The following is a 56,863-nucleotide window of genomic DNA, read 5'->3' as shown; positions in this document are numbered from 1 at the left end:
TGCAGCACCAAGGCGACGACAGAGACGGTCCGGTCGCGGCGGACGCGTGCCACGATCGCCAGGAGGACGAAGAAGATCACGGGGGTGATCGCGTACTCGCCGTCGAGACGGTGATCTGGGTGACGAACGCGCCGATCATCAGCCCCATCAGAGCGATTGCGGAGACACCGGCGAGGATCGGGATCACGAGAGCGACGGCACCGGCGAGTTCCAGACCACCGACCAGGTACACGTACCAGTCGCCGTACCCGATCCTGTCGAAGCCCGGTCCGCCCTCTCCCCTGTCTTCTTTGCGGTCCGGGGACCCATCGTTCCCGACCGTCCGCGTCCTTCTGCCGCTCTGCCCAGAGCCAGGGACACGTAGGTCTTCGCCGCGCGGGTACACAGAGGGATAAGGGTGGAAGATGTGACGGCTATGCGTACCGGAAACGAACCGATCACCGCCCGCAGTCCCCTGCGGCTGCGGCTCTGGCTCGGCGTCTGGGGTCTGATCTGGACCGCGGCCGGCACGGCTGTGTTCGCATGGGCCGGGCGCCCGGGCTGGGCAGCCGCCTTCGGGGCTTTGTTCCTGGTCGTCGCCGTGGACGTGGTCATGGTCATCCGGCACATGCGCCAGGGACCGCACTATCAGCCCGGCCGGGACGTTCCTCCGTACGAACCGGATCACGGCTGACGCGTTGGGCCCGAACCGCCAGCGAGGGCCCGCCGCCTCTCGGGGACGAGGCCGGGCCCCGGGGGCGGTCGAATGTCAGGACTCGCCGTCGAAGCGGGCTGCCCGCAGGTACTCCGGATTGGGATCCAGCGCTGCCGCCAGACGGAAGTGCCGCTTCGCCTGCTCGGGCCGACCGGAGCGCTCGAAGGTGCGGGCCAGCGCGAAGTGGGCGAAGGCGTTGTCCGGCTCCCGCTCCAGGACCAGCTCGAATTCGAGCTCGGCAGGGCGCAGTTGCGCCGCGGCGAAAAAGGCCCGCGCGCGCAGCAGCCGCGCGGCGGTGTTCTCCGGGTGGGCGGCGATCACTGAGTCGAGCAGCTTCACGGCGCCACGCGGATCACGCGCGGCCAGCAACTGCTCGGCCGCGCGGTAGTCGATGACGTGCGTCTCCGGGTTGCTGTTGGGCACGCTGCGATCCTTCCCCTCACGTCGTTGTTTCAACACCGCCTGCCGCAGCGGTATTCCGGCCACGTGAACCCGCGACGGACCGTTCCCGCCAGGCGGCGTACGCACCGACGGGCCGGAGGCGTGGCTACCGCCCGGCGGAGGCCCTGCGGGTCAGTTCGTCCCACACCTTGCGGACCTGCGGTTCCAGCTCCGCGAGCGGACCGTCGTTGTCGATGACGAGGTCGGCGATCTCCAGCCGCTGCTCACGTGTGGCCTGCGCCGCCATCCGCGCCCGGGCGTCGGCCTCGCTCATACCCCGCAGCCGTACCAGGCGGTCGAGCTGTGTCTCGGGCGTGGCGTCCACGACGACCACCAAGTCGTACAGCGACGCCAGGCCGTTCTCGGTGAGCAGCGGTACGTCGTGGATCACCACGGCATCCGGACCCGCGGCGGCCTCCAGCTCACGTGAGCGCGCGCCCACCAGCGGGTGCACGATCGCGTTGAGCGTGGCGAGCCGGTCGGGGGCGTTGAAGACGATCGCCCCGAGCCTGGGCCGGTCCAGCGTGCCCTCGGGCGTCAGGATGTCCGGTCCGAAGGCGTCGACGACGGCCGCGAGTCCCTCGGTGCCGGGCTCGACCACCTCACGCGCGATCCGGTCGGCGTCGATGAGCACCGCGCCGTACGAAGCAAGGAGCCGGGACACTTCGCTCTTCCCGGCGCCGATTCCACCGGTGAGGCCCACTTTCAGCATGCGCGCAGCCTACGTGAGCGCCGCGCGCCCCTGTCCGGCCCCCGGGCCGGCTACGCGTCGCCCTCCCTCTCCGCGAGGAAGCGCTCGAATTCGCGGCCGATCTCGTCCGCGGACGGCAGGTCGACGGGCTCGGCGACCAGGCTGCCCCTGGTCTCGGCGCCGGCCATCGCGTCGTACTGGTGCTCAAGGCCCTGAACGAGTGCCACGAGTTCCTCGTCGCCCTCGCGGATCTGCCGCTCGATCTCCGTCTGTGTGCGGTGAGCCTCTGTGCGCAGCGTGTGCGCGACTGCCGGAAGAACCAGCCCCGTCGCGGCGGTGATCGCCTCCAGAGCGGCGAGCGCCGCGTCCGGGTAGGCGGAGCGAGCGACGTAGTGCGGAACGTGAGCCGCGACACCGAGCACGTCGTGGCCCGCCTCCATCAGGCGGTACTCGACGAGCGACTCGGCACTGCCGGGCACCTGAGCCTCGTCGAAGGGGCTGCGGTGGCCGGGCATGAGGTCGGTGCGGTTGCCGTGGGGGGTGAGGCCGACCGGGCGGGTGTGCGGCACACCCATGGGAATGCCGTGGAAATTGACCGCCAGGCGTACGCCGAGCCGTTCGACGATCTGGGCCACTGCTGCCGCGAAGCGCTCCCACTCGACATCCGGCTCGGGGCCGGACAGCAGCAGGAACGGGGTGCCCGTGGCGTCCTGGACGAGCCGTACCTCCAGCGACGGGGTCTCGTAGGCGCTCCAGCGGTCGCGGCGGAACGTCAGCAGCGGGCGGCGGGCACGATAGTCCACCAGCCGGTCGTGGTCGAAACGCGCCACCACCTGGTGGGGAAGCGAGGCGAGCAGGCTGTCGACGATCTGCTCGCCGGTCTCACCCGCGTCGATGTAGCCGTCGAAGTGGTACAGCATGACCAGGCCCGCCGACTCCTGCGCGAGCGCCATGTCGACGACCGCCAGGCCCTTCGGCTCCCATTCGTACAAACCCTGCGGATCAAGCACGATTACCGCTCCTCCTCGTGTCCCTGAGGAAGAACGCCTGATGGTGCGCGGTCATTCCCGTTCCGCCGGTGAACGAGCTGCGGCGGGCCGCCAGTTCACAGCCCGGTCCGGACGCAGCCGCTTCTGGTACAGACCCTGACACCCCATGGGGCGTCTCTGGCGCCTGTGGGCTCATGTTCACATACACATCCGTTAACCATGAACGAGAACACCCTGGACCTCGCATCCCACGAGAAGGCACGCCCATGCGCGCCCGAAAACTGGTCCCCGTCCTGGTGGCCTCCATCGCCACCGGTGGCCTGTCACTGCTCGCCGCTCCTGCCGGGGCGGCCACGGTCATCGATGTGGACACGGCGTCCGAGCTCAAGGCGCCGGGAAACGCGGTGAGGCCCGCTCCCCAAAGGGAGCGGGCCTCACGTCAGCTGTTCACCAGCCCGTGGTCAGAGCCTCAGCTCTGGCCGCCGGCCAGCTTCTCGCGCAGGGCGGCCAGCGCCTCGTCCGACGCCAGGGCGCCGGAGTTGTCGTCCGACTCCGAGGAGTACGAGCCGCCGGAGGCACCCGCCGGGGCGCCGGCCGGAGCGGCGGTGCCACCCTCGGCAGCAGCGGCCTCGTCGGCCTCGCGGGACTTGATGACCTGAGCCTGGTGCTGCTCGAAGCGCTGCTGCGCCTCGGCGTACTGGGTCTCCCACGCCTCGCGCTGGGCCTCGTAGCCCGGCAGCCAGTCGTTGGTCTCCGGGTCGAAGCCCTCGGGGTAGATGTAGTTGCCCTGGTCGTCGTAGGACGCAGCCATGCCGTACAGGGTCGGGTCGAACTCGACCGAGGCCGGGTCGGCACCGAAGGACTCGTTGGCCTGCTTCAGCGAGAGGCTGATGCGACGGCGCTCGAGGTCGATGTCGATGACCTTGACGAAGATCTCGTCGTTGACCTGGACGACCTGCTCCGGGATCTCCACGTGGCGCTCGGCCAGCTCGGAGATGTGGACCAGACCCTCGATGCCCTCGTCGACGCGGACGAACGCACCGAAGGGAACGAGCTTGGTGACCTTACCCGGGACGACCTGACCGATCTGGTGGGTCCGGGCGAACTGCTGCCACGGGTCCTCCTGCGTCGCCTTCAGCGACAGGGAGACACGCTCGCGGTCCATGTCCACGTCGAGAACCTCGACGGTGACCTCCTGGCCGACCTCGACAACCTCGGACGGGTGGTCGATGTGCTTCCAGGACAGCTCGGAGACGTGGACGAGGCCGTCGACGCCACCCAGGTCCACGAAGGCACCGAAGTTGACGATCGACGAAACGACGCCGGAGCGGACCTGACCCTTCTGCAGGGTGGTGAGGAACGTCTGGCGGACCTCGGACTGGGTCTGCTCGAGCCAGGCGCGGCGGGACAGGACCACGTTGTTGCGGTTCTTGTCCAGCTCGATGATCTTGGCCTCGAGCTCCTTGCCCACGTAGGGCTGGAGGTCGCGGACACGGCGCATCTCGACGAGGGAGGCCGGCAGGAAGCCACGGAGGCCGATGTCGAGGATGAGACCACCCTTGACGACCTCGATGACGGTACCGGTGACGATGCCGTCCTCTTCCTTGATCTTCTCGATGGTGCCCCAGGCACGCTCGTACTGGGCGCGCTTCTTCGAGAGGATCAGGCGGCCTTCCTTGTCCTCCTTCTGAAGGACCAGGGCCTCGATCTCGTCGCCGACCTTGACGACCTCGTTCGGGTCGACGTCGTGCTTGATCGAGAGCTCGCGGCTCGGGATGACACCTTCGGTCTTGTAACCGATGTCGAGCAGGACCTCGTCCCGGTCGACCTTCACGATGACGCCGTCGACGATGTCGCCGTCGTTGAAGTACTTGATCGTCTCGTCGATCGCGGCGAGGAAGGCTTCCTCGTTACCGATGTCGTTGACCGCAACCTGCGGGGTGGTGGCGGTGGTCTCGGTGCTGCTCGTCATGTGGGAAAGGGCTCCGGTACGGACATTGAAGTCGTAGGTACTGCTACGCCGAGAGCCCGTATCGCAGCTGCAGAAGACCGGACAGCCTAGGAAGCGCCGATCCAGGAGTCTGGAGGCGCCTCGTGAACCGAGGGGACATACATACAGATGCGAGCGCGGCCTGCTCCGTCTGAGGCGCGCAGGCCCGCAGCGCAACTTGTAGCATACGGGGGCAGCCGGACACGGTCAATGCGCGAAGCCGCACACCCGGGGCAGAAGACCGCATACCCGGCACAACTAATGTTTGCCGAGGCCACAATGGCCTCGTTGTCGCCCGCCAACGGCGGGCGATACGCAAACTACAACGACGGTGACGATGAGCCAAGAATTCGAACCGGAAGCGACCCGCCGTGACGCCGGAGACGCGGAGAGCACCCGGGCAAACCGCGGCTGGTGGGACCGGAACGCCGACGAGTACCAGCAGGACCACGGCGCCTTCCTCGGCGACGACCGCTTCATCTGGGGCCCGGAGGGGCTCGACGAGGCAGAGGCCGGACTGCTCGGCCCGGCCGGCTCCCTCAAGGGCCTGAATGTCCTGGAGATCGGTGCCGGGGCGGCGCAGTGCTCTCGCTGGCTGGCGGCACAGGGCGCGCGGCCCGTGGCACTCGACCTCTCCCACCGCCAGCTGCAGCACGCGCTGCGCATCGGCGGGGACGTGCGGCTCGTAGAGGCGGACGCGGGGACGCTCCCCTTCCGGGACGGCTCTTTCGACCTGGCCTGTTCCGCCTATGGCGCGGTGCCGTTCGTGGCCGATCCGGTACGGGTCTTCCGCGAGGTCAGGCGGGTGCTGCGGCCGGGCGGGCGGTGGGTCTTCTCGGTGACGCACCCCATCCGGTGGGCCTTCCCGGACGAGCCCGGGCCCGAGGGGCTGTCCGTGGCGTCCTCGTACTTCGACCGCACGCCGTATGTCGAGCAGGACGAGCAGGGGCGCGCCGTCTACGTCGAGCACCACTGCACCCTGGGCGACCGGGTGCGGGAGGTGGTGGCGGGCGGCTTCCGGCTGGTGGACCTGGTCGAGCCGGAGTGGCCGGCGTGGAACGGCCAGGAGTGGGGCGGCTGGTCGCCGCTGCGGGGAAATCTGATCCCGGGAACGGCGATCTTCGTCTGCGAGCGGGATTGAGGGACGGACGGGCCCGAGTGGTTGCCGAGGGTCCGGCGGGACCGAGCGGTCGCCGAGGCTTGGCGAGACCAAGCGGTCGCCGAGGCTTGGCGAGACCAAGCGGTCGCCGAGGCTTGGCGAGACCGAGGGATTGAGCAGTCACCGGCATCAGGCGCGACCGACGGGACTGAGCGTCGCCGATCCTACGGCCGACTGCCGCAGGTCATGGGCGCGTCACCGGCTCCTGTGGCCAGGGCCTGTCACCGACTCCAGTTAAGTCATATGAACTCAAGAGTATTGGTCCTCTGTGGACAACCCTGAACGGCGCATCGGCGGTCCGTACGAAACTGATGACGTGATCCGAACCGACGCAATCGACCGCCTTCCCGTCCGCCACGCAGTGCCCGAGCTGCTGGCCGCGCTCGACGAGCGCGGCACGGCCGTCCTGCACGCCCCGCCCGGCACCGGCAAGACGACGCTGGTGCCGCTGGCGCTCGCCGGGTTCATAGGGGACGGCCCGCAGCGGCGGGTGCTGGTCGCCGAGCCGCGCAGGATGGCCGTGCGGGCCGCCGCGCGCCGGATGGCCTGGCTGCTGGGTCAGGACCTGGGCGAGGGGGTCGGGTTCTCCGTGCGCGGTGAGAGGAGGTCCGGCCCCCGCACACGCGTCGAGGTGGTCACGACGGGCGTGCTGCTCCAGCGGTTGCAGCGCGACCCCGAGCTGCCCGGCGTGGACGTGGTCCTGCTCGACGAGTGCCACGAACGGCATCTCGATGCCGACACCGCCCTCGCCTTCCTGGTGGACGTGCGGGCGACGCTGCGTCCGGACCTGCGGCTGATCGCGGCATCCGCTACCAGCGACGCCGAAGCGTGGTCCGAGCTGCTGACCCGGCTCGACGGCTTGGGCCCCGCACCCGTCGTCCGCAGCGAGGGCCAGGGGTATGGAGCGGAGGTCCACTTCGCGCCGCCGCCCGCCGGTATCCGCCCGGCGCACGGCACCTGGGTCGATCCGCAGTTCCTGCGGCATGTGGCGGCGACCGTACGCCTGGCCCTCGACCGTCACGACGGGGACGTCCTGTGCTTCCTGCCGGGCACGGGCGAGATCGCGCGCACTGCAGGGATGCTCGACGGGATGGACGCCGAGGTGTTGCAGCTGCATGGGCGGGCGCCGGCAGCGGTGCAGGAGGCGGTGCTGCGTGGAGGTGACCGGCGTCGGGTCGTGCTGGCGACATCCGTCGCCGAGTCCAGCCTGACGGTGCCCGGGGTGCGGGTCGTCGTCGACTCGGGCTTGGCCCGGGAGCCGCGGGTCGACCATGCCCGGGGGCTGGGCTCACTGGCGACGGTGCCCGTGTCCGCGGCGGGCGCGACGCAGCGGATGGGCCGGGCGGGCCGGGAGGCGTTCGGCACGGTGTACCGCTGTTGGTCGGAAGCGGACGACGTCCGGCGGCCGCGCCACCCCTCCCCGGAGATCAGGATCGCCGATCTTGCCTCCTTCGCACTGCGGACGGCCTGCTGGGGGGATCCGGACGCCGGGGGCCTGGCCCTTCTGGACGCACCTCCCACAGGCGCGATGGCTGCCGCACGTTCCGTGCTGAGTGCCATCGGCGCCGTCGACGACAGCGGCCGGGCAACCGACCGCGGGATACGGATGGCACGGCTCGGCGTGCACCCGAGGCTGGCCCGCGCTCTGCTCGACGGTGCACCGGACGTGGGTGCCCGGCGCGCGGCGGAGATCGTGGCGCTGCTGAGCGAGGAGCCGCCGCGCGAGTACGGCGACGACCTGGCGGGGGCATGGCGCACGGCGCGGCGCGGCGGCGACGCGTACGGCGCGCGGTGGCGGGCCGAGGCGGGCCGTCTGCTGTCGTCGTTGTCCGCTGCGTACCGGACGAAGGCCGGGGACGCCGAGCAGGCCGAGCAGGCCGAGCAGGCGATGAACGGCGCCGGCAGCGGTGCGGGCACGGTGGCGGCCGGGCGGGGGTTCGCCGGCCTCGACACGAACGAAGGCGGTCCCGGGACCGCGGCCATGGGACAGGACGCCGCCGCAGGGCTCGTGGCGGCCCTCGCCTTCCCCGAGCGGGTGGCGCGGGCGCGTGGGGAGCAGTCGTTCCTCATGGTGTCCGGCACCAGGGCCGAGGTCGGGGACGGCTCCCGCCTGCGGCAGGCTCCATGGCTCGCCGTCGCGGTGGCCGACCGGCCCGCTCATGCGGCCTCCGCGCGGGTGCGACTGGCGGCCGTCGTCGACGAGGAGGCGGCGCGCGCCGCCGCGTCGCATCTGCTGTCCGAACAGGAGGAGGTGCACTGGGAGGACGGGGACGTGGTCGCGCGGTGGGTGGAGCGTCTCGGCGCGGTGGAGCTGTCGGTGCGACCGCTCGGGAGTGCCGATCCGGGTCTGGTGCGGCAGGCGCTGCTGGACGGGCTGAGCCGGGAAGGTCCCGGGCTGCTGCACTGGACACGTGAGGCCCACCGGCTGCGGGAGCGGCTCGCGTTCGTGCACCGGGTGCTGGGGGCGCCGTGGCCGGACGTGTCGGACGCCGCGCTGCTGGAGCGGGCCGGGGACTGGCTGGAGCCCGAGCTGTCCCGGGCGGCGCGGCGGGCTGATCTCGGCCGTATCCGGGCCGGCGAGGCACTGCCGCGTCTCCTGCCATGGGCGACGGGGGATGCGGCGCGGCTGGAGGAGCTGGCGCCGGAGCGGATCGAGGTGCCGAGCGGGTCACGGATACGGGTGGAGTACGGCGGGGAGCAGCCGGTGCTGTCGGTGAAGCTCCAGGAGATGTTCGGTCTGCGGGAGACGCCGACGATCGCGGGAGTGCCCGTGCTGGTGCATCTGCTCTCCCCGGCAGGGCGGCCTGCCGCGGTCACGGCGGATCTGGCCTCGTTCTGGCGGGAGGGCTACCGCTCCGTGCGGGCGGAGCTGCGCGGGCGCTATCCCAAGCACCCGTGGCCGCAGGACCCGGCGACGGCTGAGCCCACCCGCCACACGAAGGCCAGAGCCGCGCGCTCCTCGCCCTAGGGGCGGAGGCGGATCCGGGGCGAGACCGAACGGGGGCGGGGACCGGTCCTGGCGATGGTCGGCCGAGCCGGTCGGAAGGTACGGGTGGGGCAACCCTGACGCGGTCGCTCTGAGGCGGAAGCGGTCAGGAGGTCCGGGCGGGTTCGGGGCCGGGTGCCGTGGGTGCCGGGGCGGGGCTCTTTGGTCGGCGGCCCCGTGCTTCGAGGACGAGCGCCAGTGTCAGCAAGCCGCCGCCCAGGGTCAGAAATCCCCATGGAAGGAAGGAGGTCATCAGAAGCACGAGCCGTCGCTGGGAGCTCACCAGACCGACCGTGTAGTCGATGTAGTCCTCGCGCATCTTCACATGACCGGCGAACGCCGTGACCTTGTCGCGGCCGCCGAGAAGGGATCCGCCGCGCAGCTCTTCCCTGTGGATCTCCTCGCCGTTGACGGGGGCGCCCGTCACCGGCTCCACCCAGAACATGCGCTTGGTGGTGTACCAGCGGGTGGTCCCCGTCTGCTTCTCCAGGGTGGTGGCGTCCACGCCGGGGATGGGCATCTTCTTCGGGTAGGGCACCTCGGTCCATGGGACGGTCTGCTCGAAGTAGTAGACCTCCAGGCCGCGGAAGGTGCGGGTGCCCTTGTAGTGGATGGGGGCGGAGGTGCGGGTCTGGGCGTCGAAGTAGGCGTAGTCCCGTTTCTCGGTGAGGAAGGGCCACTTGAACTCGATGCCTTCGCGCCGCACGGCGTCGCCGTCGACGGACTCGCCGGTGGCATGGACGGGTTCCTGACTGTGGGCGTCGAAGATGTAGCGCTCGGGGATCTGGGAGACCATCTTGCCGTCGGGGCCCTGGACGTGGGCAAGCGTGTCCCAGACCACCACGTCACGGCCGGCGCTGCGCTCGATGCGATCGGACTCCTCGACGTTGCCCTTGAGGGTCTGGACGATGGTGACCTTGCCGACCTCCTGGGCCTTGAGGGTGCCGTAGTCGAGGAGGGTCGCGGGCTTCGCCTCGAGCACCATCTCCTGGTACTGCCCGGCGGGGATCTTGGCGAGCCGGGGGAAGGCGTACCAGCGCAGCAGGGGGGCGAGGGCCGCGAAGAATACGGCGAGGGCGAGGAGTACGAGTCCGGCTCTGCGGCGCATGGTCCGTCTCCCTACTTCTTGGGACCGGGGACGGTGGTCAGCAGTGGCTTCGGCGAGGTCTCGCCGACGGGTGCGCCGATCGCCGTCACGGTGAGGACCAGGGCAAACGCGGCGGCCAGTCCGATGACGGCGGCGGCGAGGGCACGCATGCTGGGCCTCCCGGGACTCTTAACTGATGCAGCGTCAGGGAGGGGGCACCGTAGCAATGCGACGGTGAGATGAGAACAGCCGATGCGAGCAGAACGGGAGGAACGTACGCGACCGCCCCTCGGCCCGAGGGGCGGAGGGGCGGAGGGGGGGGTGCGGTGCAGGTCCGCGCGGAGGTCAGCCGGTGGACGACGGGGACGGGGAGGGCGAAGGCTCGGCCGGGGCGACGACCTGCAGGTCGATGTCCAGGCTCCCGCCGCCGGGGGTGGTCAGACGCAGGCGGAAGGTGCCCTGATTGTCGTCCGCGTAGACCTTCGGGAGCGTCACCAGGCCGTTGGCGTCGGCCTTGAGGCCGGTAAGGGTGCGGATGGGGTTGCCGTCGGCGTCCTTCCCGAAGTGAGGGCCCTTGCTGTTCACGGCCGCGCTCTCGTCTGACGTGATCATGGTGGCGGTCATCTCGACACCGGCGGCCGCTGCACCGCGGCAGGTCGCCTTGACCTGGATGGCGTCGGCGAACTCGCCACCGGGCTCGGCCGTCTGGGCCTCGCTGCCGATCCGCACGATCGTGTCCGCGACCCGCTGGGTCACAGTGGCGATGAAGTCGACGGGGGCGAGGGTGCGCCCTTCGACGGTGGCGCGCACGGTGAAGGTGCCCGTCTTCTCGCCCGCGCGGAGGGCGGGGGCCGTAGCCGTGCCGTCCGCTCCGGTGAGGAGGAGCACGCTGGTCGCGCCGTCCGGGAAGCGGGTGTCGGTGTCGCCGATGACGGTGAACCGCACGGCCTGGCGCGGCACGGCGTCGCCTCGCAAGTTCTCCACCCAGGCCTTGGCGCGGACGGTGAAGTCCTGCCCGGCCGTCGCGGTCATCCGCCCGGTGCCCGCGTCCTCGATCCGCGAGACGGGCACGGGGATGGGCGCAGGCGTTGCGCCGGAGCCCTCACCAGGCTGGGAGGGTGCGGGGCTCGGAGGCGTCTCCGGCTGGGACGGGCTCGGCGTCGGCTTCGGCGTCGGCTTCGGCGTGGGCTTCGGCTTGGGAGCCGGATTCGGGGTGGGCAGGGGACCGGCGCTGTCGGGGGCATCGTCCACGGGCAGTACACCGGTGCCGTCGGGGACCTGGTGGGTGCCGCGCTTGTAGTACTCGAACCACGACATCACTGTGCGCAGGTACTCCCGCGAGTGGTTGTAGCCGAGGATCGCCTTGTCCAGGTCGTCCTGGACCGTCAGGTCGCGGCCGCCCGCGCAGAGGTAGCGACCGGCGGCGAGCGCGGCGTCGTAGATGTTGTTGGGGTCCTTGCTGCCGTCGCCGTTGCCGTCCTGGCCCCAGGTGGCCCAGGTGGAGGGGATGAACTGCATGGGGCCGACGGCCCGGTCGTGGACGGTGTCGCCGTCGTAGGCGCCGTTGTCGGTGTCGGAGATGTTCGCGAAGCCGACGCCGTTGAGCACCGGGCCCAGGATCGGGGTCAGCGTCGTACCGTTCGCGTTCACCCGGCCACCACGCGCCTGACCCGACTCCACCTTGCCGATGGCCGCGAGCAGCTGCCACGGCAGACGGCACGCCGCATCCGTCTCGGCGAGGCTCTGCTCGGCCCGCTTGTAGGCCGCGAGGACGGTCGCGGGTATGCCCGCCTCTCCTGGACCGGTTACCGGCACATCGCCCGAAGTTCCAGGGGTGTCCGGGGTGTTCAGCGGCGGAAGGTCGGTGTAGTACGGGGAGTTGCCGGTGACCGGCGTGCCGGGCGGAGGGGTGGCGTCGGTCGCCTCCTGGCTTCCCCCCGACGTGGCGGGCGCAATGCCCGGCGCCTGGGAGGCGGAGAGTGCGGCCACGGCAGCCGCGGCAACGGCGGTCGTCGTAGCTCCCCTGCGCAGTCGGCGGCCGAATTGCGCTGCCATACGTCTGGTCCCTCCCCGTCGGCGACTCCTCGCGCTCCCCTGCGCGAAGTCTCTCGTGACCCTAGTGCACCTGCGGGCGGCGTAAAACCGGTCCCTGACCGGTATTCACTGGTTCGCCACCTAGCGGTACTCCGGATTCTGGACCTGCGGCGCACAGAGAGGTCACGCATACTGGGCGGCATTGATCAACAGCGTCGTCACAGGGGACTGACACCATGCCGTTCACCTTGAGCCACGCCGCGGCGGTGCTGCCGGGTATCCGGACGAACGGGGCGGCACGCGGGCCGTTGTTCGCGTCAGGGCTCGTCCTGGGCTCGTTCGCGCCGGACATGACGTACTTCGCGGCGAGTTTCGCGCCGGGCGCGATGGAACTGGGGGAGATGACACACGGCCCCGCGGGTGTACTCACGGTGGACGCCGCCATCACCGTGGTGCTGCTCGCGCTGTGGCTGCTGGTGCGTGACCCGCTGGTCGCGCTGCTTCCCCACGGATGGCAGGCGAGGGTGCACGCGGTGCTGCGGGGCCGCGCGTGGCATGAGCGCCCGCCGCTGACCGCCGCGTTCTGGTTCTACGCCTCGGCGGTGATCGGGGCGACGACGCATGTGGTGTGGGACGCGTTCACCCACTTCGACCGGTGGGGTGTGCGGATGATGCCCGTGCTGGGCGAGGCGGTCGCGGGAATGCCTCTCTACACGTATGCGCAGTACGGGAGTTCGGCGCTCGCGTTTGTCGCGCTGACGTGGTTCTGGGTGTCGGCCCTGCGCCGCGCAGAGCCGGAGACTCCGTCCGGCGCCACTCTGCCGGCGCTCGGTCGGCGTGAGCGCCTCGCGGCCGGGGCGGTGTTGGCGGTGTGCGTGGCCGCGGGCGTCGCACACCGCTGTGTGCGCTGGTACCTGCACTGGGGCCGCATCGACACGCCGCTCGACCTGATCCCGACGGCGTGCTTCGGCGCGGGGGCGGGGCTGCTCGCAGGCCTGGTGCTCTGTGGGGCGGCGGTACGCGTCCGCACCCGCGTGTGACGCCCCAGGACACAGGGCCCTGGGGCGTCACACGCGGCGCGAGCTCAGTGGGCCGCTGACTCCCAGTTCGGGCCGACGCCCACCGAGACGTCCAGCGGCGCCCGCAGGGACACTGCCGAGGACATCTCCTGGCGGACCAGCGCCTCGACCTGCTCGCGCTCGCCCGGAGACACCTCCAGCACGATTTCGTCGTGGACCTGGAGCAGCAGACGGGAGGAGAGCTTCGCCTCCGTCAGCGCGCGGTCCACATTGAGCATGGCCACCTTGACGATGTCCGCCGCGGTGCCCTGGATCGGCGCGTTCAGCGCCATCCGCTCGGCAGCCTCCCGACGCTGCCTGTTGTCGCTGTTCAGGTCGGGCAGATAGCGGCGGCGCCCCAGCATCGTCGCCGTGTAGCCCGTCGCCCGCGCCTCGTCCACGACGCGGCGCAGATAGTCGCGGACACCGCCGAAGCGCTCGAAGTAGGTGTCCATCAGGACGCGCGCCTCGGCCGGCTCGATGTTCAGCTGCTGGGAGAGGCCGAACGCCGAGAGTCCGTAGGCGAGTCCGTACGACATGGCCTTGATCTTCCGCCGCATCTCGGCGTCCACGGCCGACCGCTCCACGGCGAACACCTGGGAGGCGACCGTGGTGTGCAGGTCCTCGCCGGAGGTGAACGCCTCGATGAGGCCCTCGTCCTCCGACAGGTGCGCCATCACGCGCAGCTCGATCTGGCTGTAGTCGGCGGTCATCAGGGACTCGAAGCCCTCGCCGACCACGAACCCGCGGCGGATCGCGCGGCCCTCGTCCGTCCGCACCGGCACGTTCTGCAGGTTCGGGTCGGTCGAGGAGAGGCGGCCCGTTGCGGCGACGGTCTGGCTGAAGGTGGTGTGGATGCGGCCGTCGGCCGCGATTGTCTTGATCAGGCCCTCGACCGTGGACCTCAGCCGGGCCTGCTCGCGGTGGCGCAGCATGATGACCGGCAGTTCGTGGTCGGTCTGGGCCGCGAGCCAGGCGAGCGCGTCCGCGTCCGTGGTGTAGCCGGTCTTGGTCTTCTTCGTCTTGGGCAGATTCAGCTCGCCGAAGAACACCTCCTGCAGTTGCTTGGGCGAGCCGAGGTTGAACTCGTGGCCGACGGCGGCGTGCGCCTCTTTCACCGCCTGCTGCACGGCGCCTGCGAACTGCTGCTCCATGGCCTCCAGATGGGCTCGGTCGGCGGCGATGCCGTGCCGCTCCATCCCTGCGAGGAGCAGGGAGGTGGGCAGCTCCACGTCGTGGAGCAGGTCGGTCGCGCCTACCTCCGTCAGCTTCCCGGCGAATGCCTCACCCAGATCGAGGACCGCGCGGGCCTGGGACATGAGCGCGTCGGCCTCGGCCTGCTCGTCGGCTCCGAAGGCCAGCTGCCCGTCGGCCGCGGCCGGCGCGAGCTCGCGGTGCAGGTACTCGACCGAGAGGGCGTCCAGCGCGAAGGACCGTCGTCCGGGCTTCACGAGATACGCGGCCAGCGCGGTGTCCATCGTGACGCCGGCGATCTCCCAGCCGTGCTCGGGAAAGACCCGCAGGGCCTCCTTCGCGTTGTGCATGATCTTGGGGTGGGAGGGGTCGGCGAGCCAGGCGGCGAACGCCTTCTCGTCGGACTCGTCGAGCTGCGTCGTGTCGAACCAGGCCGCCTTGCCCCCAGCCGCGGCCAGAGCGACCTCGCTGACATTGCCGACGCCGAGCGCCCAGCTGTGGACGGTGGCCACGCCGAGCGGCTGCTTGCCGTGCTGCTCCAGCCAGTACGCCAGCTCGCCGGAACCCAGCACGCTGCCGTCGAGCTCGACGCCGGCGGCGGGTGCCGGAGCCTCCTCCGCCTCGGCGCCCGGGTCGACCGACAGGAGCCGCTCGCGCAGGCTGGGGTTACGGATCTCCAGGACCTCCAGGAAGCCCTTGAGCGCGGTGCGGTCGTAGGCAGCGCGCTCAAGGTCGGCGACCGACTTGGGCAGCTCCACGTCGCGCACCAGCTCGGTGAGGTGGCGGTTGAGCTTGACCGACTCCAGGTGGTCGCGCAGCGCCTGACCGACCTTGCCCTTGACCTCGTCGGCGCGCTCGACCAGCTCGGCGAACGAGCCGAACTGGTTGATCCACTTTGTGGCGGTCTTCTCGCCGACGCCGGGGATGCCCGGCAGGTTGTCCGACGGGTCGCCGCGCAGGGCGGCGAAGTCCGGGTACTGCTGGGGAGTGAGGCCGTACTTCTCCTCGACCTTGGCCGGGGTGAACCGGGTCAGCTCGGAGACGCCCTTGGTCGGGTACAGCACGGTCGTGTGCTCGCTGACCAGTTGGAACGAGTCCCGGTCACCGGTGACGATCAGCACCTCGAACCCGGCTGCCTCGGCCTGCGTGGCCAGAGTGGCGATGACGTCGTCGGCCTCGAAGCCCTCGACGGCGAACCGCACCGCGTTCATCGTGTCCAGCAGCTCGCCGATCAGCTCGACCTGCCCCTTGAACTCGTCGGGGGTCGTCGAGCGGTTCGCCTTGTACTCGGGGAAGTCCGCCGAGCGCCAGGTCTTGCGGGACACGTCGAACGCCACGGCGAAATGCGTGGGCGCCTCGTCGCGCAGCGTGTTCGCCAGCATCGACGCGAAGCCGTAGATCGCGTTCGTCGTCTGACCGCTCGCGGTCGTGAAATTCTCCGCGGGCAGCGCGAAGAACGCCCGGTACGCCAGGGAGTGCCCGTCCATGAGGAGCAGGCGCGGTCGGTTGTCTGCCGTCTTCTTCGATGCTGTCTCAGCCACGGACCCGATCCTGCCACGGACCACTGACATTCCCGACCCACGGTCTGCGGTACCCGGTACGGCCGGAGCCGGGCCGCCACCGGGGGTGAGCGAGCGGTTCCCCGTACGGCCCGGCCCGGGCCGCCGCCGGGGGGCACGTGGTCAGCGCCCGGTCCGGCCGGAGCCCCAACCGCTGCGGGTGATACGTGAGCGCTGCCCGGTACGGTCCGGGCCCGACCCACCGCCGGCGGCGCCCGGTCCGTCGGAGCCACTGTCGGTGGTACGTGAAAGGATCGGAGCCGTACAGCAGGAAACGACGCTCGAAGGAGAGCGCGATGGCCAGCAAGCCGCCCGCAGGTGATCCGGTCCAGGACGCACCCCAGGTCGCGGAGCCGCAGCATGCGGCCGCCGGTCTGCCCGCGATCGGGCACACGCTGCGCATGGCCCGGCAGCAGATGGGCGTGCGCCGCACGGCGCAGACGCTGCTGCAGGTGAACCAGAAGGACGGTTTCGACTGTCCCGGCTGCGCCTGGCCCGAGGGCGACAAGCGCCATGTGGCCGAGTTCTGTGAGAACGGGGCGAAGGCGGTCGCCGAGGAGGCGACGCTTCGCCGGGTCACGCCGGATTTCTTCGCCGCGCACACGCTCGCCGACCTGGCGAACCGCAGTGGTTACTGGCTGGGCCAGCAGGGCCGTATCACCCAGCCCATGTATCTCGCCGAGGACGCCGAACGGTACGAGGCGGTGACCTGGGACCGGGCGTTCTCGATCATCGCCGAGGAGCTGGGCGCACTCTCTTCCCCGGACGAGGCCCTGTTCTACACGTCGGGGCGCACGAGCAACGAGGCGGCGTTCCTGCTGCAGCTGTTCGCCCGCGAGTTCGGGACGAACAACCTGCCCGACTGTTCCAACATGTGCCACGAGTCGTCCGGCTCCGCGCTGAACGAGACGATCGGCATCGGCAAGGGCAGCGTCTCGCTGGAGGACCTGCACCAGGCCGACCTGATCATCGTGGCGGGGCAGAATCCCGGCACCAACCATCCCCGCATGCTCTCCGCCCTGGAAAAAGCCAAGGGCTCGGGCGCACGCATCGTCTCGGTGAATCCGCTGCCCGAGGCGGGGCTGGAGCGGTTCAAGAATCCGCAGACGCCGCGCGGCATGATCAAGGGCGTCCCGCTGACCGATCTCTTCCTGCAGATCCGCATCGGCGGCGACCAGGCGCTCTTCCGCCTGCTGAACAAGCTGGTGCTGGAGACCGACGGTGCGGTCGACACGGACTTCGTCCGGGAACACACCCATGGATTCGAGGAGTTCGCCGCCGCCGCGCGGGCGGCCGACTGGGACGACACGCTCGCCGCGACAGGCCTGGGGCGCGAGGAGATCGAGCGCGCGCTCACCATGGTGCTGGAGTCCAAGCGCATCATCGTGTGCTGGGCGATGGGCCTGACCCAGCACAAGCACTCCGTGGCGACCATCCGCGAGGTGGTCAACTTCCTGCTGCTGCGCGGCAACATCGGCCGCCCCGGCGCGGGGGTGTGCCCGGTGCGCGGCCATTCGAACGTGCAGGGCGACCGCACGATGGGCATCTTCGAGCGTCCCTCGCAGGCGTTCCTGGACGCGCTGGAGCGGGAGTTCGGCTTCGCGCCGCCGCGCCACCACGGCTTCGACGTCGTCCGTTCGATCGAGGCGCTGCGCGACGGCCGGGCCAAGGTGTTCTTCGCGATGGGCGGCAACTTCGTGGGGGCCACCCCGGACACGGAGGTCACCGAGGCGGCGATGCGCAAGGCCCGGCTGACGGTGCACGTGTCGACCAAGCTGAACCGCTCGCACGCCGTCACAGGCCGGCGTGCGCTGATCCTGCCGACCCTGGGGCGCACCGACAAGGACGTCCAGGCGGGCGGTCGTCAGGTGGTCACCGTCGAGGACTCGATGGGCATGGTCCACGCCTCCCGCGGGAATCTGCCGCCCGCGAGCCCGCATCTGCTCTCCGAGCCGGCCATCGTCGCCCGCATGGCGCGTGCTGTGCTGGGGCCGGCGTCGACGACACCGTGGGAGGAGTTCGAGAAGGACTACGGGACGATCCGCGACCGGATCGCCCGGGTCGTTCCCGGCTTCGAGGACTTCAACGAGAAGATCGCCCGGCCGGGCGGATTCACCCTGCCGCATGGCCCGCGCGACGAGCGCCGCTTCCCGACGACCACGGGCAAGGCCAACTTCACCGCGGCCCCGGTCGAGTACCCCGAGGTGCCCGAGGGACGGCTGCTCCTGCAGACCCTGCGCTCGCACGACCAGTACAACACCACGATCTACGGTCTCGACGACCGCTACCGGGGCATCAAGGGCGGCCGGCGCGTGGTGCTCGTCCACCCCGAGGACGCGCGGGCGCTGGGCCTGGCGGACGGTGCGTACGCCGACCTGGTCAGCGAGTGGAAGGACGGCGTGGAGCGCCGCGCGCCGGGCTTCCGGGTGGTCCACTACCCCACGGCGCGTGGCTGCGCCGCGGCGTACTACCCGGAGACGAACGTGCTGGTGCCGCTGGACTCCACGGCGGACACGAGCAACACCCCCGCCAGCAAGTCCGTCATCGTGCGTCTGGAACAATCTCCGACCGCCTAAGCGTTTGCTCAGGCAGTCAGGGAAACGCCGTACGACGATCGGAGCCGGCCCCATGGGCGAGCAGACCACCGTGAAGTTCCCGCAAGAGGTCATCGACGAGTACGCGGAGCTCGGCATAGACCTGCCCGCACTCTTCTCCGCCGGGACCCTGGGCGACCGCATGGGCGTGCAGATCGTCGAGGCCTCGGCGGAGCGGGTCGTCGGCACGATGCCCGTGGAGGGCAACACCCAGCCCTACGGGCTGCTGCACGGCGGCGCCTCCGCTGTGCTGGCCGAGACCTTGGGATCGGTGGGCTCGATGCTGCACGGCGGCTCCTCCAAGATCGCCGTCGGCGTGGACCTCAACTGCACGCACCACCGCGGTGTGCGGTCGGGTCAGGTCACCGGCGTGGCGACGCCGGTGCACCGGGGGCGCTCCACGGCCACCTACGAGATCGTGATCAGCGATGAGCAGGACAGGCGGGTCTGCACGGCACGGCTGACCTGTCTCCTGCGTGACGCCCAGGGCTGAGCCACTGGCCGGCGGCCCGCCCACCGGGCCGCCGCGCCTCACTCGGGACCCTGCCCCGCACCTCCACCGGTACCTCGCTCCAGACCGGCCCCGGGCACCCAGCCCCGCGGCCGCCGGCCGCCCCGCGCAGGACCCCCCGCCCCACCTTCCGCCGCCCGCGCCGCTTTGCGGGCCCGGGGCATGCTTTGCGGGAGCATCGCCGTTCCGGACCGTTGTGTCACCGATGGTGACGGCTTAGCGTTTCCTCATGGGCATGAAGCCGCACTGTCCGGCCACGTGCGCCGTCGGCGTACTCCTGTTCTCGCTCGCCGCCTCCGCCTGTGCGTCCACCCGCTCTCCCGGCTCCTCAGGGCCCTCAACTCCTCTGCCACAGAACACCTCCCCCGCCCAGATATGCACAAGTCTCGTCTCGTACTGGGCCAAAGAGACACTCAACGGCAGCAAATGGTCGGGAATCGACTGGGAACAGAAAGGCCTCTCCAATGACCAGTACGCCCTGCACGAGGAAATCGTCGCCGCAGCACACGCCGAGGAGAGGCGCCAAGGCCGTCGAAAAGCGCTGGAGTTGATCGACCGACAGGCGGAGCAGAAGTGCACGCAGCGCAAGGGCGCGACCGGGAGCTCCGAGAACTGGCGACCGCCGAGCTGACCCGACGTGCCGCATTCCCTGACGAGGAGTCCGAAAATCGGACTATGGCTGATTACAGAGCGCTTCCATCCGCGGCCGATTCACCTCACCGACATGACGCCGCAACAAGATCAACATCCCCGCGTTCGTCACCCTGAGTGACAAAGATCGTGTCCGGAATGCGGTTTCACGCTCACGGTTGCCCGCGGCTCCGATCCCCGCGTAACCCGAGCAAACTCCGATCGGGTGTCAGTACCAAGATCTACCCAAGCCCCTTAGCGGAACTGCGGATTCTCAGCATGTGGGCATTCTGCGCCGTCGACAAAAGCCCGATCTGTCCATACTCCCCCCACACATCTTTGGCCTTGGCATAACAAGAGCGTCACATCCTGACTTCTCGACTCCCTAGGCCCCTCACCTCCGCCTAGAGTCACCGCCAGTCACCGCGCCGAAGGGCGCACCTTCAGCAGGCCGTGTTTCTCCCCAGTACGGCCCGGCGAAGAAACGGCACCTCAGCAGAGGGGGCCGCGCCAGGGAAAGGATTAATCGTGCGCCACCGTTCCTTGCTCATTCTCACCACCATGGTCACCACAGGAGCGCTCACCCTCTCCGCCTGCGGCTCGCGCGACGACAACAAGAGCGGCAACGAGAGTGGCGGCAAGACCACCGTTGTCATCGGTGTCGACGCGCCACTCACGGGTTCCCTCTCCGCGCTCGGTCAGGGCATCAAGAACTCGGTGGACCTGGCGGTCAAGACCGCCAACAAGAACAACGAGGTCCCCGGCGTCGAGTTCAAGATCGAAGCTCTCGACGACCAGGCAGTGCCCGCTTCCGGCCAGGCCAACGCCACGAAACTGGTGGGTAACAAGGACGTTCTCGGCGTCGTCGGCCCGCTGAACTCCGGCGTGGCCCAGTCGATGCAGGGTGTCTTCAACACCGCCAACCTGACCCAGGTCTCCCCGGCCAACACCAACCCGGCGCTCACCCAGGGCGACAACTGGGGCAAGGGCGACAAGAAGCGGCCGTTCGCCACCTACTTCCGTACCGCCACCACGGACGTCATCCAGGGCAAGTTTGCCGCCCAGTACCTCTACAACGACGCCAAGAAGCGGAAGGTCTTCGTCGTCGACGACAAGCAGACCTACGGCGCCGGCCTCGCCGCGATCTTCTCCGACGAGTTCAAGCGCCTCGGCGGCAAGATCGCCGGCACCGACCACGTCACCGTGAAGGAGACCGACTTCTCCTCCACCGCCGACAAGGTCAAGGCCTCCGGCGCGGACTCCGTCTACTTCGGCGGCCAGTACCCCGAGGGCGGCCTGCTCTCCGACCAGGTCAAGAAGGCCGGAGCGAAGATCCCCACCATGGGTGGCGACGGCATCTACGACCCCGCGTTCATCAAGGCCTCCGGTGTGGCCAACGACGGCGACCTCGCCACCTCCGTCGGCTACCCGGTCGAGAAGCTGCCGACCGCCAAGAAGTTCATCGACGACTACAAGGCCGGCGGCTACAAGGACGCGTACGCGGCCTACGGCGGCTACTCCTACGACGCCGCCTGGAGCATCATCCAGGCCGTCAAGGCGGTCGTCGCGGCCAACGACGGCAAGGTTCCGTCCGACGCCCGCAAGAAGGTCGTCGACGCCATGTCCAAGATCTCGTTCGACGGTGTGACCGGCAAGGTCTCCTTCGACGAGTTCGGCGACACCACCAACAAGCAGCTCACCGTCTACGCGGTGAAGGGCGCCGACTGGACCGACGTCAAGTCCGCGACCTTCGAGGACTGATCCCGGACGGACCGGCCACCGGTCCACTCCGCCGGCACCCACCGAAATGAACACCGCCGCGCGAGGGCGCAAACAGCGCCCTCGCGCGGACTCATAATCCGACACGCTCATCGGAGGCCCTGCGGTGAACGAACTGCCGCAACAGCTGGCCAACGGCCTTGCCCTCGGCGCCCTTTATGGTCTCATCGCCATCGGGTACACCATGGTCTACGGCATCGTCCAGCTCATCAACTTCGCCCACGGCGAGATCTTCATGATCGGGGGCTTCGGCGCCCTCACCACCTACATCTGGCTCCCCAGCGGAACCAGTCTCCTGGTGGCGATACCCCTCATGATCATCGGCGGCGCAATTGCCTCCGTCGCCGTCGCCACGGCCGCGGAGCGCTTCGCCTACCGGCCACTGCGCTCCGCGCCACGGCTCGCCCCGCTCATCACGGCGATCGGCCTGTCCATCGCCCTCCAGCAGCTCATCTGGGGCTTCTACCCCGAAGCCAAGGCAGCGCGCAGCTTCCCCGAGTTCACCGGAGAATCCTTCAAGATCTTCGACAACCTCGCCATCCAGCGCGCCGACGCCTTCGTGCTGGTCCTCGCCCCGCTCTGCATGCTCGCCCTCGGCCTCTTCGTCTCCAAGAGCCGCAGCGGCCGCGCCATGCAGGCAACCGCCCAGGACCCCGACACGGCGAAGCTGATGGGCATCAACACCGACCGCATCATCGTGATGGCCTTCGCCATCGGCGCCGCGTTCGCCGCGGTCGCCGCGGTCGCCTACGGCCTCGACAAGGGCCAGATCAACTTCGAGATGGGCTTCATCCTCGGCCTCAAGGCGTTCACCGCCGCAGTGCTCGGCGGCATCGGCAACATCTACGGCGCCATGGTCGGCGGCGTCGTCCTCGGCCTCGCCGAGGCCCTGTCGATCGCCTACATCGAGGAAATCCCCGGCATGCAGCAGCTCGGCGGTGGCGCCTGGTCCAACGTCTGGGCTTTCGTACTCCTCATCGTCGTGCTCCTCGTCAGGCCCCAGGGCCTGCTCGGTGAGCGCGTCGCGGATCGGGCGTGAGAACGATGACCACCGACACCACCAAGACGGCCGGTGCCGCACCGGACGCCTCCCGTGCCGCCGCCCTCCGCTGGCTGACCGCTCTCGGCGGCGCCGCCACCATTGCCAGCACCTTCCTGGCCTGGACATGGACCGCCGAGTTCCCCGGCGACCTCACCGTCACCGGATACCCCGGCGGCCTCCAGGTCCTCACCCTCACCGCCGGCATTCTCGTCACCCTCTTCGCACTCGCGTCGCTCGGCATCAAGGGACTCGGCTGGCTGACGCCCACCGGCAGCACCAAGGCCCTGAAGCTCCTCGCCCTGGGAACCGCCGCCACCACCTGGTTCACCGTCATCGCCATCGCCATCGAACTCGGTGGCCTCCGGAACCTCGAACCCGGCGGCTTCGTGGCCGCAGTGGCCTCCGCGATCCCCGTCGTCACCGCATTCCTGCTGCCCGACGACACCCGCAAGGCCGCCCGCCCCAAGGAACTCCCCTCCTGGGCCGAGATCCTCATCATCGTCGCCGCGTTCGCCGTCGGTCTCTTCGTGATCACCTACGGCATCGACACCGAGTACGCCGAACTCTTCACCGGCTACCTGATCACCGTCGGCTTCGCCGTCGCCGCGCTCTTCAAGGCCGGTCTCGTCGCACGGCTCTCCGCCGTCACGGCCAAGTACCGCCAGGTCACGGTCATCGCCGCCTTCGTCGCCGCCGCGGCCTTCCCCTTCACCCAGAGCACCGACCAGTACACCCTCGTCGCGGTCAACATCCTCATCTTCGCGACCGTCGCCCTGGGCCTGAACGTCGTCGTCGGCCTCGCAGGCCTCCTCGACCTCGGATACGTCGCCTTCCTCGGCGTCGGCGCCTACACCGCCGCCCTCGTCTCCGGATCGACGGCCTCCGCCTTCGACGTGCACTTCCCCTTCTGGGCCTCGGTGCTCACCGGCGCCATCGTGTCGCTGATCTTCGGCGTCGTCATCGGCGCCCCCACCCTGCGACTGCGCGGCGACTACCTCGCCATCGTCACCCTCGGCTTCGGAGAAATCTTCCGCATCGCCATGGGCAACCTCGACGGCGTCTCCGGCCCGCAGATCACCAACGGCCCCAACGGCATCCCGAACATCCCCGACCTCGAGTTCTTCGGGTTCAACTTCGGGCAGGCCCACACCGTATTCGGCATCGAGCTCGGCGCCTACGCCAACTACTACCTGCTCATGCTCCTCGCGACGATCCTCGTCGTCCTCGTCTTCAGCCGCGCCGGCAGCTCCCGCATCGGCCGCGCCTGGGTCGCCATCCGCGAGGACGAGACCGCCGCCACCGCCATGGGCATCAACGGCTTCCGCGTCAAGCTCATCGCCTTCGCCCTCGGCGCCACTCTCGCCGGCCTCGCCGGCACCGTGCAGGCACACGTCCAGCACACCGTGGTCCCCGAGATGTACCAGTTCGCCGGCCCCGTACCGCCCAACTCGGCCTTCCTCCTGGCGGCCGTCATCCTCGGCGGCATGGGCACCATCAGCGGACCGCTGATCGGCGCCACGCTCCTCTACATGATCCCCGCCAAGCTGCAGTTCCTTCAGGACTACCAGCTCCTCGGCTTCGGCATCGCCCTCATCCTGCTCATGCGCTTCCGCCCCGAGGGCCTCATCGCCAACCGGCGCGCCCAGCTCGAGTACCACGAGACCGATCAACTCGACGTCCCCGAAAACGGACTCCCCGACTCCGGCGTCGGCGTCGCGAAGGCTGGGGCGTGAAAGACATGACGACCACAACCGACACCCAGACCCAGACCGTCCTCGAAGCCAGCGGCGTCACCATGCGCTTCGGCGGCCTCACCGCCGTCAAGGCCGTGGACCTCACCGTCCGCTCCGGCGAAATCGTCGGCCTCATCGGCCCCAACGGCGCCGGCAAGACGACGTTCTTCAACTGCCTCACCGGGCTGTACATCCCCACCGAAGGCACCGTCTCCTACAAGGGCACCGTGCTGCCGCCCAAGCCGCACCTGGTGACCAAAGCCGGCATCGCCCGCACCTTCCAGAACATCCGGCTCTTCGCCAACATGACCGTCCTGGAAAACGTCCTCGTCGGCCGGCACACCCGCACCAAGGAAGGCCTCTGGTCGGCCCTCCTGCGCGGACCCGGCTTCAAAAAGGCCGAAGCCGCATCCCACGCACGCGCCATGGAACTCCTCGAGTTCATCGGCCTGGAGCACAAGGCCGACCACCTCGCCCGCAACCTGCCCTACGGCGAACAGCGCAAGCTGGAGATCGCCCGAGCACTCGCGAGCGACCCCGGCCTCCTGCTCCTGGACGAGCCCACCGCCGGAATGAACCCCCAGGAGACCCGGGCCGCCGAAGAACTCATCTTCGCCATCCGGGACATGGGCATCGCCGTACTCGTCATCGAGCACGACATGCGCTTCATCTTCAACCTCTGCGACCGCGTCGCCTGCCTCGTCCAGGGCGAAAAGCTCATCGAAGGCACAGCAGCGGTCGTCCAGGGCGACGAGCGCGTCGTCGCGGCATACCTCGGCACACCGTTCGAGGGCGAGCCGGGCGAGGCAGAAGCCGCAGAAGTGGCAGCCGCCGAGGCGGACGCGTCCGCCCAACGCGGTACAGCCGCGGAGGCTCCCGGCGAGACCGCGGAAGAGGTCCAGGCCTCCTCCGACGACGCATCCGCCGAAGCGGACGCGGACGACGACACACGCACCACCGGCACGGAAGGAGACGCGAAGTGACCGCACTCCTCGAAGTCGAGGACCTCAGGGTCGCCTACGGCAAGATCGAGGCCGTCAAGGGCATCTCCTTCTCCGTCGAGGCCGGCCAGGTCGTCACCCTCATCGGCACCAACGGCGCCGGCAAGACCACCACGCTGCGCACACTGTCCGGACTGCTCAAGCCGTCCGGAGGAAAGATCACGTTCGAGGGCAAGCCGCTCAGCGGCATCCCCGCGCACAAGATCGTGTCGCTGGGCCTGGCCCACTCCCCCGAGGGCCGGCACATCTTCCCGCGCCTCACCATCGCCGAGAACCTCCACCTCGGAGCGTTCCTTCGCAGCGACAAGGTGGGGATCGAGAGGGACATCCAGCGTGCCTACGACCTCTTCCCGATCCTCGGTGAGCGCCGCAAGCAGGCAGCGGGAACGCTCTCCGGCGGCGAGCAGCAGATGCTCGCCATGGGACGCGCTCTGATGTCGCAGCCGAAACTCCTCATGCTCGACGAACCCTCCATGGGACTCTCGCCGATCATGATGCAGAAGATCATGGCGACCATCTCGGAGCTGAAGGCCCAGGGCACGACGATCCTGCTCGTCGAACAGAACGCCCAGGCCGCCCTCTCCCTGGCCGACCGTGCATACGTCATGGAAGTCGGCAAGGTCGTGCTCTCCGGCACCGGCCAGGACCTGCTCCACGACGAGTCCGTCCGGAAGGCCTACCTCGGCGAGGACTGACCCGGCAGACGTGAGAAGGGCCCGCACCCCGAGGGGTGCGGGCCCTTCTCACGTGTCCTTCTTCAGTCCCGGCGGGGACTACTGCTCCTTGGCCGCCTTCTTCTCCTCGGCATCCTCGATGACCGCCTCTGCGACCTGCTGCATCGACAGCCGCCGGTCCATCGACGTCTTCTGGATCCACCGGAACGCGGCCGGCTCCGTGAGCCCGTACTGCGTCTGGAGGATGCTCTTGGCCCGGTCGACCAGCTTGCGCGTCTCCAGCCGCTGGGAGAGGTCGGCGACCTCCTTCTCCAGGGCCTTCAGCTCGGTGAAGCGAGACACGGCCATCTCGATCGCCGGCACGACATCACTCTTGCTGAACGGCTTCACGAGATACGCCATCGCACCGGCGTCACGCGCCCGCTCGACGAGATCGCGCTGCGAGAACGCGGTGAGCATCAGAACCGGGGCGATGGACTCCTCGGCGATCTTCTCGGCCGCGGAGATCCCGTCCAGGACGGGCATCTTCACATCAAGAATGACCAGGTCGGGCCGGTGCTCCCGGGCCAGCTCGATGGCCCGCTGTCCGTCACCGGCCTCGCCGACGACCGCGTAACCCTCTTCCTCGAGCATCTCTTTGAGGTCGAGCCGGATGAGGGCCTCGTCCTCGGCGATGACGACACGGGTCGTCAGCGGTGGGACGTGTGACTTGTCGTCGTCGGCGGAGATGGGCTGGGGCGACTCGGGGGCGGTCACGGGACTCCTCGGGGCGGGGCAGGTCACTGCTCATAGAGCCTACCTAGCTGCAGTAGCCCGCGTTTAACCGGTAGACTTCCCGAGCTCGCCCGGTTGGAGGAACTGGTCAGACTCGCGGTGCTCAAACCACCGTGCCTTAGGGCATGTGGGTTCGAATCCCACACCGGGCACCTGAGCACCAGAAGCGGAGAGTCACGTTCTCGTGATTCTCCGCTTTCTGCTGCGCCTCGCCAGGCATTGTCACGAAGAGTGGCGGTATGCACTTCCATGGCACAGAAGTACGGCAGAAGGGCACTGGCGCTCCTGCGGGGGCGGCGCGGAGAACGCATACGTTGCCCAGAGGCTCAACGTGCCGCTCGGCACAATCGGCTACTGGAAGCACGGGGACCACGCCAAACGCGTGCCAGGGCTCATCGAGGCATGCGTGCAGGCCATGCAGTCGGTCCTGCCCTGCAATCGCGCAACGAAAGTGCGGAGGGAGGGATGCATTGAGGTCGAGATCTCCTCCAAGCACCTGGGGTGCCCTTTCCCTCAGCACGGGCCGGGCAAGAAGCACGAGCTCCCCATCACCCTCGAACCCTGGCAGCAGCAGATCGTCGACATGCACCCCTGGCCGTTCATCCGCGGGCTCGTCCACTCCGACGGCAGCCGGATCACCAACCGGACCGAGAAGGTGATCGGCGGGCAGCGCAAGCGCTACGAGTACCCCCGGTACTTCTTCACCAATTCGTCTGCCGACATCATCCGGCTCTACACCGACGCCCTCGACCGGGGGCGTCGAGTGGAAGGCCGCCAACCAGTCGCGGACGCGCAGAACATCTCCGTCGCCCGACGCGCCTCCGTCGCCCTCATGGACGCGCCCGTCGGGCCGAAACACTCATGCCTTACGCGAGGCTCTCGCCGATGCGGTGCACCCGGACCAGGTTCGTCGAGCCGGCGACTCCCGGCGGGGACCCGGCCGTGATCACCACGATGTCGCCCTTTTCGCAGCGGCCGATCTTCAGCAGTTCCTCGTCCACCTGGGCCACCATCGCGTCCGTCGATTCCACGTGCGGGCCGAGGAAGGTCTCCACGCCCCACGTGAGGCTGAGCTGGGAGCGGGTGGCCGCGTCCGGGGTGAAGGCGAGGAGAGGGATCGGGGAGCGGTAGCGGGAGAGGCGGCGGACGGTATCGCCGGACTGGGTGAAGGCGACGAGGAACTTGGCGCCGAGGAAGTCGCCCATCTCGGCGGCCGCGCGGGCGACCGCGCCGCCCTGGGTGCGGGGCTTGTTGCGGTCGGTGAGGGGCGGCAGGCCCTTGGCGAGGACGTCTTCCTCGGCCGCTTCGACGATGCGGCTCATGGTCTTGACGGTCTCGATGGGGTATTTGCCGACGCTGGTCTCGCCGGAGAGCATCACGGCGTCGGTGCCGTCGATGACGGCGTTGGCGACGTCGGATGCCTCGGCGCGGGTGGGGCGGCTGTTGTCGATCATGGAGTCGAGCATCTGGGTGGCGACGATGACCGGCTTGGCGTTGCGCTTGGCGAGCTTGACGGCCCGCTTCTGGACGATGGGCACCTGCTCCAGTGGCATTTCGACGCCGAGGTCGCCGCGGGCGACCATGATGCCGTCGAAGGCGGCGACGATGTCGTCGATGTTCTCGACGGCCTGGGGTTTTTCGACCTTGGCGATGACGGGCAGGCGCCGGCCCTCTTCCGCCATGACGCGGTGGACGTCTTCGATGTCGCGGCCGGTGCGGACGAAGGAGAGGGCGATGACGTCCGCACCGATGCGCAGGGCCCAGCGGAGGTCTTCGATGTCCTTGTCGGAGAGTGCGGGGACGGAGACGGCGACGCCGGGCAGGTTGAGGCCTTTGTGGTCGGAGACCATGCCGCCTTCAGCGACGACGGTGTGTACGCGGGTGCCTTCGACTTCAGTGACTTCGAGGGCGACCTTGCCGTCGTCGACGAGGATGCGCTCGCCTCGGCTGACGTCTGCGGTCAGTCCTTTGTAGGTGGTGCCGCAGGTGTGGCGGTCGCCTTCGATGTCGTCGACGGTGATCGTGAATTCGTCTCCGCGTTCGAGCAGTACGGGTCCTTCGCGAAAGCGTCCGAGACGGATCTTCGGACCTTGAAGGTCGGCGAGGACGCCGACGCTGCGTCCGGTCGCGTCGGAGGCCTTCCTCACGTGCCTGTAACGCTCTTCGTGGTCGGCGTAGGTGCCGTGGCTGAGGTTGAAGCGGGCGACGTCCATTCCGGCTTGGACCAGGGCTTTGATCTGGTCGTATGTGTCGGTGGCGGGCCCCAGGGTACAGACGATCTTTGCTCGGCGCATGGTTCGAGCCTAGGCCTTACCGACCGGTAGAGAATTGGCCGGGCATGACTACTCAACGACCTTTGCGTGAAGGGTTATTGACAAGTGTTGAATTGTGCGCAGGGGTGCTCCGATGAGCGCTCGCCATTTCATGAAAGTGTGGGCGCCTGGAGCTCCGGCGGTGTCATCGTGAAACGGGCGTTCACCTGTGCGGTCACCGTCTGGCGCTGCGGCTCCAGGTCGAGCGGGGGCGCCGTTTCGGTCTGTGCGACGCCGAATGCGGCGGCCCGCATTCCGCCGGGCGCCGCCGGCATTCCGTAGGGTGAGACGTTTTCGGCGCCGATGTCGGCGAGTTCCAGGAGTGCGGTGAGCCGGCTGCCGAGTGCCTCGGCGTATTCCCGGGCGCGCCGTACGGCGTCTCGTACGGCCTCGCGGCGGGCCTCGCCGTGGGCGGGTGAGTCGGGGCGCAGTGACCACCAGGGGCCGCTGACGCGGGTGAGTTCGAGGTCGGCGAGGCGGGTGGTGAGTTCACCGAGGGCGGTGAAGTCGGTGAGTTCGGCGGTGATGTACACGCCGCCGTGGTAGGCGCGGACGCGTTCGCCTCGGCTGTGCTGGGTGAGCTCCGGGCTGATGGAGAAGGCGCCGGTCGCCAGTTTCTCCACGGCGTCTCCGTAGGACTTGATGAGGTCCAGTACGGCGTTGTTGCGCCGGGTGAGGTCCTCCAGGGCTGTGCGCCGGTCCTTGCCGCGTGCACTGACTTGGATGCCGATCCTGGCGATCTCGGGGTCGTGTTCGAGTTGGGCTTCGCCGCGTACGGCGACTCTGGGGGCCTCGGGTGTTCCGTACGGGACTGCGGTGTCGCCGGTCATGCGGTCTCCCTCACTGTTGTGGTCGAAGCCTTTCGCACGGGGTCGTCCTACGCCAGAATCTACGCGCGTTGTGCACATGATCGAGGGAGACGAAATGCCGTTGAACCGTAGGACGTTCCTGGAGCGGTCGGCCGCCGCCGGGGCCGGTGTGGCGATCGCCGGCAGTGCGGTGGCGCCCGCCGCGGCCGCGGAGCCGGAGCGGGGGCACGGCCACGGACGTCCGCCGAAGCGGTATGCGTTCACCGTCATGGGGACGACGGATCTGCACGGCAACGTCTTCAACTGGGACTACTTCACCGACAAGGAGTTCGACGACAAGGCGCACAACGACGTGGGCCTGGCGAAGATCTCGACGCTGGTGAATCGCGTCCGCGAGGAGAAGGGGCGCGGCAACACGCTCCTGATAGACGCGGGCGACACGATCCAGGGCACCCAGCTGTCGTACTACTACGCGAAGGTCGACCCGATCACCGCCGAGCGCGGCCCGGTCCATCCGATGGCGCAGGCGATGAACGCCATCGGCTACGACGCGGCGGCGCTCGGCAACCACGAGTTCAATTACGGCATCCCGGTGCTGCGGAAGTTCGAGGAGCAGTGCGACTTCCCGCTGCTCGGTGCGAACGCGCTGGACGCGAGGACGCTGTGTCCGGCGTTCGCCCCGTACAGCATGCACCGGCTGCGCACGCCGTACGGCCGCGATGTGCGTGTCGCGGTGCTCGGTCTGACGAACCCGGGCATCGCCATCTGGGACAAGCAGAATGTCAGCGGGAGGATGGTGTTCCCGGGTCTGGAGGAGCAGGCGGCGAAGTGGGTGCCGAAGCTGCGGTCGATGGGTGCGGATGTCGTGATCGTGTCCGCGCATTCGGGGTCCAGCGGCACTTCCTCGTACGGGGATCAGGTGCCGTACATCGAGAACGCCGCGGGTCTGGTCGCCGAGCAGGTGCCGGGCATCGACGCGATCCTGGTCGGTCATGCGCACACGGAGATCGCGGAGCATTTCGTCACTAACAAGGAGACCGGGAAGCAGGTTGTGCTCTCGGAGCCGCTGAAGTGGGGTCAGCGGCTGACTCTGTTCGACTTCGACCTGGTGTGGGAGAGAGGCCGTTGGAGTGTCGAGAAGGTCGCGGCGCAGGTCCTGAATTCGAACACGGTCGCCGAGGACGAGGAGATCACCCGGCTGCTGGGTGACGAGCACAAGAAGGTGGTCGCGTACGTCAATCAGGTCATCGGCACGTCCACGGCCTCGATGTCCACGGCCGACGCGCCGTGGAAGGACGAGCCGATCATCGACCTGATCAACCAGGTGCAGACGGAGACGGTGAAGGCTGCGCTGGCGGGGGGTCAGTGGGCGACGCTGCCGGTGCTCTCGCAGGCCTCGTGCTTCTCCCGTACGGCTGCCATTCCGGCCGGCGAGGTGACGATCAGGGACGCCGCCGGGCTGTACCCGTTCGAGAACACGCTGGAGGCACGGCTGGTGACGGGGTCGCAGCTGAAGGAGTACCTGGAGTTCTCGGCGCGCTACTACGTGCGGACGCCCGCGGGGGCTCCGGTCGACACGTCGAGGTTGACGAACGCGGACGGCATTCCCGACTACAACTATGACGCCGTGTCGGGTCTGATGTACGAGATCGACATCGCGAAGCCGGCCGGTTCGCGGATCGTGAACCTGTCCTTCGAGGGCAGGGCGGTCGATCCGGCGGCGCAGTTCGTGCTGGCCGTGAACAACTACCGGGCGAGCGGCGGCGGCAACTTCCCTCACATCGCCCGTGCCCAGCAGCTGTGGGCGAACTCGGAGGAGATCAGGAACACGATCATCTCCTGGGTGCAGGCGAAGGGCACGGTCGACCCGGCGTCGTTCGCCTCGGTGGGCTGGAAGCTGACGCGCGAGGGCACGCCGGTCTTCTAGACGCGGGGTCCGCGAGGCGCTCAGCGCGCCTGGGTCAAGGGGGTCGGCTTCGGCTGCTGCCCGGGGACGGCGGGCGCCTCGCGCCGTTCGAGGCCGAAGCTGGTGAAGGCGGTGCGGCGGGGCAGGGGGTAGGGCTCCTTGCCGGTGAGCGAGTTGAGGATGGAGGCGCTGCGCCAGGCCGCGAGGCCGAGGTCGGGGGCGCCGACGCCGTGGGTGTGGCGTTCGGCGTTCTGTACGTAGACGGTGCCGGTGACGCAGGGGTCGAGGTTCAGCCGGAACTGTTCGTCGACGACGGGTCGGCCTTGGCTGTCGAGGCGCATGTACGGGTCGATGCCGGCGAGCAGGTGGCCGAGCGGGCGCTCGCGGTACCCGGTGGCGAGGACGACGGCGTCGGTTGTGAGCCGGGAGCGGGTGCCTTGCCGGCTGTGCTCCAGGTGCAGTTCGACCTTGGTGGTGGCCACGCGGCCGGCGGTGCGGACGGTGACGCCGGGGGTGAGGACGGCGTCGGGCCAGCCGCCGTGCAGGGTGCGGCGGTAGAGCTCCTGGTGGATGGCGGCGATGGTGTCGGCGTCGATGCCCTTGTGGAGCTGCCACTGCCGGGGCAGGAGGTCGTTGCGCACCGGTTCGGGCAGGGCGTGGAAGTAGCGCGTGTAGTCGGGGGTGAAGTGTTCGAGGCCGAGCTTGGAGTACTCCATCGGCGCGAACGATCCGGTGCGGGCCAGCCAGTGGATCCTCTCGGCTCCGGCCGGTCTGGCACGGAGCAGGTCGAGGAAGACCTCGGCTCCGGACTGGCCGGAGCCGATGACGGTGACGTGTTCGGCGGCGAGCAGGGCGTCGCGGTGGTCGAGGTAGTCGGCGGAGTGGACGACGGGCACGCCCGGTGCGTCGGCGAGGGGGCGCAGCGGTTCGGGGACGTACGGTTCGGTGCCGATGCCGAGGGCGATGCTGCGGGTGTACGCGCGGCCGAGGGCCTCGGCCTCGCCGTCGGCGTCGAGCTGGGTGAAGTCGACTTCGAACAGGTCGCGTTCGGGGTTCCAGCGGACGGCGTCGACCTGGTGGCCGAAGTGGAGTCCGGGGAGGTTCTCGCCGACCCAGCGGCAGTACGCGTCGTACTCGGCGCGCTGGATGTGGAACGTCTCGGCGAAGTAGAAGGGGTAGAGCCGTTCCCGTGCGCGCAGGTAGCTGAGGAATGACCAGGGGCTCGCGGGGTCGGTGAGGGTGACGAGGTCGGCGAGGAACGGGACCTGGAGGGTGGCGCCCTCGATGAGCAGACCGGGGTGCCAGCGGAAGGTGGGCCGCTGCTCGTAGAACGCGGTCGCGAGGCCGCCCGGTACGCCGTGGGCGAGCGCGGCGAGGGAGAGGTTGAACGGGCCGATGCCGATGCCCACCAGGTCGTGGGGGCGGTCGAGGGTGGCCGCCGCCGGGGCGGCCTCGGTAGCGGGCGTGGCGGTCATCGGGGGGTGCTGCCTTCCACGAGTGCGATCAGGGCGTGCAGATGGTCGGGGGTGGCGTGCGGGTTGAGCAGGGTCGCCTTGAGCCAGATGCGGCCGTCGGCGCGGGCCCGGCCGAGGACGGCGTGGCCGCCGGTGAGGAGGGTGCGGCGGATGCCGGCGGTCCGCTCGTCGGTGGCGCCGGTGGGGCGGAACAGGACGGTCGACAGGGTGGGACGTTCGTACAGCTCCAGTCCGGGGTGCTTCTCGATGAGGTCGGCGAGGTCCTGTGCGGCGGCGCAGACCTGGTCCACCAGTGCGCCGAGTCCGGTGCGCCCGAGGGCCCTGAGGGTGGCGGCGATCTTGAGGACGTCGGGGCGGCGGGTGGTGCGCAGGGAGCGGCCGAGGAGGTCGGGCAGTCCGGCGTCGGTGTCGTCCTCGGCGTTGAGGTATTCGGCGGTGTGTGCGAGGGGCGCGAGGCGGGTCGTGTCGGCCACGGCGAGGAGTCCGGCCGCGATGGGCTGCCAGCCGAGTTTGTGCAGGTCGAGGGTGACGGAGTGGGCGCGGTCCAAGCCCGCGAGGAGGCTTTTTCGTGCGCGGCTGAAGAGGAGCGGGCCACCGTACGCGGCGTCGACGTGGAGTTCGGCGCCGTGATGCCCGGCGACCTCGGCGATCGCAGCGAGCGGGTCGATGCGGCCGGTGTCGGTGGTGCCGGCGGTGGCGACGACGAGCACGGGGCCGGGCAGCTTTGTGAGGGCGTCGTTCACGGCGGCGATGTCGTGGACCGGGACGGTGACGGGGTCGGGCAGCCCCAGCAGCCAGGCGGCGCGGCGCACGGAGTGGTGTGCGGAGTCGGCGCAGAGGACCTGGACCGCGGGGCTGTGGCGTTCGCGGGCGAGGAGGAGGGCGAGCTGGTTGGACTCGGTGCCGCCGGTGGTGACGAGGGCGGCGGGGGCGGGAGCGCGCGGGTAGACCTCGGTGGCCAGGGCCCGGGTGAGGGCTGCTTCGAGCGCGGAGGCGGCCGGGGCCTGGTCCCAGGAGTCCATCGACGGGTTCAGCGCGGAGGCGGCGAGGTCGGCGGCGACGGCGAGTGCGAGGGGCGGGGTGTGGAGGTGGGCAGCGCACAGGGGATCGGCGGGGTCGGCCGAGCCCAGGGCGACGGCGCGGACGAGGGTGTGGAGGGCCTCTTCGGGGCCGCGGCCCTGATCGGGGAGGGGGTCGCCGAGGGCGTCGCGCATCCGTGCGGCGACGGCGTCCGGTCCGCCGCCGGGCAGGGGGCCGCCGCGCGCCTCGGCACCCTCCTGGAGAGCGCCGAGCACGACGCGGACCAGTGGCCGCAGGGCATCGGGGCCGGTGGGGCCGCCTGCGAGGGGCGGTGGCGGCGGCGTGGGCATGCGGAGTCCTTCGTGACGGATCGCGGCGGTGGGCGCGGTGCGCCCGGGAGGCTCAACGATCCGGAACGGAAGGGGTATTGGGTGGGGGGCCGGGCTGCGGGGTGGGGCGCTTTCCCCCTACCCGCCCCTTCCCGGAACAGGGGCAAGCCCCGGCCCCGGTACGGCGGGAGGCTGGGGGACCTCGCGTGCGAGGAGTGTCCTCAAGCGCCGGACGGACTGGTTCGCCGCTGCGCGGAACGCTCCGGCTGCCGGTCCGGTCTTCTCCGGCTACGCCCGGACTCAATCAGCCCCGCCGGGCACATCCGGCCTCGCTCAGGCACTTCCGGCCCCGCCGGCGATTGAGGCGCGGCGCGGGATTCCGGGCGGAGCCCCGACGGGGGGCGGGCACACCGCGCCCCGCCGGCGCCCAACCGGGAGACACATTTGGCTCCCGCCAGACATCCAGCCCCGCCGTGGCCATCAGCCTCGCAGAGGTGCACATCCAGCCCGGAGCCGGGAGCCCAGCCAGCCCGCCGGGCAAGCCTCCAGGCCGGCCGGCGACTGAGGGGCGGGGCTCGGCACACCGGCCCCGCCGACGCCCAACCGGAGTGCGTCCAGCCCCCGCCGGGGTCATCAGCCCTGCGGGCCCATCCGGCCACGGCCGGGTACCGGCCCGTCGGCACACATCCGGCCCGGCCGGGCACCTCCAGCCCGCCGGGCACCTCCAGACCCGCGGGCCACAGCCGGCCCGCCGGGGATTGGGGCGGGGCACCGGCGGGGCGGAGGGCACACGCCCCCCGGCCCCCGGGTGTCAGGCGCCGCGGATGTGCAGGGCCCTTCGGAGGTCGTCCAGTTGGTCCGCCAGCTTGCGGCGCAGTGCCGGGATCGGTGCGGCCTCGCGCAGGCAGTCCTCGCCCAGTCGCAGCGCCTCCGCGTCGACCGCGTGGAGCGGGAAGGCGTACCGGCCGGCGGCCTCTGCGATCGCCGGGCCGCGGCGGGCCGCGACAGCGACCGCGTCGGGGTAGTAGCGGGGGACGTACTCCCGTACCAGCGCCGCCTGTTCGGGCTGCCAGAAGCCCTGGGCCGTCGCCGTGAACAGGTAGTTGGACAGGTCGTCCGTCTCGAAGAGCCGGGACCAGGCCTCCGCCTTGGCCTCCGGTGTCGGCAGGGCGGCGCGGCAGCGGGCCGCGCCCTCCTGGCCGGTTGCGCTCGGGTCGCGGTCGAGTTCGGCCGCGATCTCCTTCTCGCCGACCGCGCCGAGGACGGCGAGGCGCGTGAGGATGCGCCAGCGCAGCTCGGGGTCGAGTTCGGGCCCGCCGGGGACGCTGTCGTCGGCGAGCCACTCCTGGATGGACGCGGGCTGGGAGGCCGCGTCGATGAAGTGGCGGACCGCGGTCAGTCGCAGGCCCGGGTCGCTGCCGTCCTCCGTGTGGCGCAGCACGGCGCGGCAGGTGTCGGTGAGCGTGGCGAGGGCGGCGGGGCGCTGCTCCGCGGGCAGGTAGCAGTCGGCGATCGGTCCGGACGCGAAGGCGAGGACTCCCTGGACGACGGCGAGGTCGGTCTCCCGGGGCAGGTGCGCGCGGGCGGCCTGGAGGTAGGCGGTGGGGGCCAGTTCGCCGTCGCGGACCATGTCGCGGGCGGCGTTCCACACGACGGCGCGGGTGAGCGGGTCGGGGATGCCGGAGAGGGAGCCGAGTGCGGTGGCCCAGGACTCGGTGTCGAGGCGGACCTTGGCGTAGGTGGTGTCGCCGTCGTTGAGGACGACGAGCGCGGGGCGGCGGCCCGGATGGACCTCGTGCTCGGTGAGCGGCACGTCCACGTCCATGCGGTGGCGCAGGACCAGGCGGCCCGGTTCGATCGGGTCGGTGTCGAAGGCGCCGACGGCGATGCGGTGGGGGCGGCTGCCGTCGTGCTCGATGCCGAGCCTCCAGCCGCCGGCGGTCTCGGTGACGGTCGGGGTGAGGGTGTCGACGCCGGTGGTGCGCAGCCATTGGCCCGCCCAGGTGTGCACGTCCCGGTCGGTGGCCTCCGCGAGAGAGTCGATGAAGTCGGCGAGGGTGGCGTTGGAGAACTTGTGCCGGGCGAAGTGGATGTTGATGCCGGCGAGGAAGTCCTTCTCCCCCAGCCAGGTCACGAGCTGGCGCAGGGCGGATGCGCCCTTGGCGTAGGAGATGCCGTCGAAGTTGAGCATCGCGGACGCGGTGTCGGGCACGGCGTCCGGGTCGGGGGCGACGGGGTGGGTGGAGGGCCGCTGGTCGGCGTCGTAGCCCCACGCCTTGCGGGTGATGCCGAAGTCGACCCAGGTGTCGGTGAAGCGGGTGGCCTCGGTGAGCGTCTGGTAACCCATGTACTCGGCGAACGACTCGTTCAGCCAGATGTCGTCCCACCACTTGAGGGTGACGAGGTCGCCGAACCACATGTGCGCCATCTCGTGGGCGATGACCATGGCGCGGGTCTGGCGCTGGGTGTCGGTGACGGCGGAGCGGTAGACGAATTCGTCACGGAAGGTGACGAGTCCGGGGTTCTCCATGGCACCGGCGTTGAACTCGGGCACGAAGGCCTGGTCGTAGGAGTCGAAGGGGTACGGCTCCTCGAACTTCTCGTGGTACCGGTCGTAGCACTGGCGGGTGATCTCGAACAGTTCGTCCGCGTCGGCGTCGAGGTGGGCACCGAGCGAGCGGCGCACATGGAGGCCGAAGGGCAGCCCGGCGTGCTCGGTGCGGACCGAGTGCCAGGGGCCGGCGGCGACGGCCACGAGGTAGGTGGACAGCAGCGGGGTGGGGGCGCAGGTCCAGCGGCCGTTGCCGTCGTGGGTCGCGATGCTGTTGCCGAGGACGGTCCAGCCCTGCGGCGCGGTGACGGTGAGCGCGAAGACGGCCTTGAGATCCGGCTGGTCGAAGGCGGCGAAGACCCGCTGGACGTCCTCCAGGAACAGCTGGGTGTAGACGTAATCCTCGCCGTCGGTCGGGTCGGTGAAGCGGTGCATGCCTTCGCCGGTGCGGGAGTAGCGCATGCTCGCGTCGACGTGCAGCACGTGGTCACCGGCGGTGAGGCCGGTCAGCGGGTAGCGGTTGCCGTCGAGCGCGGCGGGGTCGAGTGACTGTCCGTCCAGGGTGAGGGAGCGCAGTTCGGCGGGCTTGAGCTCGACGAAGGTGTCCCCGGCCGCGCGTGCCGTGAACCGGATCACGGTCCGGGAGTCGAAGGTCTCTTCGCCGGTGGTCAGATCGAGGTCGATGCTGTAGCGGTGTACGTCGATCAGCCGGGCTCGGGTCTGCGCTTCGTCGCGCCTCAGTACGGACATGGGGGCCATGCTGCCCGATGGCCCCGGGACGGCACAGGGGGGTGTGTTGCGCTGTCAGCGCACACTGTCCGCCACGCTCGCCTAACGCCGCGCGTCGGCTGCGCGGAACATCGGGACGTCGGCTTCGCGGCTCACCGGGGCGTCGGCGTGCGCCGCGGGCAGCGTCCGGGCCTACTCCTCGTTCTCCGGCGGGGGTCCGCTTGCGATGGTCTCGTGGTGGCGGATCACCTCGGCGATGATGAAGTTGAGCAGTTTCTCGGCGAACGCGGGGTCGAGGTTCGCGCTCTCCGCGAGCTGGCGCAGCCGCTCGATCTGGCGGGCCTCGCGGGCCGGGTCGGCGGGCGGCAGGTGGTGCTCGGCCTTGAGGTGCCCGACCTGCTGGGTGCACTTGAAGCGTTCGGCGAGCATGTGCACGACCGCTGCGTCGATGTTGTCGATGCTCTCGCGCAGGCGGGTCAGTTCGGCGCGCACGTTCTCGTCGATGTCCTTCGTGGTCATGGTCATGGAGCTTACGTCGAGGTGCCGATGACGGTCGGGGGGTGTTCAGGGTCCGGGACGCGGTTGCTCCAGCCGCCGGGGACGCTGCGTCCCTGCTGCTCGCGGAAGCGGACGGGCGCGAGGCCGACGCGGCGGGTGAACAGCCGGGAGAAGTAGGCCGGGTCCTCGTAGCCGACCCGCCGGGACACAGCCGCCACGGGCAGGTCGGTGGTCGCGAGGAGTTCCTTGGCGTGGCCCAGCCGGATGCCGAGAAGGTAGTCCTTGGGGCTGCATCCGGCACCGCGGCGCACGGCCGTGCGCAGTTCGGTGGGGGTCATGCCGTGCCGGGCCGCGTGCTCGGCGACGGACAGGGGCTGGCAGGCGTCGCGGGCGAGGGCGGTGAGGACCGGGTCGCCGTCGGCGTTGGTGTCGGCGCGGGCGCGGCGCAGGGCGACGAGGAGCTCATGGACGGCGGCGCCGGTCTCGACCTCCAGGAGCGGATTGCCGCGGCGGGCGGCGCGGGTGATGCGCCCGACGGCGGCGCGGGCGCCCGCGGCGTCGGACAGGGGCACGACGGGCCGGTCGGGTTCTATGTAGCCGAGTTCGGTGTAGGTGGCGGTGGCGGGTCCGGTGAAGTCGACGAAACTCTCGTCCCAGCCGGCGGAGGGGTCGGGTCCGTAGTGGTGGGGGACTCCCGGGGTGAGCCAGATGACGGCGGGCGCGGTGACGCTGGTGCGGCGCCCGTCGGTGCCGCGGTACCAGCCGCTGCCGGCGCTGATCACGACGGCGACGTGGTGGTCGAGGGTGCGGGGCCCGACGGTGGGCAGCTGCCCGTGCTGGAGGCCGACGCCGAGGCAGACGAGGCCCAGCCGGTGATGGACCGGCCTCGGGGTGAAATATCGCATCCAGGTGTGGTACATGCCGTTTTCCGCTCCCTCCCCCGGGGCCCCTTCCGCCGGATCGGCCGGATGGGAGGAGGCCACCGGACGGGCCCCAGTCCAAGGAAGGCCGATCTTTGTCCATGGACCGGCCGCACGCCAGACGGCGATCGTTTCCGATGTGAACGAGCGAAAGAGGAACGGGGAGCCGGTGTCCGACTTCACGGCGGGTGACCTCGCGACGGATGACGTCACGGTGGACGACTTCACGGTGAGCGACTTCACGGTGGGCGACAGTGATTTCCTGCTGGACGGGCGGCCGGTGCGGCTGCTGTCGGGGGCGCTGCACTACTTCCGGGTGCACGAGGCGCAGTGGGGGCACCGGCTGGCAATGCTGCGCGCGATGGGTCTCAACTGTGTGGAGACCTACGTCCCGTGGAACCTGCACGAACCGCGGCCAGGGCGTTACGCGGACGAGGAGGCGCTCGGCCGGTTCCTCGACGCGGTGCGGGCGGCGGGGCTGTGGGCGATCGTGCGCCCGGGGCCGTACATCTGCGCCGAGTGGGAGAACGGCGGGCTGCCGCACTGGCTGACCGGACGGCTGGGGCGCCGGGCGCGCACGTCGGACGAGGAGTACGAGGGGAATGTGGAACGCTGGTTCACCCGGCTGCTGCCGCAGCTGGTGCGGCGCCAGCTCCCGGCGGGTGGCCCCGTGGTGATGGTGCAGGTCGAGAACGAGTACGGCAGTTACGGCTCCGACCGCGATCACCTGGGGTTCCTGGCGGAGCTGCTGCGCGGCTGCGGTGTGACCGTCCCGCTGTTCACGTCCGACGGGCCGGCGGACCACATGCTGACGGGCGGCTCGGTGCCGGGCGTGCTCGCGACGGTGAACTTCGGGTCGGGGGCGGCCGAGGCGTTCGCGGCCCTGCGCCGCCATCAGCCGCGGGGGCCGCTGATGTGCATGGAGTTCTGGTGTGGCTGGTTCGACCACTGGGGCGACGAGCACGTGGTGCGCGACGCGGACGATGCGGCGCGGGCCCTGCGGGAGATCCTCGAGGCCGGTGGCTCGGTGAATGTGTACATGGCACACGGCGGGTCGAATTTCGCGGGCTGGGCGGGTGCGAACCGTTCGGGCCCGATGCAGGACGGGCTGCTCGCGCCGACGGTGACGTCGTACGACTACGACGCGCCGATCGACGAGGCGGGCCTGCCGACGGAGAAGTTCTGGCGTTTCCGCGAGGTCCTCGCGGAGTACCACGACGGTCCGCTGCCGGATCCGCCGCCGCCGCCCGCGGCGCTCGGTGCGCCCGCCCGGGCGGTGCCGGACGCGTGGACGCCGGCCGGCGACGTGCTGGAGGTCCTCGGCGGCAAGGAGTGGTCGGGCCCGCTCCCGCCGACGTTCGAGGAGCTGGACGTGGACCGCGGTCTGGTGCGCTACCAGGTGGACGTTCCCGGACCCCGGCGGCCGTATTCACTGCGGGTGGCGGGCCTGCGGGACCGGGCTGTGGTGTACGTCGACGGCGAGCTCGCCGGGGTCCTGGAAGAGGAGGACGCGGTCCTCGCCGAGCCGGTGCCGGGGCCGGCCGCCGTGGAGCTGTGGGTGGAGTCGCTGGGCCGGGTGAACTACGGGCCGCGGACCGGCGAGCCGAAGGGCATCACGGGCGGGGTCCTGCACGAGCGGCAGTATCTGCACGGGATACGGGCACGGGGGCTGCGGCTGGACGCCTTCGAGGTGGCCGCGGTCGACCGGCTGCCGTGGCGGGATGCGCCCCGTGAGATGGCCCGAGGACTGTTCCGGGGGGTCGCCGAGGTGGCATCGCCGGGGGACGCCTGGCTCGAACTGCCCGGCTGGACGCGCGGTTTCGTGTGGGTCAACGGGTTCGCCCTGGGCCGGTACTGGTCGAAGGGTCCGCAGCAGGCGCTGTACGTGCCCGGCCCCGTGCTGCACGCGGGCGGGAACGACGTGTGGGTGCTGGAGCTGGAGGGCTGTGCGGGGGACCGTGAGGTGCTGCTGCGCTGATGGCCGGTGGCCCGGGCGGCCGCGCACGACAGGCGGGGCGCGGGTGCGGCAAGGAGGGGCAAGGAGGGGCGGGGCGCGTGTGCGGCGCGGACGGGCGGGGCGGGGCGGGGCGCGGGGGCGCGAAGGGAGGGGCGGGCCCGCCGGCCCGACCCTCCCGGTGTGCTGCGTGCCGTGTGCGCCCGGGCTACAGCGTGGCGGCCGCGGACTTGATCGCGGAGGCGAAGGTCGAGACCTCGGTGTAGACACCGGGGTAGCCGGCCCTGGCGCAGCCGTAGCCCCAGCTCACGATGCCGACCTGGATCCAGGCGCCCGCGTTGTCCCGGCGGAACATCGGTCCACCGGAGTCGCCCTGGCAGGTGTCGACGCCGCCCTGGTTGTAGCCGGCGCAGATCTCCTCACCCGGGATGAGTTCGTCGTACGCCTGCCCGCAGCTGGCGTCGGAGACGAACGGAACCTGTGCCTTGAGCAGGTGGCGCTGCTGCGGGCCGCCCTCGCGGGCCGCGCCCCAGCCGGCGACGGTGAACGTGCCGCTGTTGTACGCCGTCGTCTCGGCGATCTTGAGGGTCGGCAGGTTGATCGGCTGGGCGAGCTTGATCAGCGCCCAGTCCTTGCCGGAGCCGTTGTAGCCGGGGGCCTGGAGGACCTTGGTGGAGCGGACCTTGATGGCGCTGGGGCTCTGCAGGTCCGCGACTCCGGCGGTCGCGGTGATGCTGGTGTTGTTGCCGGAGCCGCTCACACAGTGGGCGGCGGTCAGGACGATGTCCTTGGTGTAGAGCGCGCCGCCGCAGCCCATGGAGAGCCGGACCATGAACGGGAACTCGCCCTGGGCGGCGCGGGTGCCGCCGACGACGGGCGGGGTGGCGGCCGAGGCGGAGCTGGGCTGGAGGCTGATCGCGGCGAGCACGATGGCGCCGGCCGCGGCGCATCTCTTGAGCACACGCAGAAGCTGCTTCAACGGACTGCCTTTCGTGGGGGGTTGAGAGTGCGCCTCGTTCGCACGCATGCGGCAGTTCGGGTAATGACATGCGCGCGACAAGGACGTGTCCGGATTATCTGCACCGGATCAGCGGCCCCACAAGAAGCGGGTTTCGGCCATGCGTGAGGGCGCGGGCCGGCCTGGTCCCGTGCCCCTTGCCGGCCCGGCCGTAGAGTTGAAAGCGGCCGACTGTCGTGCATGGGGGTACGGGACGTGGCGAACGGCAGCGAGGTGGTGCACGGGTTCCCGCACCTGGACACCGTGCGGTCGGCGGTCACCGCCCTGTACCGCCGGCTCTCGCCCGAAGGCGTGCACTCCTACGCCCCGAGCGTGCTCCCCGCCGACGTGGCCTTCGACGACCGGGACGATCTGCACCTGGGCGCCCAGCGGGTCGCCGGCGCTCTGGTCCGGCATCTGCGGCTGCCCGACGCGCGCATGATCGTGAGCTTCCGCGCGATGGAACACGCCGCGAGCGTCGAACTGGCCGCGGGCCCCGAGTACTTCATCGAGCTGAACGACCGCTTCCGCACGCACCGGCGCGACATCGGCGCCGCTCTCGCCCACGAGATCACCCATGTGCTGCTGCACCGGCTCGGGCTCTCCTTCCCCGGCCTGCGCGACAACGAGATCCTCACCGACACGGTGACCACCTATCTCGGGGCGGGCTGGCTGCTGCTGGACGCGTTCCGCGAGGACGGAGTGTCCAGCCAGAAGCTCGGCTATCTCACCCCGGAGGAGTTCGGCTATGTGCTCGCCGGGCGGGCCCTGGCCTTCGGCGAGGACCCCTCGCCGTGGTTCACCAGCGCCGAGGGCTATTCCGCGTACACCACCGGGCGTGCGCAGGCGCTGCGCGACGCCCGGCGCCCTCCGCTCACCACCGCGGGCCGCCTCGCGCGCCACCGCTACGCCAAGGACCGCCGCCACGCGCTGGAGGAACCCGCGCGGCAGCACGCGGGCCAGGGCGCGTACGTCTTCGAGCCCGGCCCCGGCGGGATGCGGGTGTCCTTTCCGTGCACCACCTGCCACCAGCGCATCCGGGTGCCCGTCCGGGGCCGGGTGCGCGCCCGGTGCGGGCTGTGCCGGACGATTCTCGAATGCGACACCTGACCCGGTCTCCGTAGGGTCGTGCCATGGACGACAGTCACGTGGACGAGGGCCGCACGGACCGGGGCACGGCGGACCGGGAGCGGGCGGACGCGCGCGGGTTGTTCGCGGCCGTGTACGAGGGCGACGACGACCGGTGGTGCGGCTGCTGCGCGCGGGCGTTCCGGCCGACACCGTGGACGAGGACGGGCAGACACCGCTGTACCTGGCGGCCGTGGAGGGCGAGACGGGCATCGTACGGCTGCTGCTGGCCGCGGGCGCCGATCCCGACCGGGCCTGCGGGCCGGAGAACGACGACCTGCCGCTGTGCGGGGCGGCCGTCGGCGGCCACACCGGCGTCGTCCGCGCCCTGCTCGCCGCGGGCGCCACGCCCGACCGGCGGGAACTGCTCGGCTTCACCGCGCTGACCTGGGCGGTGGGCCAGGGGCACGCGGAGACGGCGGAGGCGCTGCTGGAGCACGGAGCCGACCCGGACCTGACCTGCCCGAGCGGCGAGCCCCCTTTGGTGGTCGCGGCCCGGCGCGGCTCTCCGTCGACCGTGCGTGCGTTGCTGCGACACGGCGCGAGCGCCCGGGCCGAGGCGCTGGAGGAGGCCCGCCGCTGGCTGACGCTGGACGTGGAGCAGCAGCTGCGCGAGGGGCTGCTGGCACACGAGCCAGGGGCGGAGACCGTCTCGCGGCGGGTGGCGGAGGACGGCGGGGCAACGGTCGTCGTGGAGGTGCTGCGCGAGGGCAGGCCGGCGGCGGGCAACGAACAGCAGACCGGGCACGGGGCCATTGCCACGCTCCTGGAGGAGGACCTCGGCATCCGTACCCCGTACGCGACCCTGGCGGAACGGGCCCTGCGCGAGGGCGACCCGGACCGGGACGACTGGATCGAGTCGGTGACGGCGCTGTGGCGGCGCGGCGACGAGGAGACGTTCCAGGCCGCGGCCGCGTGGTGCGCGAGCGACGATCCGCTGCGCCAGGCGTTCGCAGCGGACGTCCTGGGGCAGTTGGGATTCACCTACGGCGGCGCGCCGGACAGCCGCACGGCGGACGGCGACGCGGTGGACGGCCACGCGGCCGACAGCGACGCGGCGAACGCAGGCGCGGAGCCTCCCGCACGGGACGGGGACGTACGCGGTGACACGAGTCCACGCGACGGGGACAGGATCCTGCGGCCGTTCGCGGCGCGGGCGCTGCCCCTGCTGCGCGAGCTGTCCCGGGAGGCGCGCGATGCCGAGCTGGTCCAGGCGGCGGTCACGGCGCTCGGCCACCACGCGGACCCTTCGGCTCTGAACGACGTCCTGCGGCACGCCGGACACCCGGACGCGGCGGTCCGCCACCGGGTGGCACTCGCGCTGTGCGGCCTGGTCCCCGGCGACCACGCCGAGGGGATCGCGGCGCTGATCACGCTCAGCCGGGACCCGGCCGACGCGGTCAGGGACTGGTCCACGACGGCGCTGGCCGAACTGGACGCCGACACCCCGGAGATCCGTGAGGCGCTGGCGGCCCGGATCGACGATCCCGACGCGGACACCGCCGCGGAGGCGGCACGGGGACTGGCGATTCGTCAGGATCAACGTGCCGAGGCGGTGTTGGTGCGCCTCCTCGCCGACGGCGACCCCGCGAGCCCGGCGCACGGCACGGCGACGGACGCGGTACGGCACATCAGGGACGAGCGGTTGAGGCGGCGCCTGGAGGCGACGGTGCCGCGACGGCCCTAGCGGCCTGCCGGGAGCGGAACCGCGACGGACCCGGCAGCCTGACCGCAGCGGAACCGCGACGGCCCTGGCGGCCTGAGCGCACAGCGGCCCCGGCTCCCCGCGCACCGGCCGCCGCGGCCTGAGCGCTCACAAGAGTCTGAGTTTGCCCGGCGCTGCTTCCTCGAAGACCGTCACCAGCCAGTCGAAGACGGTGGGGCCCTGTCCGGCGCGGGCGCGCGCGAGCCGGTCGAGGATCTCGGCACGGCTGTCGGGGTGTGCGCGCCGGGCGCGCAGACCCAGCTGCCGTACGGTCTCCTCCCGGCCGAGGGCGCGGCGCGAGAGCTCGTGGTCGCGCCATTCGACGACGAAGTCGCCGTCGTCGGGGGTGCCCATGCCGCCGCGGAGGCAGTCTGCGAGGGCGTCGAGGTTGCGGCCGAAGTATCCGCCGGGTCCGTTGACGGCTTCGCCGATCACCGTCCAGAAGCTGTCAAGGTCGGTGACCTCCGCCCCGTCGATCGCATAGGTGGTCGTCACGGAGCGGAGGATACCGGCGGCGGGCTGCCGTTCAGCGGTTCAGCAGCCGTGGTCGACGAGGTCGAACGACTCGTAGTGGTCGGCGGTGTAGTAGTCCTCCTGCTCCGTCTCTCCGGTGACGATCCGCCGTGCGCCGCGTGTGGGGGAACCCGGCGTGACGACGGTGTACTCCTGGTAGTAGCCGGTCGACTGCGACGGCAGGACGCCCTCGCGGTTCTGGAAGACGGTGCCGTCCTGTTCGTAGGGGAACGGCCCGCCCTGCTCGATCAGGTCGAGCGTGTCGTGAGCCTGCGGCGGCAGGGCGGAGTAGCAGATCTCACCGACCGCTGCGGGCGCGGCGGGGGCGGCGGTGGCGGCCTGGCCACCGAGGAGAAGGGCGGAGACGAGGGCGGCGACACCGCCGGCGGCAGCTATTCGTGGGGGGATTCGCATGGCAACCATTGATGCGCGTAGACCATGCCGCGTCAACGCCAACTCAGGTGAATTTCCCGGGAGTTCACCACTTGCGGACCGCCGGGCCGCAGGTCTTCACCTGTCGTCCGCAGGGTGTTCGCGAGCCGGGCACAACGTCACCCCGCGCCGTACACCGGTCCCGGCTCCGCCGCCTGCGCGAGCAGCTTCCGTACGGCTCGGCCCGCCTCGGCCGGTGTCCACCGGGCACCCCGGTCGGCGGTGGGGCCCGGCCGCCAGCCGTCCATGACGGTGATGCGGCCGGCTTCGGCCTCGAAGACACGGCCGGTCACTCCGGCGCAGTCGGCGGAGCCGAGCCAGACCACGAGCGGCGAGACGTTCCCCGGCGCCATCGCGTCGAAACCGCCGCGCTCGGGGGCCGCCATCGTGTCGGCGAAGGTGTGCTCGGTCATCCGGGTGCGGGCGGCCGGGGCGACGGCGTTGACCTGGATGCCGTAGCGCCCCATCTCGGCCGCGGCGACCAGGGTGAGCGCGAGGATCCCGGCCTTGGCGGCCGCGTAGTTGCCCTGGCCGACGCTGCCGAGCAGCCCGGCCCCGGAACTCGTGTTGACCACCCTGGCCACCGGCTCTCGCCCCGCCTTCGTCTCGGCCCGCCAGTGCGCCGCCGCGTGCTTGAGCGGCAGGAAGTGCCCCTTGAGGTGGACGCGCACGACGGCGTCCCAGTCGTCCTCGTCCAGGTTGACGAGCATTCGGTCGCGCAGGAACCCGGCGTTGTTGACCAGGGTGTCCAGCCGGCCGAAGGCGTCGACGGCGGCAGCGATCAGGGACGCCGCGCCGTCGGTGGTCGCGATGTCGCCCGCGTGCGCGATCGACGTGCCGCCCGCCGCGGCGATCTCCTCGACGACCGCGCGGGCCGGATCGGCGCAGCCGCCCGCCCCGTGGAGCGAGACGCCGAGGTCATTGACGACGACTTTCGCCCCTTGGGCGGCGAAGGCCAGCGCATGGGCGCGGCCGAGGCCGCGTCCGGCTCCGGTCACGATCACCACACGTCCGTCGCACATGCCTGTCATGGCTGTCTCCTCGTCTCGGTCGTCGTCGTCATCGCCACCTCCTGGTCCGCGTTGCCGCGTCCGCGCGTCATGCGTCGTGACGCCGCCGCCGACGGACCTCTTCCACCGCGGGTCCGCCCGGCGGATCCGCGGTGGACGCGTCGAGGAAGGCGGGCCGCTCGCCGCCGCCGTGAACGAGGAGGGACGCCCCGCTGATGTACGCGGCGCGCGGGGAGGCGAGGAAGACGGCCGCGTCGCCGGCGTCGGAGGGTTCGGCGAGCCGGCCCAGCGGCACGGTGCGGCCGACGGCGGCGATGCCGGCCTCGTCCCCGTAGTGCAGGGCGGACAGCTCGGTGCGGACCATGCCGAGCACCAGAGTGTTCACCCTGACCCGGGGCGCCCATTCGACGGCCATCGACCGCGCGAGGCTCTCGAGACCGGCCTTGGCGGCGCCGTACGCGGCGGAGCCCGGCGAAGGGCGCGCCCCGCTCACGCTGCCGATCATGACGATCGACCCGCGGGAGGCGTCCAGGTACGGGCGGGCGGCGAGCGAGGCGGTCAGCGGTGCGACGAGATTGAGCTCGATCACGCGCGCGTGCCGCTCCGGGCCGGCCTCCCGGAGCAGCCGGCGCGGCGTGCCGCCCGCGTTGTTGACGAGCGTGTCCAGCCGTCCGTGCCGCGAGGCGACGGTGGCGAAGAACTCCCCCACGCCTGCCGCGTCCCGTACGTCGAGCCTGGCGAACTCCACTCCGGGCAACGGGACTTCGGGCGGACGGCGTGCGCAGGCGACGACGGTGGCACCCGCCCGCGCGAACGCGCGCGCGATGCCCGCGCCGACACCGCGCGTGCCGCCGGTGACGACGGCGACCCTCCCGTCCAGCTCCATCGGCTGCTACCTTCCCCACCTAACAAACGTTTGGTGGAAGGTAGATGATCCGCTCATGACTGTCTCCACCGCAAGCCCGCGGACGGGCATTCGCGTCGTCACCGTCGACTTCCCGCCCGTCAACGCCCTTCCCGCACAGGGCTGGTACGACCTCGCCGACGCCGTGCGCGCCGCCGGGCGCGACCCGGACGTCCGCTGTGTGGTCCTCGCAGCAGAGGGCCGCGGATTCAACGCAGGCGTGGACATCAAGGAGGTGCAGCGGGACACCGGACACCGGGTCCTGCTGGACGTCAACCGCGGCTGCGCGGAGGCGTTCGCCGCCGTCCACGAGTGCGAGGTGCCCGTCGTCGCCGCCGTCCACGGCTTCTGTCTGGGCGGCGGCATCGGCCTCGTCGGCAACGCGGACGCGATCGTCGCCTCGCAGGACGCCGTCTTCGGACTGCCCGAACTGGACCGCGGCGCGCTCGGCGCGGCCACTCACCTGGCGCGGCTGGTGCCCCGGCATCTGATGCGCGCCCTGTACTACACCTCGCGCACAGCGACCGCCGCCGAACTGCAGGCGCACGGCTCGGTGTGGCGGACCGTCCCGCGCGGCGAGCTCCTCTCCGCGGCCCTGGAGCTGGCGCAGGAGATCGCCCGGAAGGACGGGACACTGCTGCGTCTCGCGAAGGCCGCGATCAACGGCATCGACCCCGTCGACGTACGCCGCAGCTACCGCTTCGAGCAGGGCTTCACCTTCGAGGCGGAGCTGAGCGGTGCGGGCGGCCGTGTGCGCGGCAGGTTCGGCGGCGACCACGGCCCTGCGGACGCCCGCGAGGAGGCGCGGCATGAGTGACAAGACCATGACCGCCGACGAGGCGGTGTCGAGGCTGCGCAGCGGGATGACGGTCGGCATCGGCGGATGGGGCTCGCGCCGCAAGCCGATGGCCCTGGTGCGTGCACTGCTCCGGTCCCGGATCACCGATCTCACCGTGGTCTCGTACGGTGGCCCCGACGTTGGCCTCCTCGCCGCCGCCGGACGCATCCGCCGCCTGGTGACCGCCTTCGTCACCCTGGACTCCATTCCGCTGGAACCGCACTACCGGGCGGCACGCGAGCGCGGGGCGTTCGAGCTGACGGAACTCGACGAGGCCATGTTCATGTGGGGCCTGCACGCCGCCGCCAACCGGCTGCCCTTCCTGCCGGTCCGGGCCGGGCTCGGCTCCGACGTGATGACGGTCAATCCGGGGCTGCGCACGGTCACATCGCCGTACGAGGACGGGGAGACATTCGTCGCCGCGCCCGCGCTGCGCATGGACGCGGCGCTGGTCCACCTGAACCGCTGCGACCGGCTGGGCAACGGCCAGTACCTCGGCCCCGACCCGTACTTCGACGATCTGTTCTGCGAGGCCGCCGACGCCGCGTACGTCTCCTGCGATCAGCTCGTCGGGACCGCCGAGTTGAGCAAGGGCGCCGCGCCGCAGACGCTGCTGGTCGCCCGGCATTCGGTCACCGGGGTCGTCGAGGCGCCGAACGGCGCGCACTTCACCTCCTGCGCCCCCGACCACGCCAGGGACGAGGAGTTCCAGCGGATGTACGCGACGACGCCCTGGGCCGACTTCTCGGCGCGCTTCCTGTCCGGGGACGAGCGCGCCTACCGGTCGGCCGTCCGGGCCTGGCACGAGGAGCGGGCATGAGCGTCACCAGGGCCGAGCACTGTGTGGTCGCCTGTGCCGAGGCGTGGCGCGGCGCGGGCGAAGCGCTGGCGAGCCCGATGGGCCCGATCCCTTCACTCGGGGCGCGTCTGGCCAGGCTCACCTTCTCCCCCGAACTGCTGCTGACCGACGGCGAGGCGATGCTCCTCGCCCCGGACGGCACGGTGGAGGGCTGGCTGCCGTACCGCAGGCATCTCGCCCTGGTCACCGGCGGGAAGCGGCACGTGATGATGGGCGCGAGCCAGCTCGACCGCTACGGCAACCAGAACATCTCCTGCGTCGGAGACTGGCGAAGGCCCCGCCGACAGCTGCTGGGGGTGCGCGGCGCACCGGTCAACACCCTCAACCATCCCACCAGTTACTGGGTGCCCCGGCACTCGGCGCGGGTCTTCGTCGAGCGGGTCGACATGGTGTGCGGCGTGGGGTACGACCGGGCGGCCGGGGCGCGCTTCCACCACCTCGAGCGGGTGGTGAGCAATCTGGGCGTCTTCGACTTCGCCACCTGCGACCACTCGATGCGGCTGGTCTCACTGCACCCCGGCGTGACGGTCGACGAGGTCCTCGAAGCGACGGGCTTCCCGCCGGCGATCCCCGATGAGGTGCCCTGGACCCGCGACCCGACCGCCGACGAGATGCGGCTGATCCGCGAGGTCCTCGACCCGGACGGCGTACGCGAGCGGGAGGTGCGGTCCTGATGGAGACCGCGCTCACCCGGCTGACCGGAGTACGTCACCCCATCGTCCAGACCGGCATGGGCTGGGTCGCGGGCCCACGACTGGTCACGGCGACGGCACGCGCCGGAGCACTCGGCGTCCTCGCCTCGGCGACCATGACGACGGACGAGCTGCGGGCCGCAGTCCGCGAGGTGAGGTCCCGCACGGATGCGCCGTTCGGCGTCAATCTTCGCGCCGACGCGGCGGACGCGGGCGAGCGGGTCCGGATCATCGTCGAGGAGGGCGTACGGGTCGCGTCGTTCGCGCTGGCCCCGTCCCGGGAGCTGATCGCCGAACTCAAGGACGCGGGGGTGGTGGTGATGCCGTCCGTCGGGGCGCGGCGGCACGCCGAGAAGGTGGCGGCGTGGGGCGCGGACGCGGTGATCGTGCAGGGGGGCGAGGGCGGCGGGCACACCGGGAGCGTGGCGACGAGCGTGCTCCTCCCCCAGGTCGTGGACGCGGTCGACATCCCCGTCGTCGCCGCGGGCGGGTTCCACGACGGGCGCGGACTGGTCGCGGCGCTCGCGTACGGCGCGGCGGGCGTCGCCATGGGCACCCGCTTCCTGCTGACGTCCGACTCGACGGTCCCGGACGAGGTCAAGGCGTGCTACCTGGCGGCGCGCGTCGAGGACGTGACGGTGACGAGGGCGGTCGACGGGCTGCCGCACCGGATGCTCCGCACGGACCTGGTCGCCTCGCTGGAGGGCGCGGGCCGCGTGATGTCCCTGGCGCGGGCCCTGCGCAGGGCGTCCGCGTTCCGCCGGCTGTCGGGCCTGACCTGGCGCCGGATGATCGGCGACGGCCTGGAGATGAGGCACGGCAGGCACCTGAACTGGTCTCAGGTCCTGCTCGCGGCCAACACCCCCATGCTGCTGCGCGCCTCGATGGTCGAGGGCCGCACGGACCTCGGCGTGATGGCGTCGGGCCAGGTGGCGGGCGTGATCGACGACCTGCCGAGCTGCGAGGAACTGCTCGACCGCGTGATGCGGGAGGCCTCGGAGATCCTGGCGGGGCTGCCGCGGCCGTGACGGGGGGTCGGCGGGGCGCCGGGGGCGCGTCCCTCGGGCCTGGCCACGAACGCCGTACGCCTGCGGCGGGGCTGCGTCCGCTGGCACCCGGACAGTCCCGCCTGACCCAACGGGCCCTCGACACGCTGGAGTCGTCGCAGGCGGGCGTCGCCCCCCGCGCTCGTCCGGGGGCGGGGACAGGCCGGGGTCCGAACGCCGGTTGCCGCCCGGCCGAGGCTACCCGCGGCCGAGAGGCAAGATGCCGCGGCTGCCGAGAGCTCCCGCGGCCGCGAAGCCGCCGCGGGAGTGTCGGACGTGCGGGCCTGGGGGTCGCGCAGTCCCGGTCAAGATGGCCGGATCAGGCGCCGCCACCGCGACGCGCACGGCTGCGGCCGGCGGAGCCGCCCTGCGCACGGCCACGCCCGGTCGGCTCGCCCTGCGCCCGCCCGCGGCCCTTCGACTCACCTTGCGCTCGACCACGCCCGGTCGGCTCACCTTGCGCACGACCACGCCCGGCCGGCTCGCCCTGCGCACGCCCACGGCCAACCGGCTCTGTGTGCGACGCCCGTGGGGCGTCCGTGCGGCGGCGGGCAGGCCGGCGGCGGCGGGATGCCGTACCGGACTTCTCCGCCGGGGCCGCCGGCTGCGGGACCTCGATCGTCACCGCCACGCCGGACGGTTCACGCGCACCGGTGAGGCGGGCCAGCTCCTCGTCGCTGGACTTGATCCTGGCGGTCCTCGGCTCTATCCCCGCGTCCGCCATCAGCCGTGTCATCTCGCGGCGCTGCTCCGGCAGCACCAGGGTCACGACGCTGCCGGACTCACCGGCGCGGGCGGTGCGCCCGCCCCGGTGCAGATAGTCCTTGTGGTCGACCGGCGGATCCACGTTGACGACCAGGTCGAGGTCGTCGACATGGATGCCGCGCGCCGCGACGTTGGTCGCAACGAGCGCGGTGACCTGACCGTTCTTGAACTGGTCCAGCGTGCGGTTGCGCTGCGGCTGCGAACGGCCGCCGTGCAGGGCCGCCGCCGGGACGCCGCTGGCCAGCAGCCGCTTGGTGAAGCGGTCGGCGCTCCGCTTGGTGTCGACGAAGAGGATCACACGGCCGTCGCGGGCCGCGATGCGCACGGCGACGGCCTTCTTGTCGGTCTCGTCGGCGACGTGCAGCACGTGGTGCTCCATCGTCGTGACCGCACCCGCGGAGGGGTCGACGGAGTGCACGACGGGATCCGTGAGGAACATCCGGACCAGCCGGTCGATGTTCTTGTCCAGCGTCGCCGAGAACAGCATGCGCTGACCGCCCGGCTCGACCTGCTTCATCAGCGCCGTGACCTGTGGCATGAAGCCCATGTCGGCCATCTGGTCGGCCTCGTCCAGAACGGTGACGGACACCTCGTCGAGGCGGCAGTCGCCGCGCTCCACGAGGTCGATCAGCCGTCCCGGTGTCGCCACGAGCACCTCGGCGCCGCGCCGCAGCGTGCCCGCCTGCTTGTTGATCGACATGCCGCCGACGACCGTCGCGAGCCGCAGCTGCACGGAGGTGGCGTACGGGGCGAGGGCATCGGTGACCTGCTGCGCGAGTTCGCGGGTCGGTACCAGGACGAGCGCGAGCGGTGCCTTCGGCGCGGCGCGGCGGCCCGCGGTGCGGGCGAGCAGTGCGAGCCCGAAGGCGAGCGTCTTGCCCGACCCGGTGCGCCCGCGGCCGAGGACGTCGCGGCCGGCCAGGGTGTTCGGCAGGGTCGCCGCCTGGATGGGGAAGGGCTCGGTGACGCCCTGCGCGTCGAGGGTCTTGAGGAGGGCGGCCGGCATGTCCAGCTCACCGAACGCCTGGACGGCAGGCAGTGCCGGGGTGATGGTTTCCGGCAGCGTGAATTCCTGCGGCGCGGCCGGCCTGCGGGCGGCGGACTTCCCGGCGCCCTTCGCCGGAGCCGCGGCGCGGGAGGAGGCGCGGGAAGTGACGCGGGTGCCTGCCGGTCGCTTTCGTACCGGACGTTCGGAGCGGTTCATAGGCAATGCCTTCCTGGTCCCTGTGGACAGAACGAGCCGGGGCCCGCACCGTGCGGTGCGGACCCCGGCCGAGGTGTACGTCCAGCGATCAGGCCGGGACGATGTTCTCCGCCTGCGGGCCCTTCTGGCCCTGCGTGACGTCGAAGGTGACCTTCTGGCCTTCCTGGAGCTCACGGAAGCCCGAGGTGGCGATGTTGGAGTAGTGGGCGAAGACGTCGGCGCCGCCGCCGTCCTGCTCGATGAAGCCGAAGCCCTTTTCCGCGTTGAACCACTTCACGGTGCCAGTTGCCATGTCATTCTCCTAAAACGGGGCAAGCCGAGAATCCACACTGCGCGAATTCCCTGTCGCTGCATTGACCCCATCCGGAGACTGCCGGAAACAAAACATGCGCCTGAGGAAGCATTCCCGTCAGGCGCACACAAAGTTCATGGGTACCAAAACTGCAACGCCTTCACCGTAGCACGTATCGGCGGGGGGCGTCGGATCTTCCTCGGGCAGAATGCCCGCATGGACATGGACACGACCAAAAACACCGCCCGTACACTCTGGTCCCTGATCGAACCGGTCCACGCCGTCACCTACTTCGCGCCCGAGTCCCACGCCGCCTTCGAGGCCGCGGGACTGCGCGGATTCTGGCGCGGTTACTTCGCTGGCCGGGCCGCGCCCCTGGGGCCGGTCGGCCAGGGACCAGTGGTCGCGGCGTTCTTCTCGTTCGCCCCCACGATGGTGACCCGCGTCGTGCCTTCCGTGTGGGACCTCGTCCCACCCGCCGACGCGCTCGCCCTGCGCAGGGCGGGGGCGCGTGCGGCACTGTGCCGCCTGCTCACGGGTCTGGAGACGGAGACAGCCCGGGCCGTGGACCTCCTGACGCCGTACGCGGGGGGCCTCGACCTCGCAGGCCGCCCGCTCGCCGCGGCCAACGCCGAACTCCCCTGGCCGGACGAGCCGGTCGACCGGCTGTGGCACTGCGCCACCCTCCTGCGTGAGCACCGCGGGGACGGGCACGTGGCGGCGCTGGTGGCCGCGGGGCTCGACGGCTGCGAGATCCTGGCGTTGCGGGCGGGCATCGACCTGCCACGCTCCGAACTCCAGCCGTACCGCGGCTGGTCGGACGAGCAATGGGCGGCCGCATGCCAACGCCTCATGGAGCGGGGTCTGTTGACCCCGGACGGCACGGCGACGGACGCCGGCCGGGCGGTCCACCGCGCGGTGGAGGCGGCGACGGACGGGGCGGCGGCGCGGATGGAGGCGACCGATGAGCTGCTGAGGACGCTGACCCCGCTGGCACGGGCGTGTGCGGCGGCACTGCGCTTCCCGAACCCGATGGGCCTCCCGGAGGTCCGTGTCTGAGCCGCCCCCGGAAAAGGAGGGACGACCCTACAGCCGTTCCACGATCGTCACGTTCGCCTGGCCCCCGCCCTCGCACATCGTCTGCAGGCCGAACCGGCCGCCGGTCCGCTCCAGTTCGCACAGCAGAGTCGTCATCAGCCGCACACCCGTCGCTCCGAGCGGATGGCCCAGCGCGATCGCTCCGCCGTTCACGTTCACCCGCTCCGGGTCCGCGCCCGTTTCGCGCAGCCAGGCCAGCACCACCGGGGCGAACGCCTCGTTGATCTCCACGAGGTCGATGTCGTCGATCGTCAGACCCGTCTTCTTCAGGGCGTGCGCCGTGGCCGGGATGGGCGCGGAGAGCATCCGGATCGGGTCCTCGCCGCGGACCGACAGGTGGTGGATCCGGGCCCGCGGGGTCAGCCCGTGTTCCACCACGGCCCGCTCGCTCGCGATCAGCATCGCCGCGGCCCCGTCGGACACCTGGGAGGAGCACGCCGCCGTGATCGTGCCGCCCTCCAGGACGGGGCGCAGCGCCGCCATCTTCTCGAGCGTCGTGTCCCGGCGCGGCCCTTCGTCCGCCGTGACGGAGCCGTACGGCACGAGCTCCCGGTCGAAGCGGCCCTCGTCGATCGCGCGGACCGCGCGACCGTGGGAGATCAGCGCGTACTCCTCCATCTCCCGTCGTGTGATCCCCCACTTCTCGGCGATCAGCTGGGCGCCGTGGAACTGGTTGACCGGCCGGTCCCCGTAGCGTGCGCGCCAGCCCGCACTGCCCGCGTACGGTCCCTCGGTGAGCCCCAGCGGCTCCGCCGCCTGCCGGGAGGCGTACGCGATCGGGATCATCGACATGTTCTGCGTGCCGCCCGCGACCACAAGGTCCTGCGTGCCGGAGAGCACCGCCTGCGCGGCGAAGTGGACCGCCTGCTGCGAGGAGCCGCACTGGCGGTCGACCGTGACGCCCGGCACCTCCTCCGGAAGCCCGGCGGCGAGCCATGAGGTGCGGGCGATGTCACCGGCCTGCGGGCCGACCGTGTCCAGGCAGCCGAGGACGACGTCGTCGACGGCCGCCGGATCGATCCCGGAGCGTTCGACCAGAGCCCGCAGCACATGGGCGCCGAGGTCGGCCGGGTGGACCGAGGCGAGTCCGCCCCTGCGCCGGCCGACGGGAGTGCGTACCGCTTCGACGATGTAGGCCTCGGGCATGGCTGGGCTCCTTGTCGGATCAGGTGCGTACGGCGATACCGTCCAGCACCATCGACAGGTACTGGCGGGCGATCTCCTCGGGGCTGTGCAGTCCGCCGGGCCGGTACCAGGACGCGGCGACCCACACCGTGTCGCGCACGAACCGGTAGGTGAGCCGGATGTCGAGGTCGGCACGGAAGGCGTTCTCGGCGACCCCGCGCTCCAGCGTCCCCAGCCAGGCCTTCTCGAACTTCGCCTGGGACTCGGTGAGATAGCCGAAGCGCGGCTGCGCGGCGAGCTGCCGGGACTCCTTCTGGTAGATGGCGACGGCGGCCCGGTGCCGGTCGATCTCGCGGAACGATTCGGTGACGAGCGCCTCGATGGTCTCGCGCGGTCCGAGCCCGGCGCTGAGGACCGTGTCGTAGCCGGCCCACAGCTCGTCGAGGAACGTCGACAGGATCTCGTCGACCATCGATTCCTTGGAGTCGAAGTGGTAGTAGAGGCTGCCGGCGAGCATGCCGGCCTCGTCGGCGATCCGGCGGACGGTGGTCGCGTTGTAGCCGTGTGCGGCGAACACCTCGGCCGCCGTGGCGAGGAGTTCGGCGCGCCGCTCGGGCGGGGCCGGGTTCACCTGGTTCTTCTTCGTCGGAGGCACGGGTCCATTGTCGTCCTCGGCGCCGGCCCCTCACGCATGCTGGCTGCTGACGGAGACGACCTCGCCGGTCAGGTACGAGGAGTAGCCGGATGCCAGGAAGACGATGACATTGGCGACCTCCCACGGCTCGCCGTACCGCCCGAAGGCCTCGCGTGCGGTGAGTTCCGCGAGCAGCTCGGCCGAGGTGACCTTCACCAGGTGGGGGTGCATGGCGAGGCTGGGCGCGACGGCGTTGACGCGGACGCCGTACTCGGCGGCCTCGACCGCCGCGCACCGGGTGAGCGCCATGACGCCCGCCTTGGCGGCGGCGTAGTGGGCCTGTCCGGCCTGGGCGCGCCAGCCGACGACGGAGGCGTTGTTGACGATCACGCCGCCGCCGGGGCCGTCACGCAGCCGGCGCAGAGCTGCCCGGGTGCAGCGGAAAGTGCCGTTGAGGGTGACGTCGAGGACACGGGTCCACTGGTCGTCGGTCATGTC

The 56,863-nt window shown here is 70.9% G+C and carries 49 protein-coding genes and 1 tRNA gene (1 of these 50 cut by a window edge); 23 read left to right on the top strand and 27 right to left on the bottom strand.

What is annotated here, in order from left to right:
- Nucleotides 1-76 precede the first annotated feature (76 nt).
- Nucleotides 77-232 carry a DoxX family protein gene (locus J7E88_RS15445; RefSeq protein WP_215181208.1) on the bottom strand — a complete coding sequence of 52 codons (156 nt, stop codon included), beginning with the start codon at nt 230-232 and terminating at the stop codon, nt 77-79.
- 183 nt (nt 233-415) lie between these two features.
- Here J7E88_RS15445 and J7E88_RS15440 point away from each other — a divergent pair, with 183 nt between their 5' ends.
- A complete protein-coding gene (locus tag J7E88_RS15440; RefSeq protein ID WP_215181206.1) occupies nt 416-673 on the top strand; it encodes a DUF6343 family protein in 258 nt (85 codons plus the stop codon).
- Nucleotides 674-748: 75 nt separating this feature from the next.
- Here J7E88_RS15440 and J7E88_RS15435 read toward each other — a convergent pair whose 3' ends face one another.
- The 4 genes from J7E88_RS15435 to rpsA all read right to left on the bottom strand — a co-directional run bounded on the left by J7E88_RS15435 (nt 749) and on the right by rpsA (nt 4,787).
- Nucleotides 749-1,117: a tetratricopeptide repeat protein gene (locus tag J7E88_RS15435; protein ID WP_215181204.1), complete on the bottom strand. Its 369-nt coding sequence runs from the start codon at nt 1,115-1,117 to the stop codon at nt 749-751.
- A gap of 124 nt (nt 1,118-1,241) precedes the next feature.
- Nucleotides 1,242-1,847 carry a dephospho-CoA kinase gene (coaE, locus tag J7E88_RS15430; RefSeq protein ID WP_215181202.1) on the bottom strand — a complete coding sequence of 202 codons (606 nt, stop codon included), beginning with the start codon at nt 1,845-1,847 and terminating at the stop codon, nt 1,242-1,244.
- A gap of 50 nt (nt 1,848-1,897) precedes the next feature.
- Entirely contained in the window at nt 1,898-2,836 is a 939-nt protein-coding gene (locus J7E88_RS15425; RefSeq protein ID WP_215181200.1) for a PAC2 family protein, read from the bottom strand.
- A 448-nt stretch (nt 2,837-3,284) separates the two neighbouring features.
- Nucleotides 3,285-4,787, bottom strand: a complete 1,503-nt coding sequence (gene rpsA / locus J7E88_RS15420) for a 30S ribosomal protein S1 (RefSeq protein WP_215181198.1) — start codon at nt 4,785-4,787, stop codon at nt 3,285-3,287.
- A 355-nt stretch (nt 4,788-5,142) separates the two neighbouring features.
- On the opposite strand from rpsA, the gene J7E88_RS15415 reads away from it, so the two are divergent.
- Together J7E88_RS15415 and hrpB are read left to right on the top strand one after the other, a co-directional pair.
- Nucleotides 5,143-5,946 carry a class I SAM-dependent methyltransferase gene (locus tag J7E88_RS15415; protein ID WP_215181196.1) on the top strand — a complete coding sequence of 268 codons (804 nt, stop codon included), beginning with the start codon at nt 5,143-5,145 and terminating at the stop codon, nt 5,944-5,946.
- Between the two features lie 334 nt (nt 5,947-6,280).
- Nucleotides 6,281-8,932, top strand: a complete 2,652-nt coding sequence (hrpB, locus tag J7E88_RS15410; RefSeq protein ID WP_215181194.1) for an ATP-dependent helicase HrpB — start codon at nt 6,281-6,283, stop codon at nt 8,930-8,932.
- A 124-nt stretch (nt 8,933-9,056) separates the two neighbouring features.
- On the opposite strand, the gene J7E88_RS15405 is transcribed toward hrpB, so the two are convergent.
- The 3 genes from J7E88_RS15405 to J7E88_RS15395 form a co-directional block, all read right to left on the bottom strand.
- A complete protein-coding gene (locus tag J7E88_RS15405) occupies nt 9,057-10,058 on the bottom strand; it encodes a DUF3068 domain-containing protein (protein ID WP_215181192.1) in 1,002 nt (333 codons plus the stop codon).
- Between the two features lie 11 nt (nt 10,059-10,069).
- Nucleotides 10,070-10,207, bottom strand: coding sequence for an SPW_0924 family protein (locus J7E88_RS15400; protein ID WP_215181190.1), 138 nt, complete (start codon nt 10,205-10,207; stop codon nt 10,070-10,072).
- Nucleotides 10,208-10,382: 175 nt separating this feature from the next.
- Nucleotides 10,383-12,092 (bottom strand): lytic transglycosylase domain-containing protein, encoded by a 1,710-nt coding sequence (locus J7E88_RS15395; protein ID WP_215181188.1) that lies wholly within the window; start codon nt 12,090-12,092, stop codon nt 10,383-10,385.
- A gap of 215 nt (nt 12,093-12,307) precedes the next feature.
- Here J7E88_RS15395 and J7E88_RS15390 point away from each other — a divergent pair, with 215 nt between their 5' ends.
- A complete protein-coding gene (locus J7E88_RS15390) occupies nt 12,308-13,111 on the top strand; it encodes a DUF4184 family protein (protein ID WP_215181186.1) in 804 nt (267 codons plus the stop codon).
- A gap of 44 nt (nt 13,112-13,155) precedes the next feature.
- Here the strand turns inward: J7E88_RS15390 and polA are convergent, their stop codons facing one another.
- Nucleotides 13,156-15,810, bottom strand: a complete 2,655-nt coding sequence (gene polA / locus J7E88_RS15385) for a DNA polymerase I (protein ID WP_215181563.1) — start codon at nt 15,808-15,810, stop codon at nt 13,156-13,158.
- Nucleotides 15,811-16,178: 368 nt separating this feature from the next.
- On the opposite strand from polA, the gene J7E88_RS15380 reads away from it, so the two are divergent.
- From J7E88_RS15380 to J7E88_RS15345, 8 genes are all read left to right on the top strand, one after another.
- Nucleotides 16,179-18,458, top strand: a complete 2,280-nt coding sequence (locus tag J7E88_RS15380) for an FdhF/YdeP family oxidoreductase (protein ID WP_215181184.1) — start codon at nt 16,179-16,181, stop codon at nt 18,456-18,458.
- Nucleotides 18,459-18,510: 52 nt separating this feature from the next.
- Nucleotides 18,511-18,969, top strand: coding sequence for a PaaI family thioesterase (locus J7E88_RS15375; protein ID WP_215181182.1), 459 nt, complete (start codon nt 18,511-18,513; stop codon nt 18,967-18,969).
- Nucleotides 18,970-19,216: 247 nt separating this feature from the next.
- On the top strand, nt 19,217-19,618 hold the full coding sequence (locus J7E88_RS15370; protein WP_215181180.1) for a hypothetical protein: 402 nt from the start codon (nt 19,217-19,219) through the stop codon (nt 19,616-19,618).
- A 527-nt stretch (nt 19,619-20,145) separates the two neighbouring features.
- The gene (locus J7E88_RS15365; protein ID WP_215181179.1) at nt 20,146-21,378 is read left to right on the top strand and encodes a branched-chain amino acid ABC transporter substrate-binding protein; all 1,233 of its coding nucleotides are present in this window, start codon (nt 20,146-20,148) and stop codon (nt 21,376-21,378) included.
- A gap of 124 nt (nt 21,379-21,502) precedes the next feature.
- Nucleotides 21,503-22,435: a branched-chain amino acid ABC transporter permease gene (locus tag J7E88_RS15360; protein ID WP_215181177.1), complete on the top strand. Its 933-nt coding sequence runs from the start codon at nt 21,503-21,505 to the stop codon at nt 22,433-22,435.
- A 5-nt stretch (nt 22,436-22,440) separates the two neighbouring features.
- Entirely contained in the window at nt 22,441-24,171 is a 1,731-nt protein-coding gene (locus J7E88_RS15355) for a branched-chain amino acid ABC transporter permease (RefSeq protein ID WP_215181560.1), read from the top strand.
- Nucleotides 24,172-24,176: 5 nt separating this feature from the next.
- Entirely contained in the window at nt 24,177-25,154 is a 978-nt protein-coding gene (locus J7E88_RS15350) for an ABC transporter ATP-binding protein (protein WP_215181175.1), read from the top strand.
- Nucleotides 25,151-25,867: an ABC transporter ATP-binding protein gene (locus J7E88_RS15345; protein ID WP_215181173.1), complete on the top strand. Its 717-nt coding sequence runs from the start codon at nt 25,151-25,153 to the stop codon at nt 25,865-25,867. The genes J7E88_RS15350 and J7E88_RS15345 overlap by 4 nt, the downstream gene beginning before the upstream one ends.
- A gap of 78 nt (nt 25,868-25,945) precedes the next feature.
- On the opposite strand, the gene J7E88_RS15340 is transcribed toward J7E88_RS15345, so the two are convergent.
- Nucleotides 25,946-26,602 carry an ANTAR domain-containing response regulator gene (locus J7E88_RS15340; protein WP_215181171.1) on the bottom strand — a complete coding sequence of 219 codons (657 nt, stop codon included), beginning with the start codon at nt 26,600-26,602 and terminating at the stop codon, nt 25,946-25,948.
- 87 nt (nt 26,603-26,689) lie between these two features.
- On the opposite strand from J7E88_RS15340, the gene J7E88_RS15335 reads away from it, so the two are divergent.
- Nucleotides 26,690-26,772: transfer RNA gene (locus J7E88_RS15335), tRNA-Leu, on the top strand.
- Nucleotides 26,773-26,951: 179 nt separating this feature from the next.
- Entirely contained in the window at nt 26,952-27,566 is a 615-nt protein-coding gene (locus J7E88_RS15330) for a hypothetical protein (RefSeq protein ID WP_251022584.1), read from the top strand.
- On the opposite strand, the gene pyk is transcribed toward J7E88_RS15330, so the two are convergent.
- Both pyk and J7E88_RS15320 read right to left on the bottom strand, forming a co-directional pair.
- Nucleotides 27,487-28,914 (bottom strand): pyruvate kinase, encoded by a 1,428-nt coding sequence (pyk, locus tag J7E88_RS15325; RefSeq protein ID WP_215181169.1) that lies wholly within the window; start codon nt 28,912-28,914, stop codon nt 27,487-27,489. The two genes, J7E88_RS15330 and pyk, sit on opposite strands and share 80 nt — an antisense overlap.
- 128 nt (nt 28,915-29,042) lie before the next feature.
- Complete coding sequence (locus J7E88_RS15320) at nt 29,043-29,762, bottom strand: SIMPL domain-containing protein (RefSeq protein ID WP_215181167.1); 720 nt, start codon at nt 29,760-29,762, stop codon at nt 29,043-29,045.
- Between the two features lie 94 nt (nt 29,763-29,856).
- On the opposite strand from J7E88_RS15320, the gene J7E88_RS15315 reads away from it, so the two are divergent.
- Nucleotides 29,857-31,668 (top strand): bifunctional UDP-sugar hydrolase/5'-nucleotidase, encoded by a 1,812-nt coding sequence (locus tag J7E88_RS15315; RefSeq protein ID WP_215181165.1) that lies wholly within the window; start codon nt 29,857-29,859, stop codon nt 31,666-31,668.
- Between the two features lie 20 nt (nt 31,669-31,688).
- Here the strand turns inward: J7E88_RS15315 and J7E88_RS15310 are convergent, their stop codons facing one another.
- From J7E88_RS15310 to J7E88_RS15290, 5 genes are all read right to left on the bottom strand, one after another.
- Complete coding sequence (locus J7E88_RS15310; protein ID WP_215181163.1) at nt 31,689-33,122, bottom strand: lysine N(6)-hydroxylase/L-ornithine N(5)-oxygenase family protein; 1,434 nt, start codon at nt 33,120-33,122, stop codon at nt 31,689-31,691.
- Nucleotides 33,119-34,492 (bottom strand): aminotransferase class V-fold PLP-dependent enzyme, encoded by a 1,374-nt coding sequence (locus J7E88_RS15305; protein WP_215181161.1) that lies wholly within the window; start codon nt 34,490-34,492, stop codon nt 33,119-33,121. The genes J7E88_RS15310 and J7E88_RS15305 overlap by 4 nt, the downstream gene beginning before the upstream one ends.
- 790 nt (nt 34,493-35,282) lie before the next feature.
- The gene (pepN, locus tag J7E88_RS15300; RefSeq protein WP_215181159.1) at nt 35,283-37,772 is read right to left on the bottom strand and encodes an aminopeptidase N; all 2,490 of its coding nucleotides are present in this window, start codon (nt 37,770-37,772) and stop codon (nt 35,283-35,285) included.
- A 171-nt stretch (nt 37,773-37,943) separates the two neighbouring features.
- Nucleotides 37,944-38,270, bottom strand: coding sequence for a chorismate mutase (locus J7E88_RS15295; RefSeq protein WP_215181157.1), 327 nt, complete (start codon nt 38,268-38,270; stop codon nt 37,944-37,946).
- Between the two features lie 11 nt (nt 38,271-38,281).
- The gene (locus J7E88_RS15290; protein ID WP_215181155.1) at nt 38,282-39,169 is read right to left on the bottom strand and encodes an AraC family transcriptional regulator; all 888 of its coding nucleotides are present in this window, start codon (nt 39,167-39,169) and stop codon (nt 38,282-38,284) included.
- Nucleotides 39,170-39,398: 229 nt separating this feature from the next.
- Between J7E88_RS15290 and J7E88_RS15285 the strand changes: the two genes are divergently transcribed.
- The gene (locus tag J7E88_RS15285) at nt 39,399-41,147 is read left to right on the top strand and encodes a beta-galactosidase family protein (RefSeq protein ID WP_215181558.1); all 1,749 of its coding nucleotides are present in this window, start codon (nt 39,399-39,401) and stop codon (nt 41,145-41,147) included.
- A gap of 184 nt (nt 41,148-41,331) precedes the next feature.
- On the opposite strand, the gene J7E88_RS15280 is transcribed toward J7E88_RS15285, so the two are convergent.
- Nucleotides 41,332-42,102 (bottom strand): trypsin-like serine protease, encoded by a 771-nt coding sequence (locus J7E88_RS15280; protein WP_215181153.1) that lies wholly within the window; start codon nt 42,100-42,102, stop codon nt 41,332-41,334.
- Nucleotides 42,103-42,321: 219 nt separating this feature from the next.
- Here J7E88_RS15280 and J7E88_RS15275 point away from each other — a divergent pair, with 219 nt between their 5' ends.
- On the top strand, nt 42,322-43,230 hold the full coding sequence (locus J7E88_RS15275; RefSeq protein WP_215181151.1) for a hypothetical protein: 909 nt from the start codon (nt 42,322-42,324) through the stop codon (nt 43,228-43,230).
- A 133-nt stretch (nt 43,231-43,363) separates the two neighbouring features.
- Nucleotides 43,364-44,935: an ankyrin repeat domain-containing protein gene (locus J7E88_RS15270; protein ID WP_308307504.1), complete on the top strand. Its 1,572-nt coding sequence runs from the start codon at nt 43,364-43,366 to the stop codon at nt 44,933-44,935.
- Between the two features lie 126 nt (nt 44,936-45,061).
- Here J7E88_RS15270 and J7E88_RS15265 read toward each other — a convergent pair whose 3' ends face one another.
- From J7E88_RS15265 to J7E88_RS15250, 4 genes are all read right to left on the bottom strand, one after another.
- The gene (locus J7E88_RS15265) at nt 45,062-45,448 is read right to left on the bottom strand and encodes a barstar family protein (protein WP_215181149.1); all 387 of its coding nucleotides are present in this window, start codon (nt 45,446-45,448) and stop codon (nt 45,062-45,064) included.
- 39 nt (nt 45,449-45,487) lie between these two features.
- Complete coding sequence (locus J7E88_RS15260; protein WP_215181147.1) at nt 45,488-45,880, bottom strand: ribonuclease domain-containing protein; 393 nt, start codon at nt 45,878-45,880, stop codon at nt 45,488-45,490.
- A gap of 137 nt (nt 45,881-46,017) precedes the next feature.
- Entirely contained in the window at nt 46,018-46,929 is a 912-nt protein-coding gene (locus J7E88_RS15255) for an SDR family oxidoreductase (RefSeq protein ID WP_215181145.1), read from the bottom strand.
- A 67-nt stretch (nt 46,930-46,996) separates the two neighbouring features.
- Nucleotides 46,997-47,794: an SDR family oxidoreductase gene (locus tag J7E88_RS15250; protein ID WP_215181143.1), complete on the bottom strand. Its 798-nt coding sequence runs from the start codon at nt 47,792-47,794 to the stop codon at nt 46,997-46,999.
- A gap of 55 nt (nt 47,795-47,849) precedes the next feature.
- Between J7E88_RS15250 and J7E88_RS15245 the strand changes: the two genes are divergently transcribed.
- The 4 genes from J7E88_RS15245 to J7E88_RS15230 are packed head-to-tail and all read left to right on the top strand — an operon-like array spanning nt 47,850 to nt 51,229.
- A complete protein-coding gene (locus J7E88_RS15245; RefSeq protein ID WP_215181141.1) occupies nt 47,850-48,629 on the top strand; it encodes an enoyl-CoA hydratase family protein in 780 nt (259 codons plus the stop codon).
- Nucleotides 48,622-49,470, top strand: a complete 849-nt coding sequence (locus tag J7E88_RS15240) for a CoA transferase subunit A (protein ID WP_215181139.1) — start codon at nt 48,622-48,624, stop codon at nt 49,468-49,470. The genes J7E88_RS15245 and J7E88_RS15240 overlap by 8 nt, the downstream gene beginning before the upstream one ends.
- Nucleotides 49,467-50,183 (top strand): CoA-transferase subunit beta, encoded by a 717-nt coding sequence (locus J7E88_RS15235; RefSeq protein ID WP_215181137.1) that lies wholly within the window; start codon nt 49,467-49,469, stop codon nt 50,181-50,183. Before J7E88_RS15240 ends, J7E88_RS15235 begins: the two co-directional genes overlap by 4 nt.
- Nucleotides 50,183-51,229 carry a nitronate monooxygenase family protein gene (locus J7E88_RS15230; protein WP_215181135.1) on the top strand — a complete coding sequence of 349 codons (1,047 nt, stop codon included), beginning with the start codon at nt 50,183-50,185 and terminating at the stop codon, nt 51,227-51,229. The genes J7E88_RS15235 and J7E88_RS15230 overlap by 1 nt, the downstream gene beginning before the upstream one ends.
- A gap of 337 nt (nt 51,230-51,566) precedes the next feature.
- On the opposite strand, the gene J7E88_RS15225 is transcribed toward J7E88_RS15230, so the two are convergent.
- The gene (locus J7E88_RS15225) at nt 51,567-53,216 is read right to left on the bottom strand and encodes a DEAD/DEAH box helicase (RefSeq protein WP_215181133.1); all 1,650 of its coding nucleotides are present in this window, start codon (nt 53,214-53,216) and stop codon (nt 51,567-51,569) included.
- A gap of 88 nt (nt 53,217-53,304) precedes the next feature.
- Entirely contained in the window at nt 53,305-53,508 is a 204-nt protein-coding gene (locus J7E88_RS15220) for a cold-shock protein (RefSeq protein ID WP_020871138.1), read from the bottom strand.
- Nucleotides 53,509-53,730: 222 nt separating this feature from the next.
- Between J7E88_RS15220 and J7E88_RS15215 the strand changes: the two genes are divergently transcribed.
- Nucleotides 53,731-54,567 carry a hypothetical protein gene (locus J7E88_RS15215; protein WP_215181556.1) on the top strand — a complete coding sequence of 279 codons (837 nt, stop codon included), beginning with the start codon at nt 53,731-53,733 and terminating at the stop codon, nt 54,565-54,567.
- Nucleotides 54,568-54,594: 27 nt separating this feature from the next.
- Here J7E88_RS15215 and J7E88_RS15210 read toward each other — a convergent pair whose 3' ends face one another.
- The 3 genes in view from J7E88_RS15210 to J7E88_RS15200 are tightly spaced (at most 30 nt apart) and all read right to left on the bottom strand, a layout consistent with a single transcriptional unit that may run on beyond the window.
- Nucleotides 54,595-55,752: an acetyl-CoA C-acetyltransferase gene (locus J7E88_RS15210; RefSeq protein WP_215181131.1), complete on the bottom strand. Its 1,158-nt coding sequence runs from the start codon at nt 55,750-55,752 to the stop codon at nt 54,595-54,597.
- A 19-nt stretch (nt 55,753-55,771) separates the two neighbouring features.
- Nucleotides 55,772-56,386: a TetR/AcrR family transcriptional regulator gene (locus J7E88_RS15205; RefSeq protein ID WP_308307503.1), complete on the bottom strand. Its 615-nt coding sequence runs from the start codon at nt 56,384-56,386 to the stop codon at nt 55,772-55,774.
- A gap of 30 nt (nt 56,387-56,416) precedes the next feature.
- Nucleotides 56,417-56,863, bottom strand: the 3' portion of a protein-coding gene (locus J7E88_RS15200; RefSeq protein WP_308307502.1) for an SDR family oxidoreductase. It continues 369 nt past the right edge of the window; the window shows 447 of its 816 coding nt (coding positions 370-816); its start codon lies off the right edge, out of view; the stop codon is at nt 56,417-56,419.

Source organism: Streptomyces sp. ISL-10, assembly GCF_018614575.1.
Taxonomy (GTDB): domain Bacteria; phylum Actinomycetota; class Actinomycetes; order Streptomycetales; family Streptomycetaceae; genus Streptomyces.
Note: the sequence above shows the minus strand (reverse complement) of the source record. Positions and strands in the feature narration are given on the sequence as shown.

Coding starts and splice junctions, on each gene's coding strand:
- rpsA (WP_215181198.1), bottom strand. CDS start 4,787: ATGACGAGCAGCACCGAGACCACCGCCACCACCCCGCAGGTTGCGGTC.
- J7E88_RS15220 (WP_020871138.1), bottom strand. CDS start 53,508: ATGGCAACTGGCACCGTGAAGTGGTTCAACGCGGAAAAGGGCTTCGGC.
- J7E88_RS15250 (WP_215181143.1), bottom strand. CDS start 47,794: ATGGAGCTGGACGGGAGGGTCGCCGTCGTCACCGGCGGCACGCGCGGT.
- J7E88_RS15305 (WP_215181161.1), bottom strand. CDS start 34,492: ATGCCCACGCCGCCGCCACCGCCCCTCGCAGGCGGCCCCACCGGCCCC.
- J7E88_RS15350 (WP_215181175.1), top strand. CDS start 24,177: ATGACGACCACAACCGACACCCAGACCCAGACCGTCCTCGAAGCCAGC.
- J7E88_RS15375 (WP_215181182.1), top strand. CDS start 18,511: ATGGGCGAGCAGACCACCGTGAAGTTCCCGCAAGAGGTCATCGACGAG.
- J7E88_RS15380 (WP_215181184.1), top strand. CDS start 16,179: ATGGCCAGCAAGCCGCCCGCAGGTGATCCGGTCCAGGACGCACCCCAG.
- J7E88_RS15310 (WP_215181163.1), bottom strand. CDS start 33,122: ATGACCGCCACGCCCGCTACCGAGGCCGCCCCGGCGGCGGCCACCCTC.
- J7E88_RS15295 (WP_215181157.1), bottom strand. CDS start 38,270: ATGACCACGAAGGACATCGACGAGAACGTGCGCGCCGAACTGACCCGC.
- J7E88_RS15230 (WP_215181135.1), top strand. CDS start 50,183: ATGGAGACCGCGCTCACCCGGCTGACCGGAGTACGTCACCCCATCGTC.
- J7E88_RS15440 (WP_215181206.1), top strand. CDS start 416: ATGCGTACCGGAAACGAACCGATCACCGCCCGCAGTCCCCTGCGGCTG.
- J7E88_RS15320 (WP_215181167.1), bottom strand. CDS start 29,762: ATGACCGGCGACACCGCAGTCCCGTACGGAACACCCGAGGCCCCCAGA.
- J7E88_RS15400 (WP_215181190.1), bottom strand. CDS start 10,207: ATGCGTGCCCTCGCCGCCGCCGTCATCGGACTGGCCGCCGCGTTTGCC.
- coaE (WP_215181202.1), bottom strand. CDS start 1,847: ATGCTGAAAGTGGGCCTCACCGGTGGAATCGGCGCCGGGAAGAGCGAA.
- J7E88_RS15370 (WP_215181180.1), top strand. CDS start 19,217: ATGGGCATGAAGCCGCACTGTCCGGCCACGTGCGCCGTCGGCGTACTC.
- pyk (WP_215181169.1), bottom strand. CDS start 28,914: ATGCGCCGAGCAAAGATCGTCTGTACCCTGGGGCCCGCCACCGACACA.
- J7E88_RS15275 (WP_215181151.1), top strand. CDS start 42,322: ATGGGGGTACGGGACGTGGCGAACGGCAGCGAGGTGGTGCACGGGTTC.
- J7E88_RS15255 (WP_215181145.1), bottom strand. CDS start 46,929: ATGACAGGCATGTGCGACGGACGTGTGGTGATCGTGACCGGAGCCGGA.
- J7E88_RS15225 (WP_215181133.1), bottom strand. CDS start 53,216: ATGAACCGCTCCGAACGTCCGGTACGAAAGCGACCGGCAGGCACCCGC.
- J7E88_RS15315 (WP_215181165.1), top strand. CDS start 29,857: ATGCCGTTGAACCGTAGGACGTTCCTGGAGCGGTCGGCCGCCGCCGGG.
- J7E88_RS15260 (WP_215181147.1), bottom strand. CDS start 45,880: ATGCGAATCCCCCCACGAATAGCTGCCGCCGGCGGTGTCGCCGCCCTC.
- J7E88_RS15415 (WP_215181196.1), top strand. CDS start 5,143: ATGAGCCAAGAATTCGAACCGGAAGCGACCCGCCGTGACGCCGGAGAC.
- J7E88_RS15405 (WP_215181192.1), bottom strand. CDS start 10,058: ATGCGCCGCAGAGCCGGACTCGTACTCCTCGCCCTCGCCGTATTCTTC.
- J7E88_RS15395 (WP_215181188.1), bottom strand. CDS start 12,092: ATGGCAGCGCAATTCGGCCGCCGACTGCGCAGGGGAGCTACGACGACC.
- J7E88_RS15210 (WP_215181131.1), bottom strand. CDS start 55,752: ATGCCCGAGGCCTACATCGTCGAAGCGGTACGCACTCCCGTCGGCCGG.
- J7E88_RS15290 (WP_215181155.1), bottom strand. CDS start 39,169: ATGTACCACACCTGGATGCGATATTTCACCCCGAGGCCGGTCCATCAC.
- J7E88_RS15390 (WP_215181186.1), top strand. CDS start 12,308: ATGCCGTTCACCTTGAGCCACGCCGCGGCGGTGCTGCCGGGTATCCGG.
- J7E88_RS15215 (WP_215181556.1), top strand. CDS start 53,731: ATGGACACGACCAAAAACACCGCCCGTACACTCTGGTCCCTGATCGAA.
- polA (WP_215181563.1), bottom strand. CDS start 15,810: ATGGACGGGCACTCCCTGGCGTACCGGGCGTTCTTCGCGCTGCCCGCG.
- J7E88_RS15235 (WP_215181137.1), top strand. CDS start 49,467: ATGAGCGTCACCAGGGCCGAGCACTGTGTGGTCGCCTGTGCCGAGGCG.
- pepN (WP_215181159.1), bottom strand. CDS start 37,772: ATGTCCGTACTGAGGCGCGACGAAGCGCAGACCCGAGCCCGGCTGATC.
- J7E88_RS15240 (WP_215181139.1), top strand. CDS start 48,622: ATGAGTGACAAGACCATGACCGCCGACGAGGCGGTGTCGAGGCTGCGC.
- J7E88_RS15245 (WP_215181141.1), top strand. CDS start 47,850: ATGACTGTCTCCACCGCAAGCCCGCGGACGGGCATTCGCGTCGTCACC.
- J7E88_RS15355 (WP_215181560.1), top strand. CDS start 22,441: ATGACCACCGACACCACCAAGACGGCCGGTGCCGCACCGGACGCCTCC.